This is a genomic window from Kribbella sp. C-35 (genome assembly GCF_046549195.1).
GTDB lineage: Bacteria > Actinomycetota > Actinomycetes > Propionibacteriales > Kribbellaceae > Kribbella.
On the sequence record NZ_JAJPWG010000002.1, the window covers coordinates 1483546 to 1538642 of the forward strand.

The 55097-nt window shown below is 66.7% G+C and carries 46 protein-coding genes and 1 tRNA gene (1 of these 47 running past the window's edge); 21 read left to right on the top strand and 26 right to left on the bottom strand.

The window, feature by feature from the left end; all coding sequences use genetic code 11:
• Nucleotides 1-167, top strand: partial view of an ankyrin repeat domain-containing protein gene (locus ACLJOO_RS19650; protein ID WP_410788618.1) — the 3' portion only. 943 nt of this gene lie to the left of the window's left edge; 167 of the gene's 1110 nt are visible here — the last part of the coding sequence; its start codon lies beyond the left edge, outside the window; its stop codon occupies nucleotides 165-167.
• A gap of 40 nt (nucleotides 168-207) precedes the next feature.
• Here the strand turns inward: ACLJOO_RS19650 and ACLJOO_RS19655 are convergent, their stop codons facing one another.
• Nucleotides 208-1929 carry an aminotransferase class V-fold PLP-dependent enzyme gene (locus tag ACLJOO_RS19655; RefSeq protein ID WP_410788619.1) on the bottom strand — a complete coding sequence of 574 codons (1722 nt, stop codon included), beginning with the start codon at nucleotides 1927-1929 and terminating at the stop codon, nucleotides 208-210.
• A gap of 92 nt (nucleotides 1930-2021) precedes the next feature.
• On the opposite strand from ACLJOO_RS19655, the gene tenA reads away from it, so the two are divergent.
• The 4 genes from tenA (at nucleotide 2022) to ACLJOO_RS19675 (ending at nucleotide 5070) form a co-directional block, all read left to right on the top strand.
• Nucleotides 2022-2684, top strand: coding sequence for a thiaminase II (tenA, locus tag ACLJOO_RS19660; RefSeq protein WP_410788620.1), 663 nt, complete (start codon nucleotides 2022-2024; stop codon nucleotides 2682-2684).
• On the top strand, nucleotides 2681-4228 hold the full coding sequence (locus ACLJOO_RS19665; RefSeq protein WP_410788621.1) for a phytoene desaturase family protein: 1548 nt from the start codon (nucleotides 2681-2683) through the stop codon (nucleotides 4226-4228). Before tenA ends, ACLJOO_RS19665 begins: the two co-directional genes overlap by 4 nt.
• Nucleotides 4229-4288: 60 nt before the next feature.
• A tRNA-Lys gene (locus ACLJOO_RS19670) sits at nucleotides 4289-4361 on the top strand.
• A gap of 244 nt (nucleotides 4362-4605) precedes the next feature.
• Nucleotides 4606-5070, top strand: coding sequence for a hypothetical protein (locus ACLJOO_RS19675; RefSeq protein WP_410788622.1), 465 nt, complete (start codon nucleotides 4606-4608; stop codon nucleotides 5068-5070).
• A gap of 2 nt (nucleotides 5071-5072) precedes the next feature.
• On the opposite strand, the gene ACLJOO_RS19680 is transcribed toward ACLJOO_RS19675, so the two are convergent.
• Nucleotides 5073-5951, bottom strand: a complete 879-nt coding sequence (locus ACLJOO_RS19680) for an alpha/beta fold hydrolase (protein WP_410788623.1) — start codon at nucleotides 5949-5951, stop codon at nucleotides 5073-5075.
• 85 nt (nucleotides 5952-6036) lie between these two features.
• Here ACLJOO_RS19680 and ACLJOO_RS19685 point away from each other — a divergent pair, with 85 nt between their 5' ends.
• Complete coding sequence (locus tag ACLJOO_RS19685) at nucleotides 6037-6918, top strand: sigma-70 family RNA polymerase sigma factor (RefSeq protein ID WP_410788624.1); 882 nt, start codon at nucleotides 6037-6039, stop codon at nucleotides 6916-6918.
• A 235-nt stretch (nucleotides 6919-7153) separates the two neighbouring features.
• Here ACLJOO_RS19685 and ACLJOO_RS19690 read toward each other — a convergent pair whose 3' ends face one another.
• Complete coding sequence (locus ACLJOO_RS19690) at nucleotides 7154-8398, bottom strand: YhgE/Pip domain-containing protein (protein ID WP_410788625.1); 1245 nt, start codon at nucleotides 8396-8398, stop codon at nucleotides 7154-7156.
• 48 nt (nucleotides 8399-8446) lie between these two features.
• On the opposite strand from ACLJOO_RS19690, the gene ACLJOO_RS19695 reads away from it, so the two are divergent.
• Nucleotides 8447-8578 carry a hypothetical protein gene (locus tag ACLJOO_RS19695; RefSeq protein WP_410788626.1) on the top strand — a complete coding sequence of 44 codons (132 nt, stop codon included), beginning with the start codon at nucleotides 8447-8449 and terminating at the stop codon, nucleotides 8576-8578.
• Here the strand turns inward: ACLJOO_RS19695 and ACLJOO_RS19700 are convergent, their stop codons facing one another.
• From ACLJOO_RS19700 to ACLJOO_RS19710, 3 genes are read right to left on the bottom strand one after another with little or no spacing between them, the layout of a single operon-like run.
• The gene (locus ACLJOO_RS19700) at nucleotides 8579-9847 is read right to left on the bottom strand and encodes an MFS transporter (protein ID WP_410788627.1); all 1269 of its coding nucleotides are present in this window, start codon (nucleotides 9845-9847) and stop codon (nucleotides 8579-8581) included.
• Between the two features lie 14 nt (nucleotides 9848-9861).
• Complete coding sequence (locus ACLJOO_RS19705) at nucleotides 9862-10713, bottom strand: alpha/beta fold hydrolase (RefSeq protein ID WP_410788628.1); 852 nt, start codon at nucleotides 10711-10713, stop codon at nucleotides 9862-9864.
• A 50-nt stretch (nucleotides 10714-10763) separates the two neighbouring features.
• Nucleotides 10764-11462 carry an alpha/beta fold hydrolase gene (locus tag ACLJOO_RS19710; protein WP_410788629.1) on the bottom strand — a complete coding sequence of 233 codons (699 nt, stop codon included), beginning with the start codon at nucleotides 11460-11462 and terminating at the stop codon, nucleotides 10764-10766.
• Between the two features lie 149 nt (nucleotides 11463-11611).
• On the opposite strand from ACLJOO_RS19710, the gene ACLJOO_RS19715 reads away from it, so the two are divergent.
• Nucleotides 11612-14848, top strand: coding sequence for a BTAD domain-containing putative transcriptional regulator (locus ACLJOO_RS19715; protein WP_410788630.1), 3237 nt, complete (start codon nucleotides 11612-11614; stop codon nucleotides 14846-14848).
• Nucleotides 14849-15073: 225 nt separating this feature from the next.
• Here ACLJOO_RS19715 and ACLJOO_RS19720 read toward each other — a convergent pair whose 3' ends face one another.
• Nucleotides 15074-17203 (bottom strand): GDSL-type esterase/lipase family protein, encoded by a 2130-nt coding sequence (locus ACLJOO_RS19720; protein ID WP_410788631.1) that lies wholly within the window; start codon nucleotides 17201-17203, stop codon nucleotides 15074-15076.
• 666 nt (nucleotides 17204-17869) lie between these two features.
• Between ACLJOO_RS19720 and ACLJOO_RS19725 the strand changes: the two genes are divergently transcribed.
• Both ACLJOO_RS19725 and ACLJOO_RS19730 read left to right on the top strand, forming a co-directional pair.
• Complete coding sequence (locus tag ACLJOO_RS19725; RefSeq protein WP_410788632.1) at nucleotides 17870-18004, top strand: hypothetical protein; 135 nt, start codon at nucleotides 17870-17872, stop codon at nucleotides 18002-18004.
• A 497-nt stretch (nucleotides 18005-18501) separates the two neighbouring features.
• The gene (locus tag ACLJOO_RS19730; RefSeq protein WP_410788633.1) at nucleotides 18502-22260 is read left to right on the top strand and encodes a S8 family serine peptidase; all 3759 of its coding nucleotides are present in this window, start codon (nucleotides 18502-18504) and stop codon (nucleotides 22258-22260) included.
• 617 nt (nucleotides 22261-22877) lie between these two features.
• Here ACLJOO_RS19730 and ACLJOO_RS19735 read toward each other — a convergent pair.
• The 14 genes from ACLJOO_RS19735 to ACLJOO_RS19800 all read right to left on the bottom strand — a co-directional run bounded on the left by ACLJOO_RS19735 (nucleotide 22878) and on the right by ACLJOO_RS19800 (nucleotide 38243).
• Nucleotides 22878-23831 (bottom strand): hypothetical protein, encoded by a 954-nt coding sequence (locus ACLJOO_RS19735; protein ID WP_410788634.1) that lies wholly within the window; start codon nucleotides 23829-23831, stop codon nucleotides 22878-22880.
• 186 nt (nucleotides 23832-24017) lie between these two features.
• Nucleotides 24018-24233 carry a hypothetical protein gene (locus ACLJOO_RS19740; protein ID WP_410788635.1) on the bottom strand — a complete coding sequence of 72 codons (216 nt, stop codon included), beginning with the start codon at nucleotides 24231-24233 and terminating at the stop codon, nucleotides 24018-24020.
• A gap of 494 nt (nucleotides 24234-24727) precedes the next feature.
• Nucleotides 24728-25618: an acetamidase/formamidase family protein gene (locus tag ACLJOO_RS19745; RefSeq protein ID WP_410788636.1), complete on the bottom strand. Its 891-nt coding sequence runs from the start codon at nucleotides 25616-25618 to the stop codon at nucleotides 24728-24730.
• Nucleotides 25619-25826: 208 nt separating this feature from the next.
• Nucleotides 25827-26579 (bottom strand): class I SAM-dependent DNA methyltransferase, encoded by a 753-nt coding sequence (locus tag ACLJOO_RS19750; RefSeq protein ID WP_410788637.1) that lies wholly within the window; start codon nucleotides 26577-26579, stop codon nucleotides 25827-25829.
• Nucleotides 26576-26950, bottom strand: a complete 375-nt coding sequence (locus tag ACLJOO_RS19755) for a hypothetical protein (RefSeq protein WP_410788638.1) — start codon at nucleotides 26948-26950, stop codon at nucleotides 26576-26578. Before ACLJOO_RS19755 ends, ACLJOO_RS19750 begins: the two co-directional genes overlap by 4 nt.
• A gap of 250 nt (nucleotides 26951-27200) precedes the next feature.
• Nucleotides 27201-27407: a hypothetical protein gene (locus tag ACLJOO_RS19760; protein WP_410788639.1), complete on the bottom strand. Its 207-nt coding sequence runs from the start codon at nucleotides 27405-27407 to the stop codon at nucleotides 27201-27203.
• Between the two features lie 408 nt (nucleotides 27408-27815).
• The gene (locus tag ACLJOO_RS19765) at nucleotides 27816-28313 is read right to left on the bottom strand and encodes a hypothetical protein (protein ID WP_410788640.1); all 498 of its coding nucleotides are present in this window, start codon (nucleotides 28311-28313) and stop codon (nucleotides 27816-27818) included.
• Nucleotides 28310-30535 carry an RHS repeat-associated core domain-containing protein gene (locus ACLJOO_RS19770; protein WP_410788641.1) on the bottom strand — a complete coding sequence of 742 codons (2226 nt, stop codon included), beginning with the start codon at nucleotides 30533-30535 and terminating at the stop codon, nucleotides 28310-28312. Before ACLJOO_RS19770 ends, ACLJOO_RS19765 begins: the two co-directional genes overlap by 4 nt.
• 109 nt (nucleotides 30536-30644) lie before the next feature.
• Nucleotides 30645-30908 carry a hypothetical protein gene (locus ACLJOO_RS19775; RefSeq protein ID WP_410788642.1) on the bottom strand — a complete coding sequence of 88 codons (264 nt, stop codon included), beginning with the start codon at nucleotides 30906-30908 and terminating at the stop codon, nucleotides 30645-30647.
• 65 nt (nucleotides 30909-30973) lie between these two features.
• On the bottom strand, nucleotides 30974-31132 hold the full coding sequence (locus ACLJOO_RS19780) for a hypothetical protein (RefSeq protein ID WP_410788643.1): 159 nt from the start codon (nucleotides 31130-31132) through the stop codon (nucleotides 30974-30976).
• Nucleotides 31133-31406: 274 nt separating this feature from the next.
• Nucleotides 31407-31994, bottom strand: a complete 588-nt coding sequence (locus ACLJOO_RS19785; RefSeq protein ID WP_410788644.1) for a hypothetical protein — start codon at nucleotides 31992-31994, stop codon at nucleotides 31407-31409.
• A 391-nt stretch (nucleotides 31995-32385) separates the two neighbouring features.
• Nucleotides 32386-33114: a hypothetical protein gene (locus tag ACLJOO_RS19790; protein ID WP_410788645.1), complete on the bottom strand. Its 729-nt coding sequence runs from the start codon at nucleotides 33112-33114 to the stop codon at nucleotides 32386-32388.
• A 259-nt stretch (nucleotides 33115-33373) separates the two neighbouring features.
• Complete coding sequence (locus ACLJOO_RS19795; protein ID WP_410788646.1) at nucleotides 33374-34603, bottom strand: alginate lyase family protein; 1230 nt, start codon at nucleotides 34601-34603, stop codon at nucleotides 33374-33376.
• 184 nt (nucleotides 34604-34787) lie between these two features.
• A complete protein-coding gene (locus ACLJOO_RS19800) occupies nucleotides 34788-38243 on the bottom strand; it encodes a putative Ig domain-containing protein (protein ID WP_410788647.1) in 3456 nt (1151 codons plus the stop codon).
• 252 nt (nucleotides 38244-38495) lie between these two features.
• Here ACLJOO_RS19800 and ACLJOO_RS19805 point away from each other — a divergent pair, with 252 nt between their 5' ends.
• The 9 genes from ACLJOO_RS19805 to ACLJOO_RS19845 all read left to right on the top strand — a co-directional run bounded on the left by ACLJOO_RS19805 (nucleotide 38496) and on the right by ACLJOO_RS19845 (nucleotide 46809).
• Nucleotides 38496-39806 carry an ABC transporter substrate-binding protein gene (locus tag ACLJOO_RS19805; RefSeq protein ID WP_410788648.1) on the top strand — a complete coding sequence of 437 codons (1311 nt, stop codon included), beginning with the start codon at nucleotides 38496-38498 and terminating at the stop codon, nucleotides 39804-39806.
• Between the two features lie 28 nt (nucleotides 39807-39834).
• Nucleotides 39835-40800: a carbohydrate ABC transporter permease gene (locus ACLJOO_RS19810; protein WP_410788649.1), complete on the top strand. Its 966-nt coding sequence runs from the start codon at nucleotides 39835-39837 to the stop codon at nucleotides 40798-40800.
• Nucleotides 40797-41693, top strand: coding sequence for a carbohydrate ABC transporter permease (locus ACLJOO_RS19815; RefSeq protein WP_410788650.1), 897 nt, complete (start codon nucleotides 40797-40799; stop codon nucleotides 41691-41693). Before ACLJOO_RS19810 ends, ACLJOO_RS19815 begins: the two co-directional genes overlap by 4 nt.
• Before the next feature lie 50 nt (nucleotides 41694-41743).
• Complete coding sequence (locus ACLJOO_RS19820; protein ID WP_410788651.1) at nucleotides 41744-42751, top strand: hydroxyacid dehydrogenase; 1008 nt, start codon at nucleotides 41744-41746, stop codon at nucleotides 42749-42751.
• 41 nt (nucleotides 42752-42792) lie between these two features.
• The gene (locus ACLJOO_RS19825; RefSeq protein ID WP_410788652.1) at nucleotides 42793-43875 is read left to right on the top strand and encodes a LacI family DNA-binding transcriptional regulator; all 1083 of its coding nucleotides are present in this window, start codon (nucleotides 42793-42795) and stop codon (nucleotides 43873-43875) included.
• A gap of 280 nt (nucleotides 43876-44155) precedes the next feature.
• On the top strand, nucleotides 44156-44710 hold the full coding sequence (locus tag ACLJOO_RS19830; RefSeq protein WP_410788653.1) for a hypothetical protein: 555 nt from the start codon (nucleotides 44156-44158) through the stop codon (nucleotides 44708-44710).
• 57 nt (nucleotides 44711-44767) lie between these two features.
• A complete protein-coding gene (locus ACLJOO_RS19835) occupies nucleotides 44768-45154 on the top strand; it encodes a GNAT family N-acetyltransferase (RefSeq protein WP_410788654.1) in 387 nt (128 codons plus the stop codon).
• Nucleotides 45155-45811 carry an NAD(P)H-binding protein gene (locus ACLJOO_RS19840; RefSeq protein ID WP_410788655.1) on the top strand — a complete coding sequence of 219 codons (657 nt, stop codon included), beginning with the start codon at nucleotides 45155-45157 and terminating at the stop codon, nucleotides 45809-45811.
• Nucleotides 45812-45969: 158 nt separating this feature from the next.
• Nucleotides 45970-46809: an alpha/beta fold hydrolase gene (locus ACLJOO_RS19845; protein WP_410788656.1), complete on the top strand. Its 840-nt coding sequence runs from the start codon at nucleotides 45970-45972 to the stop codon at nucleotides 46807-46809.
• Nucleotides 46810-46897: 88 nt separating this feature from the next.
• Here ACLJOO_RS19845 and ACLJOO_RS19850 read toward each other — a convergent pair whose 3' ends face one another.
• The 4 genes from ACLJOO_RS19850 to ACLJOO_RS19865 all read right to left on the bottom strand — a co-directional run bounded on the left by ACLJOO_RS19850 (nucleotide 46898) and on the right by ACLJOO_RS19865 (nucleotide 51456).
• A complete protein-coding gene (locus ACLJOO_RS19850) occupies nucleotides 46898-47554 on the bottom strand; it encodes a response regulator (protein ID WP_410788657.1) in 657 nt (218 codons plus the stop codon).
• Nucleotides 47551-48753, bottom strand: a complete 1203-nt coding sequence (locus tag ACLJOO_RS19855; protein WP_410788658.1) for a sensor histidine kinase — start codon at nucleotides 48751-48753, stop codon at nucleotides 47551-47553. The genes ACLJOO_RS19850 and ACLJOO_RS19855 overlap by 4 nt, the downstream gene beginning before the upstream one ends.
• A gap of 65 nt (nucleotides 48754-48818) precedes the next feature.
• On the bottom strand, nucleotides 48819-50264 hold the full coding sequence (locus ACLJOO_RS19860) for an alpha/beta hydrolase (RefSeq protein WP_410788659.1): 1446 nt from the start codon (nucleotides 50262-50264) through the stop codon (nucleotides 48819-48821).
• Between the two features lie 187 nt (nucleotides 50265-50451).
• Nucleotides 50452-51456, bottom strand: coding sequence for an AraC family transcriptional regulator (locus ACLJOO_RS19865; RefSeq protein WP_410788660.1), 1005 nt, complete (start codon nucleotides 51454-51456; stop codon nucleotides 50452-50454).
• 121 nt (nucleotides 51457-51577) lie between these two features.
• Here ACLJOO_RS19865 and ACLJOO_RS19870 point away from each other — a divergent pair, with 121 nt between their 5' ends.
• On the top strand, nucleotides 51578-52330 hold the full coding sequence (locus ACLJOO_RS19870; RefSeq protein WP_410788661.1) for an SDR family NAD(P)-dependent oxidoreductase: 753 nt from the start codon (nucleotides 51578-51580) through the stop codon (nucleotides 52328-52330).
• A 53-nt stretch (nucleotides 52331-52383) separates the two neighbouring features.
• Here the strand turns inward: ACLJOO_RS19870 and ACLJOO_RS19875 are convergent, their stop codons facing one another.
• Complete coding sequence (locus ACLJOO_RS19875) at nucleotides 52384-53313, bottom strand: LysR substrate-binding domain-containing protein (RefSeq protein WP_410788695.1); 930 nt, start codon at nucleotides 53311-53313, stop codon at nucleotides 52384-52386.
• 196 nt (nucleotides 53314-53509) lie between these two features.
• Between ACLJOO_RS19875 and ACLJOO_RS19880 the strand changes: the two genes are divergently transcribed.
• Nucleotides 53510-54172 (top strand): hydrolase, encoded by a 663-nt coding sequence (locus ACLJOO_RS19880; protein WP_410788662.1) that lies wholly within the window; start codon nucleotides 53510-53512, stop codon nucleotides 54170-54172.
• The last annotated feature ends 925 nt before the right edge of the window (nucleotides 54173-55097 follow it).

Here is a 55097-nt window from a genome sequence, read left to right on the forward strand (position 1 = left end):
TCCTCGGCAAGGGCACGCAGCAGTGGCAGGACATCGTCAAGATCCTCGTCGACGCCGGTGCCAACCCCAACCTGGCCGACGCCGAGGGCGTCAGCCCGCTCCGGCACGCCGAGTCCCGCGCCTACGACGAGATCGCCAAGACTCTCCGCGCGGCCGGGGCGCCTTAGGAATCGCGCGGAGCAGGCGCCGTCTCGCCGGGTGGCCTCTTCAGTCGCGGGTGAGGCAGCGGGATGGGAGTTCGAACCAGCGGAGGTGGTCGAAGTCGGTGTTGACGTGCCCCTCGGGATCGCTGCTGTCCTGCGGACAGGTGGACAGCAGGTCGCGGGCCTCGGCGAGGTAGTCATCGAGGGCGGACTCGGGAGCCGTGTGGTCGTGGCGCGGATACCTGAGCTTGCCGTCGGCGTCGTACCCGACCTGGGAGAGCCGCATCGGCGGCTCCACCGGGCCGCGGTGGTGCCGCCACAGACCGTTCGCCGGGTCGAACCGGTAGTCGCCGAGCAGCCGCCACCCCTCACGGGCGACGAGCTTGACGGCCTCGACGACGTACGTGAACACGGCGTCCGAGATGAAGTAGTTGAAGTTGACCCGCACCCACCCGGGCTTGATCCCCTCACAGCCGTGCAGGATCTCCTCCTCGAACTCGTGCGACCGGTCGAGGTCGATCCCGAGCAGGATGTGACCGTACGGCCCCGCACACGAGCAGCCGCCGCGGGACTGGATGCCGAACAGATCGTTCAGCAGCGCGACCACGAAGTTGTGGTGCAGGTACCGCCCCGACGGCGCCTTGACCACGAACGACACGATCGACAGCCGCTCGGCGTCCAGGTTGCCGAGGATCTGCAGGTTCGGCTCCGCCCTCCACGCCTCGACCGCGCGCCGCAGGTACGCGTCCTCGTGCGCTCGGATCACGTCGATCCCGACCGCCTGCTTCAGCTGGAACGCCAACCCGGCGCGGATCGACCCGATGATCGCCGGCGTCCCGCCCTCCTCGCGATGCACCGGGTCGTCCAGGTACCGGTGCTCGAGCGGATTCACATACGCGACGGTGCCCCCACCCGGTACGTCGGGCACCCGGTTGCGGAGCAGCTCACGGCGCGCAACGAGTACGCCAGGCGTCCCCGGGCCGCCGATCAACTTGTGCGGGCTGAGGAAGATCGCGTCCTTGTACGACAACGGGTCCTGGTCGCGTCCGCCGTACATCTCGATCTCGACGTACGGCGCGGCCGCGGCGCAGTCCCAGAACGACAGCGCGCCGTACCGATGCAGCAGAGCGGAGACGCGCTGCGTGTTGCTGACGATGCCGGTGACGTTGCTCGCCGCCGAGAACGAGCCGATCTTCAGCGGCCGGTCGACGTACTCGCGCAGTCTCGCCTCGAGCTGGTCGATGTCGATATGACCGTCCGTGTCCTGGGAGATCACCACGACATCGGCGATCGACTCGCGCCAGGGCAGCTCGTTCGAGTGGTGCTCGTACGGGCCGATGAAGACGACCGGTCGCTGCTCCAGCGGGATCTGGTCGGTCAGGTGATACGTGTCGTCGAGCTCGGCCGGGATCCGCAGGCCCATGATCCCGATCAGCTTGTCGATCGCCCCGGTCGCGCCGGAGCCGCAGAAGATCACCGCGGTCTCGTCGTCGCCGCCCACGCTGTTGTGGATGATGCGCCGGGCGTCCTCCCGCAGCCGGGTCGTCTGCAGGCCGGTCCCGCTCGACTCGGTGTGAGTGTTCGCGTACCGCGGGAGAACCTCCTCGCGGATGAAGTCCTCCAGGAAGGTCAGGGCCCGCCCAGAGGCGGTGTAGTCGGCGTACGTGACGCGGCGCGGACCGTACGGCCCGGGCATCACCTGGTCGTCACCGATCACCGACGCCCGGATCCGCCGCAGCAACGGCGACTCCGGCGGCATCCCGGCTGGTTCCCCCTCGGTGTTCATGTCTCAGAGTATGGCCAGGAAGTGATCTGCGTCTCGTCCTGACTGCATGCCCTCTGGATAGGGTCGGTGCCAGTCGACGGCGAGGAGTGGGGATGACGTTTTCCAGCGAGCTGTGGGACCGCGGGGCCGCCTCCGTGTACGACGAGATCGTCCGGCACCCGTTCATCATCGGGCTCACCGACGGCACCCTCGACCACGACGCGTTCCGGTACTTCATCGTCCAGGACAGCCACTACCTGCGCGCGTACTCGCGGGCGCTCAGCCTGATCGCCGGCCGCGCACTCGACGAGGACGCCGTCAGCATGTTCGCGCTGCACGCCGCGAACGCGATAGCAGTCGAGCGGGAGCTGCACACCTCGTTGCTGGCGTCACTGGGGCTGACAGCGGAGGACGTGGACGCGGCCGGCTCCGGTCCGACCACCACGGCGTACATGTCCTATCTGACGGCTGTGTGCGCTACGGGTACGTACGCCGAGGCAGTGGCCGCCGTACTGCCTTGCTACTGGATCTACCGGGACGTGGGGCGTGAGCTGCTCAAACGGTCGTCACCGGACCCGGCGTACCGGAAGTGGATCGAGACGTACGGCTCCGAGGAGTTCGACGCAGTTGTCGAGTCCGTGCTCGCCGTCACGGACGGGCTGGACGTAGGAGCCGCGGAGCGGGAACGATGTCACCAGCACTTTGCCATGACGTGCCGCTACGAATGGATGTTCTGGGACGCCGCGTACCGCAAGCTCGATTGGCCGGTGGGATGAAGGACTTCTACGACGTCGTCATAGTCGGTGGTGGGCACAACGGGCTCGTCGCTGCCGCGTACCTGGCCCAGTCCGGGCTCTCCACACTGATCCTGGAGCAGCAGTCGCACACCGGCGGCGCAGCAGTCAGCGAGCGCGTGTTCCCAGGTGTTGACGCGCGGCTGTCGCGCTACTCGTACCTGGTCAGTCTGCTGCCCGACAAGGTCGCCGCCGACCTGGGCCTTAACCTGGAGCTCCGGTCCCGCGCAGTCGCGTCGTACACACCGGTACGCCGCTCTGGACGCGACGTCGGCCTGATGGTCGAGCGGCCGGAAGGCGCTGGCACCAGGGACTCGTTCCGTGCACTCACCGGGAGTGACGCGGAGTACGAAGCCTGGACGGACTTCTACGGCTCTGTCGCCTCGCTAGCCGCTGCTGTCGCTCCCACTCTGCTGGAGCCGCTCCAGCCGGCGGCTGACCTCCGCTCCCGTGTGGACAGCGCACTGTGGGACGAGGTGATCGAGCGGCCGCTCGGCGAGACCATCGAGCGACGCTTCAGCGACGACACCGTCCGTGGGGTCGTCGCGACGGACGGCGTCATCGGAACGTTCGCCGGGCTGCACGACGAGTCACTGATCCAGAACAGGTGTTTCCTGTACCACCTGATCGGCAACGGCACCGGCGAGTGGCGGGTACCGGTCGGCGGCATGGGCGCGGTCACTGACGCACTGGCCGCTGCTGCGCGGCGTGCTGGTGCGGCACTGGTCACCGACGCCGCAGTCACCGCGGTCGAAGTAGACGGGACCCGTGGATCGGTCACCTGGCTCGGTGGTGACGGTGAGCGATCCGTCGACTGCTCCTGGGTGCTGTCGAACGTCGCGCCGTCGACACTGGCAGCGCTGCGTGGTCAGACGGGTGTCGAGAAGCCGGAGGGGTCGCAGCTCAAGATCAACCTGCTGCTGCGTCACCTGCCGGCGTTGAAGTCCGGTGACGACCCGGCGCGGGCGTTCGCGGGTACCTTCCACATCGACGAGGACTACAGCCAGCTCGAGACGGCGTACCGATCCGCCGCGAGCGGCGAACTGCCCGCCGTACCGCCGTCCGAGGTGTACTGCCACTCGCTGACCGACCCATCGATCCTCTCCCCCGATCTGGTTGCCTCCGGCCACCACACCCTGACCGTCTTCGGCGTGCACTTCCCCGCCCGTTTATTTGCCTCCGACAACGATTCGGCGCGTGCTCTCGCCACCGCGCGCGTCCTGGCCGGCCTCGAGTCGTATCTCGCCGAGCCGCTCGAGGACTGCATCGCCCGGGACGCCGACGGCAACCTGTGTATCGAGGCCAAGACGCCGTACGACATCGAGGAATCCGTCGGCATGCCCGGCGGCCACATCTTCCACGGCGACCTCCAGTGGCCCTGGGCCACCGACCCCTCCGACGCCGGCCGCTGGGGCACCGAAACCGACGTCCCCAACCTCCTGATCTGCGGCTCCGGCGCCCGCCGCGGCGGCGCCGTCTCCGGCCTCGGCGGCCACAACGCCGCCATGACCATCCTCACCCGCTAACCGATTTCGCATCTCCCCGATCCCCCTGCTACGATCCTCTTCGTTCGAAAGCAACACCAAGCGCCGCTAGCTCAATTGGCAGAGCAGCTGACTCTTAATCAGCGGGTTCGGGGTTCGAGTCCCTGGCGGCGCACAAAAGCCCAGGTCACCAAGGTGCCCTGGGTTTCTTCATGCCGGTAGGTCATCTCTTACCCATCTCATTGCTGTGACCGACCGCGCGCCAGACTCTGTCCACGACTCTTCAGGTCGCTGTCCGAGCCTCTGTCCGCTCGTTACTGTGCGTCACATCACACTGGTTCGCAGCGTTGCCGACTTCTCCGATTCGGCGCCGCGGTCAGCGTTGAGCTTCCAACTGCCACCCAGGTTGGAGGCTTGACATGTCGAGACCACCGCTACCCATCGGAACGTGGGGAAGCATCTCCACCAAGGTCATCAAGACAGACAAGAACGGCAAGCCCGTCAAACATCAGTCGCAGACCAAGTTTCGCGACCACGACGGTCACGTCCGCCAAGTCAGCGCGGTCGGCACAAGCAAGACTGGTGCCGAGAACGCCCTGAAGAAGAAGCTCCAGGACCGGGCGAGGACCAACCAGTCCGGCGAACTGACCGCGATGCACAAGGTCAACCACCTCCTCGAGGTCTGGGAGAAGCGGTTCGGGAGCCTCGTCGCCGACGGCACACGCTCCCCGACCTCACTCGATACCTACCGGCGAGCCCTCAAGAATCACGTCCGCCCCGCCTTCGGCGCGGCGTTGAGTCGATATCCCCGGCGTCGGGCGGATTCCAGCCAACGTTGCCAGCGATCTCCGGCGATCGAACCCGACTGCTCATGCCAAGCGTGATATCACTGCGGGCGAGTCGACCCGAGGGAAGTGATCGCCCGAGCGGTGAGATCGGGGTTGTCGCACATCGGGAAGTGGTATCCCCTGGGGACGATGACTCTCGTCAGCCCAGGACGGCGACCTTGCCATTGGTGCTGGAAGAAGAAGTAGTCGCCGAGTTGACCGAAGACCGTGGTGAGCGGTTTGCTGCGCAGCCCTGCGACGGCCTTCTCGGCCGCGGCCGGCACGTGGTGGTTGTGCGCCGCGTCGCGAAAGAGGCGATGGAAGAAGCGACGCGCGGACCGGTCACGGAGGCCCGCGCGCCAGGCGCGTTTCGTGGCACGGTCCCAGTGGCGTCCCACGCCGAAACGGGTCGCGCTTGCGTTGGGCAACAGTCCTGTCCAGGCGTCGAGTTCGCGCATCAGCGACGTACCGAAGAAGCGTAGTGCCGGTGGGAGCATCAGGCCACGTGGCCGCCAACCGAAGGTGTTGACAGCGACCAGTCCGCGCACCCGGTCAAGCCGAGTGCTCGCCGCTGCCAGTGTGGCAAGTCCGCCGAGATCGTGGACGACGAGAGTCACATCGGTATCGATCTCGTCCAGTACTGCACCGATCGCGGTCGCCGCGGTGTCGAGATTCTGCTCCCGCGCGGCGACGCGGTCGGACAGACCCGTGCCAGGGACATCGAGGGTGATGCACCTGTAGTCATCCGACAGCCGGCTGATCAGGTCGCGCCAGATCAGCGACCACAGGCCCACGTGCACCAGCAGGAGGACCGGCTTGTCGCCGCCAGTGTCGGTGTAGACGACGCGGTGGCCGCTGCACATGAGCGTCTTGAGGGGATAGGGCCAGACCTGCTCAGGCAACCAGCCGGGCCGGACACGTGATGTAGTTGTCTCCATGCCCCGTAAGGACGTTCAGATGCTCCAGAGTGTGACCGGCCGTTCGCGACGTCACATTCCGCCGCGCTGACCCGTCCTTGATGTCATGACTGCTGTAGAAGAGGCATGGGCGCAACACCGAGGCCGCGTGCTCGACGTCTCCTACCGCATGCTCGGCACTCTCACCGACGCCGAAGATGCGGTCCAAGAGACCTATGTCCGCCTGGTCCGCAACGGAGTCGACGGGCTCGACGACATCGCGGGGTGGCTGATCACCGTCGCCGGCCGGGTATGCCTCGACAAGTTGCGCGCCGACACTGTGCGCAAGAGGTACCTCGGACCGTGGCTCCCCTCCCCCGTCCTCGAGCCGCGCAGCACCGCTCTGGACCCGGCTGAACGGGTGACGCTGGACGACTCAGTGCGGTTCGCGCTACTCGCCGTGATGGAGCAACTCACCCCCGCTGAGCGTGTCGCGTTCGTGCTGCACGACGTCTTCGGGCTCGCTTTCGAAGACGTCGCCGCCGTCACCGGAAGGAGTCCTGCCGCCGCGCGCAAGCTCGCCTCGCGAGCCCGAGCCACGATCCGCAACGACCCCGAGCCGCGGTTCACCGTCGACGCCGCGCTGGCCCGTAGGGTCGCTGCCCACTTCGCCGCCGCGTGCGCGACAGGCGACCTCGAAGGGCTTGTCGCCGTACTCGACCCCGACGTCCTCGGCGAGTTCGACTCCGGCGGACGCGTCCCCGGCGCCCCCCTAGGCCCACTCGTCGGAAGTCAACTTGTCGCGATGACACTGGTCCATTCGCTGTCAGACGCGGGAGCAGCCTTCGACGTCACGGACGTGAACGGCGACCCCGGCGTCGCGGTCTCCCTCCATAGCCGAGTCATGACCGTCATCACGCTCGAGACCGACGGCTCGGTCGTCAAGGTGATCCGAGCCATCGGAAACCCCGACAAGCTCGCCCACCTCAATCGACACACTCTCGACTGAGCCCGCCCGGCCCGGCAACGGGTCGACCCCAAATCAGGTGAGTAAAACGATGAGTCATCCCGGTCGATCGCCATGGATCGGGCGGTGCCGCGTACTGGAGGCGAGCGGACTTCTCTATCCGAAGTCCCGCCTGGCGAGCACGTCTGTATCCCTCGGTGTGACTCGAAGGCATTCGAGCGACCTGGTCTTCGTGGGATGAACCACCTCGATCCACTCCTTGTCTCCGACTGCGCGGTCATCGACTTGCTTTCTCGTGCGGATGGCGGCTGAAGGCGTGGACCCGGCCGTACAGGGTCGTCACCACGAGTCCCAGGGCGAGGCCGAGCGTGCCGCCGACGGCGAGGCTGATCCAGGCGCTGCCGAGTCCTGCGCTGAGGTTCCCGTCGAAGTAGAAGAGGGAACGTGTGCCGTCGACAACGTGCCGGTAGGGAGAGACGACGGAGAACAGGTGGAAGAACTCCGGTGTTGCTGCGATGGGCACCGTTCCTCCGGAGGAGACCATGGCGAGAGCGACGAAGAACACGGTGTTGACGAGCGAGCCGATCCCCGATCCGAAGACCGCAAATACGGCGAGGGCACTGGTGCCGATCGCAGCAACGACGGCAGTGGAGTAGAGCCATAGGGTGATCGGCTCATCGACGGTGACGCCGAACACGGCCGCGACGAGTTGGATCGCGAGCGCGGACAAGGGCGCGGCGGTCACGAGGATCGCGACCTTGGCGAGGAAGGTGCATCGGCGGGACACGTCTGTGTACGGCTGGCGGGCCACGAGGGGGCCGAGCTCGCTGGGGATGAAGCCCAGGGCGGAGTCGACGAGCGGGTTGGTGAGGGATGCGCCGATGAAGCCGATCAAGACGAGTACCAGCGAGAAGTAGAACGCGCTCATCCCCATGCCGGCGTGGTCGGGGAGGGGTTTGTAGGCGCGGGAAGCTGTCTCGAACGGTTGCGACAGCAGGGCGACGTTGGCGGCAGGTAGCACGGAACGCGCCGTGCCCTGGAGCAGTTGCTTGCCGAGTCCGTCGGCAACCCCTCGCAGCGCGGGCGTGAGGTTGCCGACCAGCAGACCGGTGCTGAGGCCTCCGTCTCCGGCGTTGGTCACGATGGTCACGGTAGGAACGGTGGAGCTGGATGCGCCCGGGAAGAGGCTGGCGATCGAGGCGTCGAAGTCTGCGGGGATCACAACCGCACCAGCGATCCGGTCTTCGGCCATCGCGGTGGCCAGTTCGTCGTGGGTCATCCGGGTGATCGCGAGTGTCTTTCCCGTTCCTGCCTCGATCGCCTCGGCGACGCCTTCGGCGAAATCGGGAGTTGCGGTTCTGGCCTGTGGTTCGACGACGAGTCCGACCGGCATGTCCGTCAGGTGACGTTGGGGATCGACGGTGCTGGCGAGGTAGATGGCCGGCAGGGTCGCCGCCAGTCCGACGATGAGAAGGATGGGCAGCAGCCAGGCGCGTCGGGAGAGCGTACGGCGTACGTTCATGAGTTGGTCCTCGGTCGTCAGGAGGCGCGGGTACTTGGCCTGTTGAGGATGGAGAAGTTCGCGTGGTCGCTGAGGATCGAGCCGACCGAGGCGAAGGAGCCGATGCTGCCGATCGACGGGACCGATCCGGTGGAACAGATGGACAGGAACGAGTTCTGGGAGCGCCAGGAGAGCATGTGATCACCGGTTCTGTGGGGTTCCTGCTGCGACGGACAGCTGCTGCGGGGCGGGCGGGGGCGCGACCCGAGGGACGGTCAGGGCGAACAGAAGGAGGCCCGCTCCGGTGAGGACGAGCCCGGCCCACGCCGTCGAGAGCGTCCCCCAACCTGCCTCGAGAACGGCTGCTCCGCCGATCGCGCCGAGTGCGTTGGCCAGGTTGAGCGAGGCCAGGTTCAACGCTCCCATCAGCGTGGGCGCTTCCGGGGCGTACCGGGTCAGAAGGACCTGGATGGTCGGTATCGCCATCATCATCGTGGCGCCGACTCCGAACAGGGCGGGGAACAGGACGACCAGGTGCCGACCGCCAAGAGCCACGAGAACGAGGAAGACCAGCACCGTTCCGTATCCCAGGACCACTCCCCGGTAGGCGTACTCGTCGGCCAAACGCCCCCCGAGCCAGTTGCCTGTAGCCATTCCGACGCCGAAGACCGCCAGCGCGACAGGGATGATCGCCTGGTCGGCTCCGGCTGCCTCGGTGATGTAGGGGCCGATGAACGTGTAGACGGCGAAGATGCTCGAGATGCCGAGTGCAGCGATGGCCATGGTGACCCAGACCATGGGACGTCGTAGGGCTCCGAGCTCCTGTCGCACCGGTCCGCCGTCCAGTGCGGGCGTGCGCGGTACGCAGTACCAGATCGCTGTACCGGCACAGACCCCGATGCCTGCCACGCAGGCGTAGAGGGCCTGCCAACCGGCCTGCTGCCCGATGAAGGTGCCGATCGGTGAACCGATGATGGTCGCGATGGTCAGTCCGGCCATCACGGAGGCGAATGCCTTTCCGCCCTTGCCGGGGCCGTAGGCGTAGGCCGCGACCACGGCGCCGGCGCCGAAGTACGCGCCTTGGACGGTCCCCGTGATGAAGCGGGCGATCGCGAGCATCCCCAGCTCGGAGGCGAAGGCTGACAGCACGTTACCCACCAGGAAAAGTCCCACCAGTGCAAGGAGGAGCGTCCGGCGGTTCAGGCGGGCAGCGGCGATGCTGAGCACGGGAGAGCCGACGACCACGCCGAGTGCGTAGGCGGTGACGGCGTACGTCGCCGCGGGCACGGAGACATCCAGGTCGGCCGCGAACAGCTGGACGATCCCGTTGCTCCCGAACTCGCCGGTCCCAATGGCGAACGTCCCGAGTGCGAGGGCGAGCAGGATCAAGGTGGCGCGGCGGTCCGCGTCTCCGGGGCGGTGCCGCTGCTCGGCGGAGCGACACTGCGCTTGGTAGGCCTGGTCGTGCATGTCGGCTCCGTTCGTCAGCTGACTGCGCGAGCGGCGGCCAGGATGAGGTTCGTGGTGGCCGCTGGTCGCGACACCATGGCGACGTGCGAGGCGCGCACGCGGATGGTTGTGGCGTGTGCGCGTCCGGCCATGTACTCCTGCGTCTTCGGCGGGATGGTCTTGTCCTCGGTGGCGACGAGGTACCACGACGGGATAGTCCGCCACGCGGCCGGGCCGGCCGGCTCGGAGAACGCTGAAGCCGCGAGCGGACGCTGGGTGGCCCACATCAGCCTCGTCGTGTCCGTGGGGAGGTCTGCGGCGAAGGCGCTGCGGAAGATCTCGGCCCGCAGGTAGAGGTCGACGTCGGTCCCACCGCCGGGCGTCGGGTACGGGCGTGCGAGAAGGGCGTCGTCGGTCACAAGGCTTCCCGGGTTGAGCCGCGCCAGCAATCCGACGGGCTCCCCCTCATCGGGAACAAAGGCGGCTACGTAGACCAGCGCTTTGACGTTGCCCGCGCCCGCGGCGGCACTGCTGATGACAGCACCGCCGTAGGAGTGGCCGACCAGGACGACGGGGCCGTCGATGGTGTCCAGGACGCTCCGGATGTAAGCGGCGTCCGATGCGAGGCCTCTGAGCGGATTGGCCGGGGCGATCGCTTCATAGCCGTTGGCACGCAGCGCTTGGAGCTGGGCGGTCCATCCGGAGGCGTCAGCCCATGCTCCGTGCACCAGCACGATGGTCGGCTTGGCCGACGACGACGAGAACTGCGTCTGGCCCTGCGGTGTCGCAGCAGACGGGTTGGCGCTGGTCAGCAACAGACCGACGAGCGCGAAGAGAGCGACGAGTGCGACGAGGTGGGCGAGGGGTCGCCGGCGCGAGTGTGTCATGTGTGTCTCCTCGGGGCGGATCGAGTGATGTCGAGGCGGTGCTGGATGGTTCAGTCGCTCACGGCCAGGACGGCCTTCTTGATCAGCTCCACAACCGCGGTCGGCTGCGAGAGCATCACCAGGTGGGAGGACTCCACCTCGAGTGCCGCCACGTTGGCGCGCTGGTAGGCGAAGCGCTGGACCTCGGGGTTGATCGTTCGGTCCGCGGTCGCGACGACGCCCCAGGCGGGCTTGGTGTGCCAGGCGGCCGCCGCGGCCTTCTCCTCGAAGGCTGCTGCCGACAGCGGCCGCTGCGTGACGGCCAAGGTCCGCACGACGCGACGGTCGACATCGGAGGCGAAGACGGCCGGGAACCGGTCCACCGCCACCGTGAGATCGACGCCCGCTGGGACCGGCGTCGGTACCATGGCCGTCGCGAGGTCCGAATCCGCGAAGCGACCAGCCAGCTCACCGAGACTCTCACCTCGGTCCGGGACGAATCCGGCCAGGTAGACCAGGCTGCTCACGTTGTCCCCGGTGCCGGCCACCGTTGCGACCGCGCAGCCGTAGGAGTGGCCCACGAGTACGACGGGTCCTGGGATCGAGGCCAGGACGGCTCCAAGGTACGTGGCATCGCCGTTCAGCGAGCGGTTCGGAACAGCTGGCGCCACGACGCGGATCTGGTCGTCCAGCAGTCGAGGTACGACCTCGCCGAAGCTGGACGCATCGGCAAACGCCCCGTGGACCAGGACGACGGTGGGTTGTGACATGGGCCGGCCTCTCGCTGCGGTGTCTGGACGGCACCAGCCCATCAGCGTCGACTGAACAACTTGTGCATCGCAGAATTCAGTACGACGCCACCGCGGCCGATTTCCGGAATCGCTGTTCTGCGGCACTCGGCAACGCGTAGCGTTCCGACATGAGCACGGCGGAAGGCATGTCTGCTCCCGGCGACGGGAACACTCGGCTCGCCTTGCAGATCCTCGGCGCGACCCGGGTGTGGCGTGACGGCGTCGAGGTCGATCCGGGGCCTCGTCAGCAGGTTTACCTTTTGACGCTGCTGCTGGCACGAGCGGGTGGACCCGTCAGCACCTCCCAGCTGATCGACCTGATCTGGGGCGATGACATGCCGCGCTCGGCGATGAACATCGTGCAGAAGTACGTCGGAGCGTTGCGGAGGGTCCTCGAGCCCACTCTCTCGGCGCGCGCTGCCGGCTCCTACATCCATCGACACAGCAGCGGCTACCGGTTCGATCCGGGCAACGTCTCCCTCGACCTCGCAGAGTTCCGCGACCTGGTGAGCCGAGCCCGCCACGCGGTAGCCGGACAGCGGGCGGAGGACGCGGTAGCGGCGTACGAGCAAGCACTCGGTAAATGGCATGGCCCAGCGGGCGACGGCCTCACCGCGGAGGCCGACGCGGTCCCGTTGTTCGCATCCGTCAACCGCGAGCTGTTCGACGCCTGTTTGGAGGCCGCCCGGGTCGCTGTGCCCCTCGGACAGGCCAAGCGCATCCTACAGCCACTCCGCCTGGCCTCCTGGATCGCGCCGTACGACGAGACGATCCAGGCGACGCTGATGATTGCCCTGGCGGGAGCGGGACAGCAATCCGAGGCCTTGTCGGTGTTCGACACCGTCCGAACGCGGCTCGCCGACGAGCTCGGCGTCGACCCCGGTCAGACGCTGCGGGAGGCGCATCAGCAGGTGCTTGTCCGCGCCGAGACGACAAGCTCGTCAAGGTCACTCGAACGACTCCCAGACCTCCCGATGAGCGTCGAGGCCAACCTGGACGGAACCGGGGACACAGATCGGTCGAGCCGCGCACGGCAGCCGGGCAGGCTCGTCGGCCGAAGAGCAGAGCTCGCCCTGCTCCGCCATGCCGTCGACTCGGCCACGTTCTCCCGTCCACAGGTCGTCGTGGTGGAAGGGCCGCCGGGAGTGGGCAAGAGCCGGCTGCTGCACGAGGTGGTCGAGGACGCGCGGGATCAGGGTGCTTTCACGGCATGGGGGCGTTGCCAGGATGGTGAGGGTGCCCCCGCACTGTCGCCGTGGATACAGATCGTCCGCATGATGATGAGTGCGGTGCCTGAAGACCAGGCTGGGCGATGGATGACCACCGAGCTTGGCGCCCTTCTGAAACAGTCCTTCGACGCACCGCCGGGCAGACCGGATCCTCGAGCGCACTTCCGGCTCTGCGAGCAGGTGATCTCGCTGGCCGCCACCGTGGCAGCGAAGCAATCCGTGGTGGTGGTCGTGGACGACCTGCACTGGGCAGATCAGGCCTCTCTCCAGCTGTTCCTGCAACTGGCACAGTCGCTCCCTGCCCGCTGCGTGTTGGCGGGAGCGCTGCGTGACTACGCCCCCGCGCCCCACGAGGAACTGCAGCGCCTGCTCGCAGCTCTTGCGCGCCAGGACGGGCACCGGCGAGTTGTGCTCGGCCCGCTCGAGCCGACGGACGTGGCCGAGCTGGTACGCCGCGAGATCGGGCAGACCCCCACGCCCGGCGTGGCGCGGAGCATTCAGGCCCGGACCGAAGGAAACCCGTTCTTCGTCGTCGAACTGGCCCGCTTCATGGCAGACGGCGGAGATCTGACCGACGATCATGCAGCCCAGGCCGCCGTACCTGCCACTGTGCGCGACATTGTCCGCGACCGGATGAGCCGACTGGACGACGAGGAGCGTCGTTTGATCGCGATCGCGGCCGTGATGGGTCGCGACATCGACGTCCGGCTGTTGTCGCGCGCCGCCGGCGTCGACCCATCGCTGTGCCTGAAATACCTCGAGACCCTGCAGACGCACGATCTGCTCCGCGTTTCGTCCGATGCCGTCGGAGACTGGCGCTTCGCGCACGACCTCGTCCGCGAGTCGGTCGTCCGCTCCACCCCCATCTCGGATACCAGCCGGCTTCACCTGCAGGCTGCCGACGCGCTGGAGTCCGTTGCCACCCACAACGAGACGCGCGCCGAGGCGCTCGCCCACCACCTGCTGGCGGCCGGCCCACTGGCCGATGCTGCTCGGACCGCCGAAGCCCTGATCGTCGCCGGCCGGATCGCGGCGAGACGTTCGGCGTACGACGTCGCTGAGAAGGATCTGGACATCGCGGCGGGAGTCGCGCGCAATGCCGGGCTCGCCGAGCTCGAACTCACCGCACTCACCGAGCTGACCGCCATCACAGGTATCCACGCCGGCTTCGTAGGCAGCACGATGGACCACCTCGACCGGGCGGAGACCATCGCGCGGTCGCTCGGCCGGGAACGCGAGGCCACCGGGTTCCTGTTCTCACGGTTCCTCGCCCATGCCCAAGGGCTCAGGGTCCAGACTGCCGGCGGTCTCGCGCGACGCCTCCTCGACAACGGGCGACGCTCGACAGACCCAGTGGTTCAAGCATCGGGACACCACGCATGGGGGGTGTACCAATGGAGCTCGGGAAACGTCGGTGCGGCATACCGCAGCCTGAACCGGTCAGCGGCACTCATCCAGGCCGAGCGAGAGGCCGAACCACTGCGTTTCCGCCTGCAGATGCTGACTCCGGTCATGCTCGCTCTGAACACCGCACTCCACGGCGACCTCGCCACCGCTCGCGAGGAATTCGGCAACATCGAGGCAAGTGCGGGGAACGATCCCTACGCGATCAGCATCTGGGGCTCGTTCAGCGTCACCGCCGCGGCCGCGGCCGGCGACCACGACTGGGCCCTGCGCGCCGCGGAGACCGCGATCGCGCTCGACCCGGACTTCACCTTCTCCTTTTCCGGCAGCTACATCCGCCTGGCAAGACTCTGGGCGCTGGCGATGTCCGGTGCGGACCCGGCCGCCGTCGGAGCAAAGGTGGAGCGGATCATCGAGACATCCCTCGTCGACCCACCGCGATCGAACCTCGCCACGTGGTACGCCCTCCTCGCCGAGATCCAGCTCGCCGACGGCAACGCCCCTGCGGCCGCAGAGGCACTGGACAAAGCCGAGACCTTCATCTCCACATACGGCGAACGGTACGCAGAAGGACTGGTACTCCTCATGCGAGCACGAACCCTTCACAGTCAGGGTCATCCGATGGAAACGGTTCGCGCCACAGCCCAGGAAGCACTCGACCTCTCCACAACCCGCGAGGCCCACCTCTTCGCCACACGAGCCAAAACGTTCCTGGCGGAACTCAGCAGGTGAAAGTCCGACGACGCGTCCGCCGGCGCGGCTGGAACGTCAGGGCCGATGGCGTTGGTTGCATCGACGGATATGTCGCCACTACGGTGACTATCGCGGCCATTCTAGAATGGAAGATTCTGCACAGCAGAACGGAGCCGGGCGAGCTCTCACCAAGTCCGCGGTCGGCACGAGTGGCCGCCGCACGGCAGTACCAGCCGGACTGCAGGCTGGGAGGACGGCTCGGCCTCACGGCGAGCGCGCCGAGCCGTCGCCACGTTCGGCTTGGTGTGTCAGCGGCGACCCGCTAGCTGGCGAATCTTCAGCCTCCTGCCACCAGGGTCTCCGCCAGCCGTAGAACCAAACTGCGAGCAGCCATGCGCCCGCTGCGGCCGCGAGGATGTAGAACACCCACCCCCCGTCTTCGAGCAAGCTCTTGCTCAGCTGGTCTTTCGCCCAGTTTGCACCGTTCTCCCGGCAGGTGTTGATGTCGTCCAGCTCGGTCGCCAGCTCGGAGTCCTTGTACAGCTGGCATTGTGGTCTCAGGTCCTTGCCTGCCTTGCCTGCCGCCTTGTCCGACTTGTTCGCCTTGGTCAGGATCTCAGTGATGGCCGGCAGCTTCGCCAGGTCGTCGGCCGCCTCGGGGTTGTTCTGCTCAGGGTCAGGGTGATCAGCCCTCCAGTGCTCGAACACCTGAAGCATGGCCAGATGGCCGCTGGCGTTGGGGTGAAGGCTGTTGTGGTACCAGTTCTCGGGGTTGAAGCGTTGCTCGGCGATCCCGGCGACGGATCGAAGGCCGATGAAATTGATACCGGGTCGGTTGCCGTTGTCCGGGTCACACAACTGCAGGTGCGCGTCCGCAAGCGCGTTCTGCATCCCGTCCAAGAAGTAGAACTTCTCGTTGAGCGCCGCGGCTTGGATGGTCAGGTTCAGCGCCTGGACGAAGTTGTTGATGAATTCGAGGTCGCCTTGGGAGAGGGCCGCTTGGGCGCATTTGCGTGGCTTCCCCGCGGTGTCGACGTACACCGGTGCGGCGTACGGGATGACCAGAACCGGTGCCGTCTTCGACACTTCGCGTACCTGCTTGTACGTCTCGGCCAGGTTCTTGCGTACTTGCCCGAGACTCTCCGTCCAGAGATGGGCCTGCTCGTTGCAGTTTCCCGGAGCGATGCACATCGCTCCGATCGTGGAGAACCCGGCATCGTTGCCGCCAAGACTGATCACGACAAGAGACGGCTTGAGCCCGTCCTGCATGAGCTGCTGGAGCTGCTGGAGCTGAGTGCCGGGTTCGCTGAACTGAGACTGGCCCGTCAGCCGGACGTTGCGGGTACTGGCCCCCTGACACGCGACGGACTTCGTCGTGTTGAAGTCATTGCGTCCTGCGATGGCCGCCCACGCCGTCGGCGCCCGATGGCAGAGGTTCCGGTCTTTCCCTCGGCTTTCATCGGTCTTCTCGTAGTAGACCTGTGCCCCTTCGCCAGACATGTAGGAGTCGCCGAGAGCGACGAGCGCCCTAGGCCCGTTGGTCGCGGGGAACTCTCTGGCGGGTGCGGCCGCCGCAGGCGTGACGCCCATGAGTGCGACCGCCGCGATAACTGCAGCAATGTCGGCCTGCGTACTCGAGACGATGGCGAAGACCAGGAGAGCCACCGCGACGAACGCGGTCACGATCCACATCGTTGGCGTCGCGCCTTGTCGTCGAACGACGACGATCGCAAAGGATCCCCCGAACAGCACCGCGCCACCTATGGCGAACACGACAAGACGCGTCGCCTTGCCCTCCAGGCAGGTGACTGTTGGCTCTGTGAGGACCGTCAGCCCGCCCGGCATCACGAGTGCACCGACGGCGGACAGCACCACTCCGACATTCGTCGAATCGATGCGAATGAGGAAGCTACCTACGAGCACGAGGATCAGCCCGAGAACCAGCAGGACACCGCCGATCGGGAGCCTGCCCGCGCCATGCCAGCGCTCGGCGCCGACGCGCTCCTTCTTCCCGCCGTTGAAGCCCCACTGGCGGAAGCGCATGAGCACGTAGCCGGCCCCGAGGTAGAAGAGCAGAACGCCGGCGATCAGGAGGCTCCCCACGTGCTTCCCCAGACCCACGCCAAAGAGGACAGCTCCAACCCCAACGGCTGGAAGTGAGATCCAGTACGGAAAGGTCCACGGTCGCTCGTCGGCGTTTTTCGACCGGGCCGCCTTGACCGACGCCTGATGCTGCCCGCTGACCCAGACCGCGGCCACCGCGACGTAGAGGGTGAAGACGAGGACGACGTGGAACAACGTCGCGCCTTGGCGACAGACCACGACCAGGAGGACCGCGGTAGCCACAAAGAGCGACAGTCGACTGACGATCAGGGCGACACGCTCGCCATCCATCGCCTTCGCATAATGCCCAGCCAGGCTGGCTCTCAACCAGTTGCAGCGCCCCCGCTGCTCGTCTGGTTGAGTGTCGTCATTTCCCCTACTGTCAGTATCCATTGTCGTACCTGCGCACTTCAAAGCCGGCCGCCAGGCCGTCAGCGTCCTACAGCACATCTCGCCTTCCCAGCCGGGCGCCTGACGGCGCCCGGTCCGGCGGTTCAGAGCAGAGCGACCACTCACCGGGGCAGTGCATGTTCTGCCGCGATGGTCGGCCTTCGCCCCTGTGTCACTCGTGGCGTGGCTCGAGGTGGCCGTCCAGGATCAAGTCGCCGTCATCAGGGTCGGTCACGGTGCCCCCCTCTCGGACAATGACCAGCGAAGTCGCGCTGCCAGATCAAAGCCGTGGTCCCCAGCCTCACGCCTCTGGCTGCTCTCACATAGTCGGATGCAAGAAACCACGCGAAAGATACGGACATATCCGCTCCATAACATTCTGTGCCGCTGAACACGCCGAGAGCTTGCGCTCGGTAGCCAAAGCAGCCCCGAGGGGTCGCCTGGCCTTGCCGTCATCACACTGGCCAGCCCACTAGTGATACTGGTCGAGGTGGTTGAGTCGCTGGTTCTCGGTGCCACGACGCCTCTTGATGGCGGCGCGTTGCGGGCGGCCTGGTTGAAGGCAGATTGAAGGCGCGACGTCTGTTTGCGGGCCTGGCGCAGTGTCTCGCGGGTCTGCTCGAGCTGGTCGTTGTGTCGAACGAGGTCGGCTTCGAGGTCGGCGATGCGATGCTGGTGGGCGTCCAGTACCGTTCGGCCTGATCGCGCACAGCTTCGGCCGTCGCGTACTCCACCTCGGCCTGATCAACCCGTTTGCGCTGCGCGCTCCGGCGATCCTGAAGAGTTCTGTCGACGGTCGGGCGGCGCTTCGCAGTGCGCTCGGGACGCGGCTCGGTTCTCGCCGGTTCTGCGTTTCGAGGCGGCGAGCGTCGGACGACCCGGGGCCGAACGGCGACGAGTTGGGCTGGATCACCGCTCTCGTCGACGACGCCGAAACCGACGTGCCGCAGTCCGCTGGCCGGCTGTCCGGTCCGCAGCAACTGCGCTTGCGGAGGTACATGCCCGGTCTAGGGCTGTGTACTGCGGCTCGGCTTCGCGTCGCCCCGCCAGCTTCTGCAGAAGGAACGCCCGCTACAGGAGACCTGACTGCGTGCCCATTCTTGCCAAATCCCGGCGTTGCTGGCGAAAACGGGCAATCCGTTTACACCTGTCCCCGGTGCTGATCAGATTCGGTCACCCCAGACCACCGAGAGGACACCATGCGTTCTTCTGCCCGCCGGCTGCTCGTGCCGGCCGCTGCGCTTCTCCTGGTCGCCGGTCTCGCCACTCCGGCGACGGCCGGCGCCGAACCTCCCCCACCACTCCCCACCGCCGGCGGCGCGGCCGCGGCAGGAGGGACACCCCTCGACCTCACGCTCATCACCGGCGACAAGGTCACGGTCGCGCCCGGTCCCGGCCGCGCCGTGTCGGTGCAGGCCGTCGAACGCGCTCCGCGGTCGACCGGACCGGTACGGGTCAGCGTCGAGAACGGCGACACGTTCGTCTACCCCGGCGCCGCGATGCCGTACCTGGCGACCGGGCAGCTCGACAAGCAGCTGTTCAACGTCAGCGAGCTGGTGGCCGAGGGGTACGACAACGCCCGGAGCAAGGACCTCCCGCTGGTCGTCACGGGCTCGCCGGGCGTGGCCGCCAAGTCCGCGCGCCGCTCGGCGCTGCCGGGCACAACCACCACGGTCGACCTCCCGTCGGTCGACGGCGCGGCCGTCAAGGCCGAGAAGGCGCAAGCGGTCGCGCTCTGGTCGGCGCTGACCGGGCAGAGCGGCCAGCGGGCGAAGGCGAGCACCGCCGCGGCGCCCTCGTTCGCGACGGGGATCGCCAAGGTCTGGCTCGACAGCAAGGCGCGGACGATGCTCGCGGACACCACCGCACAGATCGGCGCGCCCGCGGCGTGGGCGGCGGGCGTGACCGGCACGGGCGTGCGGGTCGCGGTGCTGGACTCCGGTGTGGACCTGGGACACCCGGACCTGGCACCGCGGATCGTGGCGACCAAGAGCTTCGTGGCCGGTGAGGACGTCGTCGACCGCAACGGTCACGGCACGCACACCGCGTCGACCGTCGCCGGTACCGGCGCGGCCTCGGACGGCAAGGAGCGTGGCGTCGCACCGGACGCCGATCTCATCGTGGGCAAGGTGCTCGGCGACAGCGGCTCCGGCCCGATCTCCGGAATCATCGCCGGGATGGAGTGGGCCGCTCGGACCGAGCACGCCAAGGTGATCAACATGAGCCTGGGGACGCCGGCCTGGCACACCCAGGACGATCCGCTGAGTCAGGCCGTGAACGAGCTGAGCGCCGAGACCGGTGCCCTGTTCGTGATCGCCGCGGGCAACTCGGGGAGCAGCCCGTACAGCGTCAGCTCACCGGGGACCGCGGACGCCGCCCTGACCGTCGGCGCGGTGGACGGTTCGGACCAGCTGGCCGACTTCTCCAGCGTCGGCCCGCGGCTGATGGACGACGGCCTCAAGCCCGACCTGACCGCACCCGGCGTCGACGTGCTGGCCGCGCGGTCGCAGTCCATGAACGACGGCGGCGAGGGCTACTACCGGTCGGACAGCGGTACGTCGATGGCGGCTCCGCACGTCGCCGGCGCGGCCGTCCTGCTCGCTGCACAGCACCCGGACTGGACCGGGCAGCAGCTCAAGGACGCGCTGATGAGCACCAGCAAGCTGACGCCCGCGTACACGCCGTACCAGGCGGGCACCGGGCGCGTCGACGTCGCGGCGGCCTCGCTGCACGGTCAGCTCACCGCCACCGGATCGGTCGACGCCGGGCTCGTCCAGTGGTCGCCGAAGCCGGCCCGGACGCCGGTCAAGCGGCAGATCAGCTACCGCAACACAACGGACCAGCCGCTCACGCTGCGGCTGTCCACCGACCAGGCGGGGATCTTCCGCCTCGCCGCGACCGAGGTGACCGTGCCGGCGAAGGGCACCGCCGCGGTCGGTTTCACGGCGGACCCGAACGGCCTGGCTCCTGGCCAGTACGCCGCCCAGGTCATCGCGACCTCCTCGACCGGCACCGTGCACACGGCCGTCGGGCTGGCCGTCGAGCCGAAGAAGTACAACCTGAACGTCCAACTGAAGGACCAGGCCGGCAAGCCGGTCAGCGGTGAGGTCGAGGTCACCGGCGCGGACGGGAAGTCCACCGTGCTGTGGGCCACGGACGGCAAGCTCACCAGCCGCTGGGCGCCCGGCTCGTACACGATCGTTTCGACCCTGGACGTGCCGGGGAGGAAAGGCCCGCACTCGCTCGGCCTGGCCTTCCTGACCGCGCCCGAGGTCGACCTGACCGCGGACCGGACCGTCGTTCTGGACGCGTCGCGGAGCCGTCCGATCAAGGTCGACACGCCCAAGCCGACGGCCGTCACCACGAGCAGGTTCGACCTCTTCCGGTCCTTCACCGCGGCGCAGCCGACCCCGGACGACAGGGCGGCGCTGCACGAGATCTTCATGCCGCCGCCGGACTACGACAGCTTCTGGGCGCTGCCGACGAAGAACAAGGTCCGCACCGGTAGCTTCGTGCTGACCACCCGGTTCCGGGCCGAGCAGACGCCGCTGACGATCAGCTACGACGGCCGCACCCTCGACGACTCGCTGCTCGTCCAGCCCGGCTCCCCGGCGTTCCGCGCCGGCACGACGCGCGTCACGGCCGTCTTCGCCGGCACCGGCACGCCCGCCGAGTACGCCGGTCTGGCCGCGCGCGGCACGGCGGTCGTCGTCCGCAACAGCATCGACGTACCGCCCGCGGACCGCGCCGCTGCGGCGCACGCCGCCGGCGCGGCCATGCTGCTCGTGGTCAACGACGGCATCGGCCGCTACAACGACTGGTACGGCGGGGACGACGGCCAGACCCTCGGCCCGATCCCGACGGCGTCGCTCACCCTCGACGACGGCGAGGCGCTGATCAAGAAGCTCACCACGCGCCGGACCGAGCTGACCGTCGCGGCCAACCCGGTGCCGTCGTACCTGTACGACCTGGTCGACTACCACCAGGGCAAGGTCCCGGACGACCCGTCCGCGGCCACGGACCCGGGCAGTCTCGCCCGGATCGAGAACGACTTCGCTCCCCCGAACGGGCAGCAGGTCCTGGAGAGGCGCGAGGACAGCCCGGCGTACGAGTACTTTCCGGCCGCCTTCCCGTACGCCGTCTTCGGGTCGATCCGGGTGCCGCGGTTCCCGGCGAAGCCCGCGGTGGGGCACCGGACGGACTGGGTGTCGGCGGGCGCGAAGTGGCAGCAGTACGCCTCGATCAACGGCTGGGCGACGTTCACCGACATCACGAGCTACCAGCCGCGCAGCGTGCAGAGCCAGCGCTGGTTCGGTCCGATCGTGCGGCCACGGATGCTCGAGTTCGAGCTCCCGCACCGGGTCGGCAACGCGATGGGCGGCATGATCGCCGGGTTCGGTGACGGCGGGTCCGCGCACAGCGGCGACTCGCTGATGACACGCAGCTTCGCGCTGTACCAAGGCGAGGAGAAGCTGGTCGGGAACGGCCCGCGGCCGGACTTCGGCGTGGGCGACCTGGCGCCAGAGAAGCGACCGTACCGCCTGGTGGCCGACACCGTCGGGAACGCCGAGCTGACGCCGTACTCGACGAGCACGCACACCGAGTGGAGTTTCACGTCCGGGGAGGCGGAGAACCAGCCGCTGCCGCTGGCCCAGCTCGACTACGGCGTGGACGTCGACGCGGCCGGGCGGGCCAAGCGGAACTCGGTCTTCGCCGTCAAGCCGGTGGTGCTGGGCAGCAATGCCCGGCAGGACGCCGTGGTCTCGGTCGGGCTGGAGGTCTCGTACGACGACGGGGCGACCTGGCAACGGCTGCAACTGAAGGAAAGCAAGGGCAGCTGGGAGACGCGGCTGCAGGCACCGCCGCGGGCCGGGCAGGTGTCGGTGCGGGTCACCGCCAAGCAGCGCAACGGCGGCGGCATCAGCCAGACGATCGTCCGGGCCTTCGGGCTCAGATAATGCGGGCGGGCGGCCGGCGGACGCCGGTCGCCCGCACTTCCTCAGACGGTCTGCGAGAGCACCCCAGACAGGTCCAGTGCGACCGCCATGATCAGCGTCCACGAGCCAACAAGATCCTCAGTTGACCACTCATCGCGCATGACCCGCCACCGTAGGACCAACGGGCTCACCCGCAAGAGCGAGCAGCAGGTTCTACTTGCGGCCGGGGACAGCTTCGGGAGTTCTGGGCCTTGTACTCACCTTCTTGGCTGGGGTCGCGGTGGACCTTGTGCGCGGCGCCGTCCAGGGACAGCATCGATCACCTGGGCCGGGTCGTCTCGCTCGAGCACAGCCGTGATTCTGTCCAAGTGCTCATGGATGACCTGGGGTCCGTGAGGCCGCTCAGCAACGGCGGGGAAATGACCGCCACCGGGCCGCCGACTATCTGCCCACCTTCAGTCACCGTGTAGTTGTCGCGGGCTAGAACTGGAACGCCGAGTCCAACAACCACATGATCGGCATCAACGAACAACTCGGCTACCACATCGTCACCCGAGCCATCGACTACCAGAAGAACCTCTGAAACAAGCCGGGGACGCCGCATCAAGCGGCGCCCCCGGCTCTGCACTACTGCAGGATCACTCCCCCACCAGCTGGTTCCAGTGGCCGGTGACCGAGAAGATGCCGGTGCCCGGGATGGTGCCGCCGGTGACCCGGCCGTAGGACGTGACCGCGGTCTTCGAGCCGTTGAACTTGCTCATCGCGTACTGGTACGCCGAGTCGGTGTCGTTGTCGAAACCGGTCACCAGCGAGCCGCCCCTGTCACCGCAGCCCTTGGCGGCCAGCGACTCGTACGCCGCGAAGCCCGTGCTACGGACCAGCTTCAGGATCGGCTTGGTCGAGGCCGCGGCCGGGATCCGGACCGTCCAGAGCGCGCCCGCCTTGGTGGTCATCAGGAGCGTGTCGTAGGTCGGGGTTTCGGAGACCACGGTCATCGCCTTGAAGCCCTTGAAGCCCGGGAAGTGGCCGAGCGCCCGGAAGGTGGCACCCGACGCCGCGTAGCGGTACAGGCTGCCGTTGGTGCTGAGCCCGTACAGGTACGAGCGGTTCGGCGCGGTGATCGCGTAGTTCGACGTCACGAGCTGGGTGAAGCTGGTCCAGCCGGAGCCGATCCGCGCGTACGTTGGCCGCGCGTTGTCGGTGTCGAAGTAGGTCACACCGCGGTACAGCGTGCCGTTCTGCACGAACAGGCTGTGGTAGTAGAAGTGCGCGTCGGTCTGCACGCCGTACCACGTCGTGTTGAGACGGGTGCCGACGAACGGGAACTCGGCGAAGAACTCACCGCGCGGCGGCTTGCCCGGCGTGACCAGGACATCGTTGATCCCCGGCTTCGGCGTGTTGAAGCCCACGTCCTGCACGCATCCCCCGGAGGCGAGCTTGGTGTTCGGCGTGGTCTTCAGGTTGCCCTTGGCCGGGTTGGCGATCGCGGGCGTCGGGTTGGACCGGACGGCGGCGGTGGCCGGGCCGGCGGCGGCCGTGGCGGCGAGCATGCCGACCCCAGCCAGGGCGAGCGCGAAGCGCTGCAGTTTCATACTAGGAGTCCCCCTCAAGACATGAGCGACCTCGATGGGCCTCGAGATCGTGCGCGAGCATAACGTGCGCGGGGGACAGAACGCGCCGCGGTTGCACCTTGTTGCAACGCCGGCCATCGGTCCACAGGACGTGCGAAGTGGCCGTCGGGATCGCCCTTCCCTCGGGAAGGGCCGTTGGAGCCGACATCAGCCGCCGGTGTCTATCGAGAGAATCGTGAGCGGGCCAGCGGCAAGAATGCCCTGCGCCCGCACGCTCAACAACACCGCCTCGGGGCAACGTTCGACCTCGGACTTCGTCGCGGCGAGGATCTCGAGGTAAGCGGTGACCGATCCCTGCGGTTCGTCGATTGACCGGCTGATGGACGGTGAGCCCAACGCGTCGCGGCCCTGGGTCGCTTCCAACGCAGTCTGCGGAAGGCTGGCGTAGGACCAGGCGCCTTGACGGCACGCTGTGCGGCGGGACCATGGTGTTCGGTCCGCGCCTATAGAAGCCGATGAGTCCAGCAGTCCGGCGCGCATCTGCTGACTGGCAGGGGTATTGAGAATCGATCGATTCTCAACACCCCCGGCCCTCCAAGTCGGCCGGACCCCCGACACGCCGCACGCGAGTGTCGAAAGACGTGTTGCCAACCCGGAGTGTCCAAAACTTGCTCCGAGGTGTACGGCCCAGCACGGCCGAGCGATGTTGCTTGGTAGTCGTACGTCACGACGGGCAGCACGAGAGGGTCGCCGCGCCTGGGCACTCATGGGATCTGCTCCCGGGCATGCCACACCACGTAAAGCTGGCCGACCTCGTGACGTACTACCGCTGATCGCCTCGGATGGACGGGGTGGGAACTGGCAGGAACGGGAGTTGATGAGCCGGGAGTGAGCGGGCGCGAGGGATCGCGGGACCATCATCTGGGGGTGTAGGGCAGCAACGGCTTCTCAACGGTCAGGAGGTTTTCGATCGGGTCTAGCCAGCTCGACGGGACGAGGAGCTTGTAGGTAGGCGAGTGGGAGACGACGCTCGACACGCGGAGGTCGGCGATCAAGCTGAGGAGGGCGTTGGCCTGCTCGAAGCCGAGTTGCTGGGTGAACCTGAGGTGGTGGACGGCGTCGGAGATTGCTTGGGTGTAGGCGTCTTTCTCGGTGAAGCGGCTGCAGAGGTGGATGATCGCATCGGGGGTGCGGACGATGGGACGGTGCGGGGAGGTGGCGGGGATCACCTCGACGGTGAGGTCGCACCAGGAGGCGATCTCAATGCCCTGGCCGCTGATTTCGCCATCGCCCATTGCGGCGTGCGCGTCGCCGATGACGAACCGGCCGGACCCGATTTCGTCGTAGAGATAGAGGGTCGAGCCGGGGGCGAACTCCTTGGTGTCGAGATTGCCGCCGTGGTCCCAGGGGTCGGCGATCAGTTCGGGCCGGACCAGACCGAGCCAGCCGAGCATCGGGACAACTGGTATGACGTGTTGGCCGTCGAGGATCACCTGGTCGCCGCGGAGTTCGGCGCGGCCGGCGTATTCCTGGTCCGCGGACTCGCGGAGGACGCCGCCCCACGGCTCCCAGGGTTTGGTGGTGGTGGCGAAGCCGTAATGACCGACGGGGTCCAGTTCAAGGGCGTGGAGGTGGAAGGCGAGGGTGTCGCCAGGGCTTACGCCCTCGACGCGGAGTGGGCCGGTCAGGAAGGGGTAGTCCGAACCGGGCCAGGTGCGGATCCGGGTTCTTCGACCGGGCTGAAGAATCGCGGCGTCCGGAAGGTCGTGGCAGTCCAGATCGACGGGCGGCGCAGCGATGGGGTCCATCACGGCACTGTAGGACCATCGAAGTGATGACACAGGCGATTATCAGATCGAGCGAGTTGGTCAGTCGCGGCGTTCGGCTCCGGGCCGCTCAGCTGAGCGTTCTTGCAACTGGCAGGAACGGGAGTTGATGAGCCGGGAGTAGCGCCCGGTTCGCGGCAGATGAGGGTGCCTGGAGGATGACCTGAACCGACAGTCCTGTCGGCTCGGTTCAGTCCGGAGCGCAGACGTAGAGTTGGAGCGCCGCATCTGCGGTGAGTGGCGCACGGGACCAGTCGCCGAAGCGTTCAACAACCCGAAGACCGCCAAGCGAGAGCAGCAGCGGCAACTCCTGGGGGAAGATGCTCCTGATCTCGAGCGGCGCGACACCGAAGTCGGCCTCGGAATCGGTCGAGAAGTACCACCTGCCGCGAGTCACCTGCGCGGCTGCGTCGTAGGTCTCCGCGACATCGACATGGACTACGCCACGATCGGGATCCACGAACGACAATGCGTCGCGCCTGCGTCGAACGCCGTCGGCCTGGGCAAGCATGCGCACGCTCGGGTTGAACACGTCGAAGATGAGCCGCGCTCCGGGCGCCAGGTGCTTTCGCACCGACCGGAAGCAGTCCACCAAGTCCTCAGCTTCATGCAGATGGAGCAGTGAATTGGCGGCGATGAACACGAGATCGAACGTTCTTCCCAGGTCGAACTCGCGCATGTCGCCCTGCACCCACTGCACCTCCACGCCGCGCTCGTCGGCCTTGCGCTGAGCCTCGGCAAGCATGTTCGGCGAGAGCTCCAGGCCCATGCACGGATGCCCGTCGGATGCGATCGGGATTAGCTTGCGTCCGGTGCCACACCCGAGTTCCAAGACACCCCCGCCTTGCCGATCGGCCTCGGCCCTATAGAAGTCGACGGCCTGTTCGCCTCCGGGGAACAACCGGTCGTACAACCTCGCGTCCGAGTAAAACTGCTCGCTCATGAGTCGCACGCTCCTTGCCGGATCTTGGGCAGCCTGCCTTTTCGGCCAACAAACACCTGGGCCATTGTCGCGATCAGGCCGAGATCCTTCCACGGCTTATCGACGCGACCGCACATCGGCATGATCGAGCGTTCTATGTGGAGACAGCGTCTGCGGGCGATCAGGCCATCTGGGCGCCTGGCTGCGATGTATTGGCAGTACACGCTGGCGGAGCCGATGGCGTGGCGCTCGATGGTGGACGGATGGTAGCCAAGCGCGTCGGCGATGATCGGCACGAGCTTGGTCAGCTCGTGCAAGGTGCCGAGCCGCGCCGCGCGCGTGCGGAAGACAAGGCCAGCAAGGCCGCGATGACGAGCGTACGGCGACACCATGAAGGGCGGCCGTGCTCACCTGATCGGGTTCGGGCGACAGATCTGGCCTGGCCGCCACTCCCAGACGAGCCTCGACATCGGCCGCTCGTACGACAGCGGCCAGGCCGACGGGTGATCGATCGGACGGTCGTGCAACCGGCCCATCACCTGACACAGTCGAGGAAGTCCTGCTCGTAGTAGTGCACCCGGTCTCGAGGGCCGCCCTGCAGGCGGATCACCGGTCCCCTGTTGGTTGCTGTTGGGCCGGCCGTCAGAACTGCTCAGCCTGGCGAAGTTCGATGCCCGGGATCCAGGAGTACTTGTTCTCCGTGCCCTTCACCCGGCCGTACCAGGTCCCCTTCTCGAAGATCCACGCGTCCACGAATCCGGCAGCGACCCATGCCTTCTCCACCGGGACCGGCGGATCCACCTTCCGCACATGGTCTGGTGACCGCGACCCGTACACGTCGTACTGCAACTCCAGGTCCGCGGCCAGACTGTACGCAGCTTCCTCCGACAGCTACCGGCGCAGATGCCTTATTCCGGCCGTGTCGTATGCCTGGCGTCATGGCTCGCTACTGCGAAGCAGGATTGTTTGGCCTGCTCGGCGCCGGATGGCCCGTCACTAGATGACAGTGAGGGCGGAGGCGACACCAGTTGGCGTCGGGCTGACCGATCGGTGCTGAGCACGGCGCCCCGACCTGCGACCGTGGCTACGCTGAGCTAGCCAACGTCGCGGATGAGAACGCCCGACCTTGTGTGGCTCGCGCGAGCCTCTACACCGGGTGGAGGACTGTAGATGTCGGGCCACCCGACGCGGCTACACCGCCTCAGTTGAGGCTACGGTGCCGGTTCCAGCCCTTGGAGGACCCAGGCAGGACAACGATCAGCCTGATGAGCATGTCCATTCTTGATCGACCACCGCAATGATCTCATCAGGGTAGTTGAAGGGGTCCCATGCATCGAGTCGAAAGAGTTCGGTGACGATGTCGACGGCAGATGCAGACATGTCTTCCGATAGGCTCTGCCCGCGAAGTCTGGTCCGAGACTCGACCAACCTGAGTGCGGCGCCTTCGTCCTTTACTCGGAGCCGGTAGACAGCTTCCACCGTCACTGACCCCTCAGCTTTCTTCGGAGTCTTCTTAGAACGCTTCTTCCGACTTTGATGCGAATTCCTGTCTACTTCATTGAACGGGTTCCCCCATCCTGATATGTCGAAGACCGTTTCTGCATATCCGTCCATTGCCTTCCGCAGATCATTTACGGCTCGCATGGCATCGGTGGGCTCATGCTGCGGGTTGCCGACGACGTCGGAGTGCAACTTGATCGCGTTAATCAAGACAGCAGTTGCAGGAGCCAGTGGTCCTGTCGAATCCTCTGTCATAGGTAGTCACCCCTCTTTCGCCATTCATAATGGCGGGTGTGAAGCAGTTCGCCGTGCTTGTTGTAGTAGTCTACATGGACATGGTTCCCTCTTTTGCATATACCCCGGTAGCGGCACCTGCCGCCTGACTTTGCATCTGCCCTCGCTGCACGCTCAGCCTCTTTCTGGGATTTGTAGACCTTTCCGGAGTTCGAGTTACTTTTCGCCTTCTTCCAAAACCTCGAGAACTTGAATCCCCACCCTTTTCTGGAGGCGTTTGATGACCGTACGGGATCCTGTCCTCGCCACCCGCCAAAATCTGCACTTCGGCCGCGGCCTCCCCAGTTGCGGTCGTTAATTCGACCGTCTAGGTCGACGTAGTTGAAGGTATCGGTGGGATAGGTGTAGGCGTTCGTGTTCCCGCCAGGAACGGGGTCCGTCGATGTGAAGATGCCGGTTTGCGGATTGTAGAGGCGTACCCCCATCAGCAGGAGTCCGCTATCTGCGTTGGCGCGTTGTTCTCGGCCCAGCCAGCCATAATGAATGGTGCCAGTGCCCGCGCTGATATTGGCGGTGTTGCCGTATTCGTCGTAGTTGTTCCAGCCAACTATGCCGCCTGCCGCATTTCCTCCTGCGGGTAGGTCCACGGTGGTTACGACATCGCCGTGGGCATTGGCGAGCGTGAGGTCGGCGGCGCCGGTCTGGTCGACGGTGAGGGCGAGGTCGCTGCCGATGAGTTCTGCGTAGCGCTGGGTGGTGGTTCCTTGGATGACCCAGGTGGGGTTGTCGCTGGTGTCGGTGTAATGCCGGACAGCGTTGGTTGAGCCGGTCGCGTTGGTGACGGTTTCGGTGGCTCGGCGGTCGAGTGCGTCGATGGTGAAGCTGGTGGTGGTGCCGCCTTGGGCGATCGAGCGCGCGAGGTCGTTGTCGTAGTAGGTGAGGGCGACGTCGCCGCCGCTTGGGTGCGGGGCGTCCGCGGCTGGGAGGCTGGTCGTGCGACCGAGCGCGTCGTAGGTGTAGCTACCGCTACCGTTGGCGCCGGTGACCGGGCGGTCGGCGGCGTCGAAGGCACGGGTGACACTCGTGGCGCCTGAGGTGCTGCACGAGCCGTCGGCCGCCGCCGGAGCGGTGGACTTGGTGAGCCGGTTGTCGTTGGGCTCGAAGCCGTAGGTGCGGGTCACGCAGGCTGGGGCTTGGGCTGGGTCTTCGACGTCGACGCCGGGAGCGGCGGCGGTGCGGTCGTTGACCTGGGTGAGGCGGCCGGCGTTGTCGTAGGAGAAGTGCCGGTCGTAGGGGATGGCGCCACCGATCGCAGTGGTGAAGGCATTGCCGTCGGGGGTCCATTCATGCGTCACGCGGCCGGAGATGTCGTTCTCGAGCGACCAGGACAGCCAGGGCCCGTTCGGGTCCACGGTGGTCGAGCCGTCGCAGTTTACGGTCGTGACTTGGCCGGTGTAGCGCAGGCCGATGGGTTCGCCGGTGTTGTCGATGTCGTTGTACTGCGTGACGCCGCCGGGCAGCTTCTGGGTGACGAGGGTCCCGTCAGAGTCGTAGGCGCCGACCGACGTCCAGGTGGAGCCTGCGGTGGTGACGTCGACCTTGGTGACCTGGCCGCGGTGTTCGGTTTTGCCGTTGGCATCGGTGCCGTCGTAGGTGTAGGTCGTGGTGCCGTTCGGGTCGGTCACGGCGGCCACGTCACCGGCGGCGTTGTAGATCGTCGTGATGGCCGCGTCACCGGAAGGCTGGTATGAGACCTGTCGAGCCCAGGCGTCGTACCCGGTGATGACGGTACCGGCGATGGTGTCGTCGGCGTTCTTCGCGGTCACCACGGTCGGTTGGCCGGTGGCGGCGTCGTAGCTAATGGCCTTCTTGGTGTTCGGCGTCGACCCGGTCAGCCCGGTGGCGGAGGTCGCCGTGGAGTCGGTGCGGCCGTCAGGTTTGTATGTCGTGGTAGTGGTGCGGGTGACGGTGCCCGAGGTCTCGGTGAAGGTCTTCGGCGCAAGCAGGTAGGTGAACGCCGAGGTTGTCGTCCACGGCAAGCTCGGACCCGAGCTGGGTGCCGCGGCGGGGTAGGTCTTGCAGACCATCCCGGCCCACTGCGGCTTGCCGCCACAGTCAGTGAACTGGGCATTGACGGCGGCGGTGTAGTACACGGTCTTGGTGGTGCCGGCGTCGGCGCCGTTCGATGTGGGCTGCCGGGTTTCGATGACGCGCCCCTCGGCGTCGTAGCGGGTGAGTTTCACGATGTCGCCGGTGCTGTTCGCGCCGTTGAGGTCGACGTCGGTGATGGTCTTGCCGGGCAGCTCCGGCCCCAGCCGTCGGCGTCGCCGGTGACCGGTGCCGTGTAGTCGGTCAGCGTCCGGTCATCTCCAGATCGGTCTCGGTGCCGGGATCGTGAGCGTACGACGTCTCCGTGGTGGCCAGCCGGTACGGCAGCGACGTGTCCTGGTTGATGCCGCCGTTGGGCGCGCCCTCGTCGAATTTCGTGTGGCTGTGGGGGCGGACCCAAGCGATGGTGCCGTTCTTGAGTGCGGCCCACCTTGCCGGTCCGTAAATGTCGGTGATCAGCGTGCCCGCTCGCCGATGCAAGGCCGAGCTCATGTTGGCCGCAGGCATTCGTAGTCAGACTCGGTGCCAGTACCCCGAACGGCTGGGCATGAGCTGCTGGATCGGCTCCAGGCTCAGGGCCTTTCCGTGAGTTCAGCCAAGCGCTCCAGCTCGACCAGGCCGTCGCCGCAGCACTGCCCACACACCAGGCGTCTCGTCTTGGGCTCGTCCGGCAGCCGGATGTCGTACGGCAGCCGAGTCTCGTCCTTTTCGCGCAGGTCGTAGTCGCACACTGCACACGCCAGACCGGCCGCCCTCGGCCACCGAATACGCCGACACGAGCACAGTCACTGCCGCCTACCGCGCCAACCAGGACCACTTCGATGTCCGCATCGTCTGCAGGGCAACTTCCCGGGCGGCATCGCGGACCTGCACTCCGCTTCACGCTACGCGACGGCCTCGTCGCCCGCCTGATCATCGAACCCTGATGGACACAACTAGCAGCGAACGCGAGGAGGTCGCCCATCATCGCGGCGGTGATCACGGCTCAGCTACTCGACCGCATTGTCAGGCCGGGCTCACCGTCGGCTCCAGGCGGACCAGTCCCTCGGGCAGTGCGTCGGCCCATTCAGCCATCTCAGCGGTGACCCGGAACATCATCGCCGCGATGAACGGTTGAGCCTGCTCATCCGAGCCGGTGCCGAAGGATTCCAGGCGCCAGTCTCGCCAATTGGCGTCCAGGACGTCGTACACCTCGTCGATCTGAGCGCGGGTGAACCGGCTGGGCACCACGCATAACTGGCGTGGCAGTTTCGGCGACAACTGCCGAATCACCGCGTCCACATCGGTGGCAGCGACGACCAACACTTCCTGCTCCGGAGAGGGACGGAAGATCGCCAGGTGGACGATCGGTCCGGACGACTCGCGGTCGCGGAGGTCAACGTCCAGCTCGACCACGCCGTGCCGCCAGCCACCGGGCGGCGGCGGGCACGGCGGGTCCCTCCGAGCTGCACGCGCCTCCCGAGCGGGGATCTCCGCCGACAGCACCTCGACCTCGATGCTCTCGTCGCCCCAGATCCCAACCACCGAGACGTAGCCCAGACCTCGGTTCGCTGCGATGCCGGCAGCGACTGCCTCGCCATCCGCCCCGATCAACCGAACCGACCGATCTGACTTCCAACCCGGCGCTTTCCACGTCAAATCATGCACACGGGCCAAGTCCAACCAATCACCGTCCGCCCCGGCCACGAACCGCCCCCAAGTCCGAACCCTGTCCCCCACCCCGAACACCAAATCCATCGCCGCCATAACTACATGCTGCTCCGCCCGAACGCTTTCGGCATGCCCCCACACCCCGTCGTACCGCGAGACCAAGCCTCCAGACGCTACCAGCTCGGCGTAAGTCCGCGCCGACCCAGACAGTTCCTCGGCGGGCCTGAGCGAGGGCCACACCCACACGACCTCGACAACGGCACCCGCACGACGTACGAACGCGAAGGCCTGATGCCTCGCTATCGACGCTACCTTCGCCGACGGCTGAGTGCCATCAATCGCCGTTCGAGTCCCCGGGCGTTGGCACTGCACTGTCCGTTGGCCTGTCCCACGATTCGGGGGGTGGACCGAATGCGCGACGGCCGGCTCTCACCGCCAGAGCGGCGAGAGCAGCGTTGGCGCCGCCACCAATCACAACGCCGATGCCGAACGGCGCCACTCGGCCGAGAACGATGATCCCCTGTTTGGTCCCGTACTTCGTGACGAAGTGCTTCCCCAACACCTTGTTGATCTGACGCAACGTCTCGACAGGCACCTTGGCGACCACCTGACGTCCCCAGTGCTGCCCGGTACGCTCGGCGACCTTGCCAATAGTCGCAGAGCCGGACCCGCCGAGCATGATTCCCATGACGATCGTCCGGCGGCGCTCGAGCTCGTCGATGGGGACTCCGTGTACTTCGGCGATCGACAGCGCGAAGAGCGCGCTCAACTCGAGACTCGAGAGCCCCTCGCCTGCCGAAAGCGCCAGTGCGACTCCCGTGCCGACACCAGGCGCGGCGGCAACTCCTCCGACTGCAGCTCCAGTCCAGGTCAAGGCGCTGACGTACATCCGTTCCAGACTGCGGATCACCTGTTCTGGTGTAGCGTCCGGATTCCGCTGGCGAGCTCGGGCAACGCTCTTCTGCACCAGCGAGCTCTGAACGGCGATCGCCTTGTCCAGTACGTCGAGAATTCGCTGCCCGGCCGCCCCTACCCCCGGCGCGTCGTTCGCATCTGTTGCCATGCCTTGAACCCCCTATGTCGTCACGTCCCGACCGAGTCTCCCACCGGACCCGGACTTCAGGCTTGCTGGCGATCATGCTGAACGAGATCCGTCAGCACTTGTACAAGCGGGTAACGCAGTCGGTCGTGTTCTTTCGTACGCACGATCTTGGAGAACATGGGCACGCCGGCCTGGTACCAGGCATCGGACGGGCGTGCCCATCTTCGTCAACGGGTCACGTCCGCAATCTCCGGTTTCGTCACGACGTACGAGGAGCGGGCTACTTCGCGTACATCAAGGTGCCGAAGCCGAGTTGGTCGAAACCGCCGCTCGTCGACCCGTAGTCCCCACCGCCACCCTCGGGGTCGATCGAAAAGTACATCTGGGAGATGTACTTGTCGTCGACGTACAGCCGCCGGTTGTAGTGGAAGTGCAGCATCGCCCACACGGGACGGATGTGTCCGCGCGAGGCCGACGAGATCACCGTTTGCTGCTGCGGATCGCAGTTCGCGCCGACTCCCCACCTGTACGTGGTGAACGGCACGTTCTGGCCGAGGTTGTACTTCGCGACGTATTGCGCGGCCTTCATGAAGCGCCGGCCGTCGTACGAGTAGAGGTCGTCGCCTTGGTTCCAGGCCATCTCGCACAGTGCCCCCAGCTGCCCCATTCCCATGACGGAATGACCTTGGTCGCGGCCGGACTCCTGCCACTGCCCGAGGTCATATCCCTCCACCTGCGGATACAGGAACGGCACGGCGTGCCGGATGGCGCCGTTGCCCCTGCCGCTCTTGAAGTACGTGACGGCCTCGTCGTACATGCCTGGGTTGTCTGTCAGGATCCCGATCGCCATCAGCGACGCCATGTTGCACAGGTCCCAGTTGGCCCAGTAGTGGGAGTCGCAGACATCGTTGTGCCGGACCAGGAAGTCGTGGTTCCAGCCAGAGAAGACGTTGATCATCATCTGCTGGAACCGGCTGAGGTCGAATCCGGGATAGCCGCGCATCAACTCCGCCACATTCGCGAACTGCCAGCCGTAGAGTCCCAGCGCCAGGTATCTGTTCGAGTCACCGTCGATACTGACGAGCGTGTTGGACCAGGCGTTCAGGACGTTGCGAGCGGTGTCGCCGTGCGCGGACGTGCCCTTGATGTGCCAGCGCAGTGCATTCTGGTAGGCGGCGGCGATGTCGTTGTAGAGGAAGCCATAGTTCTCCCCGGCGCCGCCCCGGATGATGCGCTGCTGTGGTCTCGGTGCCCAGCCGGCTTGTGCGTGCGGATTGGCGATCAATCGGTTCCAGCCCGCGAGCCACGGGTCGTCTCCAGCGGCTACACGGGCTCTCGCCCGGTTGATGTCGCCGGCGTTGTGCAGCATCCCTGGGTGGGTGAAGGTGGCAGGGGCGGCGGTGCTTCTGGTCGAGCCGACGCCGAGCGCGCTGACGGTTCCGGCAGCGGCTAGCCCACCTGCCGACAGCACCAGGCTGCGCCGACTCAGACGGTTCGAATCGCTGTTCATGGTGAAATGCTCCCTTCCTGTCGGGACTCCTTCTGGAAGCGCGGGAGGCGCGGCGCTGATCCGCCGGCCCCCCCGCCGTCCGCGCTCTCCTCATCCAGGTCCCGCTCAATTCGAGCGAGCGCCTTTCGTAGCGCTAGGCCCTCGGCCTGGTCTTCTCGTCGGCCGTGCGGGCCTTCGAGTCGAATTACGCGTCGTACTTGATGTCGCCGTACAGCTCGACCTCGGAGAGGTCGCCGTACCAGCTGGTGGCGTTGTAGATCCGCAGGTACCGGTAGTGGTCTCCGCCCGAGGTGGGCTGGTCGCCCCAGGTGTTTGCTACAGCTCCGGTGAGCGGTTTGGTGAGGTCGGTCCAGGTCTGGCCGTCGTTCGACCCCTGCAGGACAGTGCCATTGGCCCGCTGCGGGTGGCTGGCTCGCGGAAGGAACAGCACCTCCTCGGGCTGCACGGTCGTGTGTGCGCCGAAGTCGAGGACGTAGTACGCGCCTGGTCCACTGTTCAGGTCGCCGTACGTGTCGGCGTCGCGGTCGAAGAGCAGGTAGCCGACCTCGTCGGCGCCCAGTCCGGTGCCCGGCCACTGTTTGTCGGAGGCGGTGACGGTGGCGAACTTGGCCACGTCGATGAAATGCGCGGGGTCGCCCGCGATGTAGAGCTTCGATCCGTCGGTGGTTCCGTACGCGATCGGACCGGCCTTGCCCGCGGCGTCGAGGTAGTCGACCGCGACCTGGATGTCGCCGGGTGGCGCGTTGTCGAGTTTGACCGCTGCGGTCCAGCTGACGCCGTCCACCGAGTTCGCCTTCGCCGTCACGCCTTGGACGGTGACGGTGACCTGCTGGATCGGTTGCTTGGCGGTGACTGAGACGTCGACGGTGTCGCCGGTCATGATCTTGCCGGCGATGGCCTGTGCGGACGTGATCGAGGTCGCCTTCACCAGGTTGCCGATCTCGTGCCGTTCGCCGTAGATGTGGAACTCGGTCATCTCGAACAGGTTGCGAACGATGCCGTACAGCACGTCCGGCAGAGGCTTGAGCAACTGCACCTTGAGGTAACGGAACTGTTCGTCGCGCAGAGCTGGGTCGACGTCGAGCGTGTTGAAATCCTGGGTGAACTGCGTGACACCCGGGGTCAGCCTGGTCCAGTTCTTGCCGTCGTTCGATCCGAAGACGGCGGAGTTCGCGAGCCGGTCGGCGAAGATGTTGCTCTGGAATCCGAAGCGGGTCGCCGAGACCCGGAAGTCCGGCCCGAAGTCGAAGGTGTGGGAGAGGTTGACAGCCTGGCCGTACGAGGTCCCCGATTGGTTGTCGCCGTCGACGAGGTTGCCGATGTTGGCCCCCGCCGTGGAACTCACTACGAGCGAGGGATAGTCGAGGCTGCCGTCCACGGCCGTGCGCGGGGAGACGAGCGCGAGGCCGTCGACCGCCCTCACGAGGCGGGCCAACGCGGCAAGGTACTCGTCGTTCGTGCCTTTGTTGCCCAAGGCCTGGGCAGTAGCGCGCGCCTGGTCGAATGCGGCCTTGGTGTCGGAGACGTAAACGGCGCCCGCGTCGTGGCCCTGCTCGGCGAGCGTGAGCGCGTCGGTGCGGTTGTGGGCAGCGGCGAGCACGACGTGGTGGCTCGCCACCGTGGTGCCGTCGGAGACCGCCACGGCGATGGTGGTGGAGCCGCCTGCGGCGGCCGTCCAGGTCAGCTTCCCGGTGGAGGTGTCGAGGGTTGCCCCCGGGGGTAGCCCCTCCGCCGTGTAGGCAAGAGTGCCGGTGCCGGTGTAGTGCGCGGAGAGGTCGGCCGTCGCGGTCGCGCCCTTCCAGTTCACGATGCGCGCGGTCGACGTGTCGTCGAAGGTCGGTGGAGTCAGTCCGGCCGCCGCGTTCGTGTCGATGTGATCGATGTCGATCGTCGCCCCGTCGCCGGTCGCCTGGACGAACAGCATGTCCCCGATCGAGCGGGGATACATCACGTAACGCCACTGGCCGCCGGTGTCCGGCACAAGGACCGTGCGATCGTCGTGCCGGTCGATCCGCAGCCGCACCTCGCCGTCGGTGCGGACCTGGAAGGCGAGCAGCTGCTTGCTGGTCGAGCCGCTGAGGTAGGCGATCTCAGAGCCGTGGCCCGCAGTCGACATCCGCATGTATCCGGTGCTGCCGTCGGTTCTGCGCTCGACGTCGCCGGAGAGACGGGTGTACTTGTTCTCGACCTCGAGGATCGTAGGGCTGTCCGGCAGCGGCAGGGCGGTTTGCCCGGCCGCGGCAGCCGGCGCGAAGAGCCAGGAGTCGCCGCCGCCGTCCACGTTGTCCCATGCGTTGTTGCGGCTGCCGCCGTAGTAGAACAGCGGGCCGTTGCGCTTGGCGTAGGCCTCGGCGAAGTACGGCGCGAGCTTCGTGACGTCCTCGCCGCGGGAGAATGCGTAGTAGTAATAGATGTCCCAGAAGCTCGCGGTGTTGTAGCGCCCGCGGTAGCCGTTCGAGATGTGGTTGTAGGTGTCGCGGATCGTGCCGTCAGGCGAGATCGCATAGGCCATCGGAGTCCACGGGGTGTCGTAGCCGAGCATGAATCGCCAGAAGTAGTCGGCGGCGGCGATGATCCGGTCGTTCAGGAACTCGTAGGGGCCGACTGCGTTCGGGGCGTCGGAGATGGTGCCTGCGACGGGGTCGACCTTCGTCCCTTCCGCCAGCAGCATGCGGGAAATGATCGCGGCGTTGGTGAGGTCGCCGCCGCCGTGGGCCTGGTCGCGTCCCATCTCGGCGTGCTGGACGTGCGGGTCCTTGATCGGCTTGCCGGTCTTGTCGTCGTGGTCGACCCATCGGAACAGCCGCGCGATCGAGCCGTTGAAGCCCTGATCCTTGGCGGTGGCGTTGACGGTGAACCACTCGACCGACCGCTTGTAGAGCGCGGTGTCGTCCATGAAGATCGCGCCGGCCATCGCGCCCATGAGCGGGTAGCTGTGCTGGTTCATGAAGTGGTTGTTGTCGTTCTGGAAGGTCTCGACAACCGGTACGACGAGGTTGCGAGTGAAAGCCTCCGTGTCCGCGTCGGTCCAGGGGTACGCCCCGTCTGCGCACGAGCTGTAGCGCAGCAACTCGGCGGCGGACACCATCCGGTTGAGTGGGATGCCGGTGTGGATGTGCGAGTCGGTGAAGTACTCGTACTTCGCGGGATCCATCTGCTCCCAGATGCGGATGATGTCGAGCGCGTTCTTGCGGTACACCTCCTCACCGGTCAGTACGTAGAGCACCGCCTGCGTATAGGACTTCAGTCCGTCGGCGATGAAGCGGCCGTTGAAGCCCTGACTGTTGAACGCATCCGAGGCGGGCTTGGTCGGGTCGGCGCTGCTCCGGTTCGACGAGGTCACGGCAATCCCGGCCGCTGACGACTGCTGCATAGCGCGGAACGACGAGGTCCAGGGCTCGGCGCCCGCGGCGATCTGCCGGCGGGCGTTCTCCAGGATCGGCTGGGTCAGGCCGACGCCGGGGTGGACGAACCCCTGCGCACTGACGGTGGACCGGAACGTCACGGCACACGTGCCGAGATCCTGCGCGGCGGCCGGCCGGGCTACCGCGAAGAGCAGTCCGGTGACGAGCACGAGCGCGGCGGCGAACGCGAACAGGCGTCGGACCTGGCCGCCTGTGGCGGCTGGAGTCGGGTTCACAGAGAGCACCTCTTCCATGGGCGGAGGGATTCGAAGGAGGAGTTCGGTGACGGGCAGGAGCGCTGCCGCGAACGCGACAGTCAAGCCGCTGAACTCGTAGTTACCGATTTCTACGCTATTCAGCATCTAGCTGTACGGCAAGACCGCGAGGCCTTGACGCTATGGGCTCCTTCTTCTACCTTCCATAGAAATCGTTAACTATGGCGGCCGCCATCACCCGCAGATCCCCTAGCTCACCGTGGAGATACGCGCATGCCCAGAACCAGCCGTCGCGCTGTGCTGACCGGCCTCGCCCTGTGCCTGGCCGCCACCACGGCCGCCTGCAGCAACGACGCCGGCAAGAACACCTCGTCCGGCCCGGTCGAGATCGAGTACTGGGCCTGGACGGACGCCAAACCGGTGGTTGACAAGTTCAACGCCACCCACACCGACATCAAGATCAATTTCGTCAAGCAGGCGGACCTGCCCACCACCGCGACGGGTCTGCGCAACGCCGTCGCGGCCGGCAGCGCGATCCCCTGCCTGGCGCAGAACTTCGGTGACGTGCCCGCCCTGCTGTCGGAGGGCCTCCTCACCGACGTGACCGACTACGTGAAGCCCGCGGAGACGAAGTTCAAGGCCACTTCACTCAAGGGCGCCCAGATCCAGGACAAGTACTACGGCATCCCGACCGGCACCGGGCCGACGTTCATGATGATCAACCGCGCGGCCTACGACAAGTACGGCGTACCGGTGCCGAAGACGTGGGACGACGTGATCGCCGCCGGCAAGGCGCTCAAACCGCACGGCGTCCAGGTGATGAACCTGGCCGGTGAGGACCCGAGCACGCTGGTCAACTTGATCACCCAAGCCGGCGGGACCTGGTACTCGGTGCAGAACGATTCCTGGAAGGTCGACTTCCTGTCGCCCGAGTCCGTTGCCGCCGCCAACATTCTCCAGCAACTGGTGGACAACGGCCTGGTCGCCAACCAGACGTACCAGGACCGGCCCGCCCTGATCGCGTACTTCGACGAGGGCAAGATGGTCTCGTTGCCGACGTCCACCTGGCAGCTGACCAACTACGAGCTCCATTTCAAGAAGACCATCGGCGACTGGGAGCCGGTCGACCTGCCGCAGTTCCCCGGCGCCACGAAGTTCGCGACTCCCGCCCACGGCAACGCGCTGCTCGTTCCGAAGGGATGCCAGCACCCCAAGGAGGCAACTGAGGTGGGCATCTGGATGAACACGACCAAGGAAGGCGTCGACGCCACCTTCGACAAGGCCACCGGATCGTACGCCTGGCCGGGCGCGATGCCCGACCCGTCGCCGTGGATCGACGCCGCCGTCCCGCGGAAGCTGTTCGGCAGCCACCGCTCGGAGGCCAAGACGGTCATCATCAAGGCTTCGCAGTCAGGCGTGGACAACTGGCTGGTCGGCCCGAACTACACCGGTGTCTTCAAGGAACTGCAGGACCAGTGGGCGCAGGCGGTCACCAAGAAGATCACCTTCCGCCAACTCCTCGAGAACATGCAGAAGTTCACCGTCGACGATCTGAAGGCCAAGGGCATCAGCGTCACGAACTGAGACCGACGACCGAGTTGGAGGAGTGCGGATGTCGCTGGATCTGAAGCCGAAACCGCTGACAACACCACGCGCCGGGCAGGCCGGGGACGTCCGCGCCTCCAGTGGGCGTTGGCGACGTACCGTCGCTCTCAAGGGAGCGTCGTTCACGGTGCCGTTCTTCGCCGGATTCGTGGTCTTCACGGTGGTCCCGGTGCTGATGGCGCTGAGCAAGAGCCTCTACACCGCGAAGAGTTCCGGCCTCGGTTTCGGCCAGAAGACGGTGATGTTCAGCGGTTTCGGGAACTTCGACCGAGCCCTGCACGACGCGAAGTTCTGGGGCAGCCTCTGGCGGGTGGCGGTGTTCGCGATCGTGGTCATCCCACTGATCCAGCTCACCAGCCTCGGGTTGGCGCTGCTGCTCGACTCGGTCCGCCGACGGGTAGCCGGAAAGCTCCGGATCGCGATGCTCGTGCCCTACATGTGCCCCGGGATCGTCGCCACCCTCATCTGGATCTACCTCTACAGCCCCGCCGTCGGCCCGCTCACGCCGTTCTTCGAACTGTTCGGGATCGACGCGAACTTCTACAGCAGCGGGATGATCTGGGTCTCGGTCGGCAACCTCGTCGCGTGGGGCAGCATCGGTTTCAACATGCTGATCGTGTACGGCGCTCTGCAAGCGGTGCCGCGCGACATCTTCGACAGCGCACGGGTCGACGGCGCGTCCGAATGGCGCATCGCCTGGTCGATCAAAGTGCCGTACGTGCGGCGCTCCCTGGTCCTGGTCAGCGTTCTCGGCATCATCGGCACCCTGCAGATCTTCAGTGAACCGTTGCTGTTCCGCTCGATGACGCCGGAGACCGTCACGAAGGACTTCACTCCGATCATGACCATCTACAACCAGGCCTTCGCGGTCGGCGACTTCAACTACGCCGCGGCCCTGTCCATCGTCCTCGCGCTGGTGGTCGGCCTGGTCTCGGCGACCTTCTACAAACTGACGAACAAGGCCCCCACATGACAACAACTGCTGCCCTCAGGCGCCGGTACGACGACGACCTGCCGGCCGGTCACCATCCGTCCACGACGTCGAGGATCCTGATCTGGACCGGCCTCGTCCTCTTCCTCGTCTACTCGGTCGCGCCGGTGTGGTTCCTCGTCGTCTCCGCGACGAAGAACCAGCGTGACCTCTACACCACCAACGGCCTGTGGTTCGCAGACTTCCACCTCTTCGACAACTTCCGGGACCTCTTCACCTACCACGACAGCATCTTCCTGCGCTGGATGGCGAACACGCTCCTGTACGGCGTCGCCGGCACGGTCGGCATGACCGTCCTCTGCGTCGCCTGCGGATACGCACTGGCCATGTACCAGTTCCGCGGCCGCGGCGTTCTCATGGGTTGCATCATCGCCTCGTTCCTGATCCCGGGCGCGCTGCTGACCATCCCGTCCTTCCTGCTCTACACCCGGCTGCACATCGTCGACACACCCTGGGCGATCATCGTGCCGCACTTCTTCAGCGCATTCTCCGTCTACCTGGCCAAGGTGTACGCCGAAGGCGCTGTCCCACCGGAACTGCTGGAGGCGGCCCGCGTGGACGGCGCCGGGGAGTATCGCGCCTTCTTCGCCATCGGGGCGCGGCTGATGACGACCGGCTCGGCGACCATCTTCCTGCTCGGGTTCGTCGGCTCCTGGAACTCGTTCTTCGGCCCACTGGTCTTCCTGCGCGGCGAACAGAAATGGACCATCATGCTCGGCCTGTACTCCTGGCTGAACATCAAGGTCGACCAGTCCGTCGACCTGACCGGACTCGTTATCGCCGGAGCGATCGTCTCACTCGTCCCGATCGTCGCCCTGATGCTGGCCATGCAACGGTACTGGCGCTCCGGCATCACGCTGGGCAGCCTCAAATAGCACCGCCAACCAGACGAAGTTGGCGCTACCAACCATGAACGGAGGAGCCCGTGGCAGACCGCCCCGCGGCACTTTTCGCCCTCGGTGCTCACCATCTGCAGGCTCTGTATCCACCACGGTCGATGCACCGCCTGCAGCAACTCGTGCGAATCGATCAGACCGTCGTAGCCGAGCGGTTCGACACCGATGACATCCGGGCCGCCCTGGCCTCGACCGAGTTCCTGATCACCGGATGGGGTTGCCCACCGATCACCGCGGCGGTCCTCGACGTGGCGCCCCGGCTGCGGGCGATCCTGCACACCGCCGGCTCGGTCAAGGCACTCCTGTCTCCGGCGTGCTGGGAACGCGGTCTGGCGATCACCTCGGCCGCCGCGGCGAACGCCGTACCTGTCGCCGAGTACACCCTTGCTGCGATCCTGTTCGCCGGCAAGGACGTCTTCCGTCTCCGCGACCAGTACCACGCGAGCAGAAACTTCACCCTGGCCGAAGTGCAGACAGGAGTCGGAAACTACGGCCGAACGATCGGAGTGATCGGCGCCTCGCGGATCGGCCGGCGCGTCATCGAACTGCTCCGCCCCTTCGACCTCGAGGTGTGCTTGTTCGACCCCTACGTCGACGCCGCCAGCGCTGCCGAACTCGGCGTACGCCTGGTCGATCTGGACACGTTGCTGCGGAACTGCGACATCGTCAGCGTGCACGCCCCGGCGAACGCACAGACCCACCGGCTCGTCGGGGCTGAACAACTCGCGCTGATGCGGGACGGAACGACCCTGATCAATACCGCGCGCGGCAGCCTCGTCGACACCGAAGCGCTGATCCACCACCTCGAGACCGGACGGCTGTACGCCGTACTCGACGTGACGGATCCTGAGCCGCTGTCCCCCGCCTCCGCACTCTGGGAGCTGCCCAACGTCTTCCTGACGCCGCACATCGCCGGCTCACACGGCAACGAACTGGCACGGATGGGCGATTGCATCATCGACGAACTCGAACGCATCCTCGACGGCCGCCCGTTCACACACGCCATCGTGGCCACCGACCTCGACCGGGTCGCCTGACCTATCGTTGACCCATTCCAGCATCTCAGAAGGGGGCCACGGTGGCACGCCAACCGACATCGGGCGACCGTCCGACCGTCAAGGACGTCGCCGCTTCGTCGGGGGTGTCCGCCACCACGGTGTCCCGGGTGCTCGCCGGCAACTACCCCGTCTCGACCGCAACCCGCGCGCGGGTGATGAAGGCCGTCCGCGAACTGGACTACGTCATCAACGCCCAGGCGCGGGCCCTGGGCGGCGGCGGCACCAAGACCGTGGCCTTCATCGTCCACGACCTGGTCGGCCCTGCCTTCGCGTACGTCGGTCAAGGCGTCGAGCAGCAGGCCACCGCCGAGGGCCGGCTGTGCCTGGTCTGCACCACCCACGGCGATCCCGAACGTGAGCTGGAACTCATCGAGCTCATGCGCGAGCAGCAGGCCGAGGCAGTGGTTCTCGTCGGCGGCGGCAGCAACAACCGAAGCTACGTCGAGCGGATGACTCAGGTCGCCCGGGCGCTGGACAAGTCCGGCTCCCGCCTGGTGCTCTGCGGCCGCCCACCGCTGGACCCCGACGTGCCCGCGACAGTCGTCGAGTACGACAACGAAGGCGGCGCCTACGCCATTACGAGCTACCTCATCTCCCTCGGTCACCGCGACATCGCCTTCCTGGGTGCCGGTGAACCGGGTCATATGACCATCGACGGACGTCTCCGCGGGTTCGAGCGCGCCCACGACGCACACCACCTCCCAGTGACGCCGCAACCGGCCCGCGCGATCACCTTCGACCGCGAGTCCGGCTACCAGGCCACCCGCGACCTGCTGGCCCGCGGCCAGAAATTCACCGCAATCTTCGCCGCGACCGACGTCGTGGCCAGCGGTGTGCTGGTCGCACTGCGAGAATCCGGCCTCCGAGTGCCCGAGGACGTCTCAGTCGTCGGATACGACGACATCCCACTGGCCCGAGACCTCACACCGGAGCTCACCACGGTCCACGTGGACCACGAGGACCTCGGCCGGACCGCCGTACGCTACGCCCTCAACCGCGACCGGCATGCCATGAACCAGCACACCGTGGTCGGCACCCACGTGGTCATCCGCAACTCCGCCGGCCCACCTCCCAAGCCAACCAGGACGCGTTCCGGGAAGTAACCGACTGAAGCGGATCGTTGCCTTGGACGACATCGTCATTCTGCGCCCGGCAACGAGAAGTCGTCAGCGCGCGAAGGGGCGGGGGCCGATATCGATAGACACATTCTATCGTCCGGCGCCGGGACAAGTCTTGGACGCCCGCAGCACGACCGCCTTAGCGTCGTGTCACGCCACGGGCACAGCCCCGACCTGCCCCGCCGAGTCTGGCCGAGCCTGGTCAGATCCGGTCTGGTCGGCGAGCCCGGCCGGCATCGCAAACAGCCTTGGCAAGGAGAGCACCATGAACATCACCGTGATCGGACGAGGCAACATCGGCGGCGGGCTGGCCGACCTGTGGGAAGGTGCCGGCCACCAGGTGACACGGCTGGGACGTGGAGGCGGCGCCGCCGACGCCGCGGACGCAGTGCTGCTTGCCGTCCCGGGAACCGCCGTGGAGGCGGCACTGTCATCCGTCAAGGGACTCGAGGGCAAGACGGTGCTCGACGCCACGAACCTCTACGGCGGCGCCCGACCTCCGGCCGGCTTCACGTCCAACGCCGAGTACGTCAAGTCCGTGACCGGCGGACCGACGGCGAAAGCGTTCAGCACCAACTTTGCTTCTCTCTTCGGCCAGATCGCCGAAGCCCGCGTACGGCCGAGCAACCTGTGGTCCGGTGACGACGAAGCCAAAGGCATCGTCAGCCAATTGAGTTTCGATGCCGGATACGAGGCGGTGTGTGTGGGCGACCTGAGTATGGCCGCCGCTCAGGAAGGTCTGGCCGGAATGCTCTTCGCCATCGCCCAGTCCGGGCTTGGCCAATTCGTCTACCGGATGGCACCACCAGAACAGCTCTGACTCTCGCAAATGACCGTTGGCCCAAGCCGCGACAGCGGCTCACGAAAGGACAGCCAGGTGGCTGATGGCTTGATCGACAACAACGGTGAATCCGTGACGGTCAGACTCGATGTCACTCACCCGATCAGCTCCTACACGGTGAACCTCGCCAATGAGTCACCCGTCGGCAGGGCAGACTTCGTCGATTCTCCCGACGGCGACCGGATCTTCTTCCACACCGAGATAGACCAGGAGTTCGGTGGACGGGGTCTGGCTGGGCTGCTCGTGCGCGAGGCGCTTGCAGATAGCATTCGCAAGAACCTCACCGTCGTGCCTGTGTGCCCGCTGTTCGCTCGCCACCTGAGGGAACACGGCGATGAATTCGTCGCCAATGGTGGGATGTTCCGCCGGCCGACGCCCGCCGACATCGCACTGGTCAAAAGATCAGTAGCAGAGGTGATGTGAATGCGAGTGTTCATCGTCGGGATCAGCGGCGCCATCGGTGGCCTCCTCGCCGGCAAACTGCGCGACCGCGGCGTCGTGGTCGGTGGGCTCGTGCGTCGAGCGAACCAGCAGGCCGATCTTCGCTCGAAGGGTGTCGAGGCCTCAGTCGGCGACCTGGGCCAGATGTCGGTCGACGAACTGGCCCAGGCCTTCGAAGGCTCTGATGTCATCGTGTACACCGCAGGCTCCAACGGCGGAGCGCGTGACATCACCGACACGATCGACGGCAGCGGGGTCGCGACCGCCTTGAAGGCGGCCGAACAGGCAGATGTCAGACGATTCGCGCTGGTGTCGGTATTTCCTGAATCGTGGCGTGAGCGCGACCTCGGCGACGAGGTCGAGCACTACTTCAGCGTCAAGAAGGCTGCGGACATGGCGGTCACGCGCAGCGGGCTCGACTGGCTGATCCTGAGACCCTCACTCCTGTCGGACGACCCAGGAGTTGGGACGATCTCGCTGAGTCCTGCGGAAATGCACGACGACATCACCCGAGAGGATGTCGCCGACACGTTGGCCCAGCTGCTCTGCGAGCCCCGGATCTCGCACCAGATCCTCGAGCTGAATCGCGGTACGACTCCGATCGACGAGGCCGTCGCAGCCAACGTCCGGAGCGTGTGAAACGCACACGGTGCAACGTTTCTAGCAAGGGCAGGGCGAGGGTTGTTTCCTAGCCACCGAGCAGCAGACGCAACCCTCGATCCGTCCTGTTCCAACCACAGAACGTCGACTTGCAGCAAGCAACCGGCAATGGGCTGGTCGCACGAAAGGAAGAGATCATGGGCTACATCGCCGTCGGTGAAGAGAACAGCACTCCGATCGAGTTGTACTACGAGGACCAAGGGTCGGGTCAGCCGGTCATCCTGATCCACGGGTATCCGCTGAACGGGCACAGCTGGGAGCGTCAGACGCGCGAGCTGCTTGCTGCGGGATATCGGGTCATCACCTATGACCGTCGTGGATTCGGCCAGTCGTCGAAGGTCGCCTCCGGTTATGACTACGACACGTTCGCCGCAGATTTGAACACGATCCTGGAGACCCTGGACCTCCGTGATGTCGCGTTGGTCGGCTTCTCGATGGGCACTGGGGAACTCGCCCGTTACGTGGCACGGTACGGCCACGAGCGGGTGGCGAAACTTGCGTTCCTCGCGTCGCTGGAACCGTTCCTCGTCGCCCGGGACGACAATCCCGAAGGCGTGCCGCAGAAGGTCTTCGACGGTATCGCGGCAGCAGCGAAAGGCGACCGGTACGCATGGTTCACGCAGTTCTTCGCCGACTTCTACAACCTGGACGAGAACCTTGGCTCCCGCATCAGTCAGGCAGCCGTCACCGGCAGCTGGAATGTCGCGATCAGCAGCGCCCCGGTGGCTGCGTACGCCGTCGTCCCGTCGTGGATCGAAGACTTCCGCGGTGACATCGAGGCAGTGCGCGCCAGCGGCAAGCCGACGCTGATCCTGCACGGCACCAACGACAACGTCCTTCCCATCGAGGCCACCGGACGCCGCTTCCACGCCGCGTTCCCCGAGGCACAGTACGTCGAGATCGAGGGCGCCCCACACGGCCTCCTCTGGACCCACGCGGACGAGGTCAACACCGCGCTGAGCGCATTCCTCTCGTAGATGCATTCGACAAGGAGAGGTCACACCGTGAAGCCGGCGAGCTTCCACAACGAAGACCTCGCATCGGGGATCGCGGTACGGTCGCCGCTCAGCGCACGATGCCCGATTCCCACGCCCAGACAGCGATCTCGGTCCGGTTCCGGGCCTGGATCTTGCGCTGGATCGAGGCCAGGTGTGACTTCACCGTCGAGAGCGAGATCACCAGTTCGTCGGTGATCTCGGCGTTCGTCCGGCCGCGCGCGACCGCCCTCGTCACGTCGAGCTCGCGTTCGGTCAACGGCGGAGCGGCGTGGCGCGTCTTACGGCTCGACGTACTGAAGTGCTGCAGGAGCCGGGTGGTGATCGACGGCGACACCAGGGAATCGCCGTTAGCGGCGGCGTGCACGGCTTCGACGAGCAGCCGCGGGCCGGCGTCCTTCAGCAGGAAACCGCGCGCGCCGGCGTGCAGCGCCTCGTGCACGAGTTCGTCGAGGTCGAAGGTCGTGACCACCAGCACGCGTAATGGCTCGGCCACCTCCGGTCCCGCGAGCAATCGGGTCGCCCTGAGGCCGTCCAGTTGCGGCATCCGGATGTCCATCAGCGTGACGTCCGGCCGTAGCTCACGAGCGAGCGTGACCGCCTGATTGCCGTCCTCCGCCTCGCCGACGACCTCGATGTCGGCCTCGCGCTCGAGGATGAGCCGGAAGCCGGTCCGCACCAGCGCCTGGTCGTCCGCGAGCAGGACCCGCACAGTCCGCACTGTCATGGCGCCGTTCCCTTCTCCGGTCCCGCCCCTACCCCTCCAGGCAGCGGGAGCTCAGCGAGGACGCGCCACCCGCGCTCGCCGTGGTGGTCGTCTTCACCGGCCGTGAGCGTGCCGTCGAGCGCACCGATCCGCTCCCCCATGCCGATCAGTCCGTAACCGCCGCTCGAGCGCCGCGCACGTCCCGGCCGGATCCCGTCGTTCCTGACCTCGACGCGGAGCAGGGCCTTCCCCTGCCCGACTGTGGGCTCCACCGTCACCGTGACTGTCCGCGCGTCCGGCGCGTGCTTGCGGACGTTCGTCAACGACTCGAGAACGACGCGATGCACGGTCGACACCGTCTCCGGTGCGACGGTCAGGTCCTCCAGGCCCGGCGCCAGCCGGAGGTCCACGTTCGCGTGGCCTGCAACGGTCGACTCCACGGCTTCCACCAACCCGTCGGAGGTGAGCGCCATCGTCTGCTCAGGGCTCCGAAGCATCGTCACCAGACGTCGTACGGCGGCCAGCGCCTCGGCGCCGGCGCCCTCGATCTCGCGCAATAGTTCCTGTTCGGGGCTCTCGGCAAGTACCACCTGGGCGGCCTGGGTCCGGACCACCACCCCCGTGATGTGGTGAGCGACCAGGTCGTGCAGTTCCCGGGCGAGCGCGAGCCGCTCCCTGTTCCGCGCCGCCGCGAGCGCGGCCTCGCGCCGCGCGTCGGCGTCCCGCAGCATCAAACCGATGGCGACGCTGCAGCCCCACAGGATGGTCCAGAACACCGCCAGGGTGAGCGTGGTCGAATCCCTGCCGTAACGGAGCATCGGCGCCGTGACGAGCGCCAGTCCGCCGACGATCGCGACCGCGACCGCCGGCAGGGACCGCAGCCGATGGCAACCGGCTCCGATCAGCAGTACCAGCGCGAGTGCCTCGCCGTCACCTCCGAACGGTGCGGCCGGCTTCGCGAAGAAGCCGGCCGCGCTGCAGATCAGCGAGAGCGCGAACGCGGACGCGGCGAGCTGCGCGATCGCTCCCGGGTACCGGCGCCGCAGCAGCGCAAGCGTGCTGATCACCGCCCCGAATCCGAAGAACGCGATAGCGCCCGGAGTGGCCTGGTCGTGCAGGAACAACCGGCGTACCGCTTCGTCACCGTTGAAGCCCACAAGAGCCACAATCTCGAGGACGACCAGGATGCGGCCCAAGGTCCGGTTGGTGCTTCGGATCACCGGGTACGCCGTCCTTCCTCGTCGTGCGGAGCAACCATCATCGCGGCCCATGCCTCACGAACCGATCAGCGGGGTGTTGCGTCCGCGGAACAGTGGTAGTCGCGCTCCGGCAGCTTGCCGGTCAGCAGGAACGATGTCGCAGCCGTGTTCGCGCACTGGTTCTTGTTCAGCAGGTAGACGCCGTGTCCGCCCTGGTCGGCCGTCACCATCCGGGCCCGGTCGCCGAGTGCCTTCCGCAGCTGCTCGGCGCCGGCAAGCGGTGTCGCGGGGTCGCGGAGGTTCTGCACCATCAGCACGTTGGAAGGGCCGTTGTTGCCGACCTTCACCGGCTCCTCGATCGGCTTCGGCCAGTAGGCGCACGGGTTGATGTTCGCTCCGGCCGCACCGAACAATGGGTGCCGGATCCGGTCGATCGCCACGTTCCGCTGGTACGACTGCAGCGACGCCGGCCAGTGCGAGTCGTTGCAGATCATGTAGTACCGGGCGGAGATGAGGTTGTCCACACTGGCCGCCGTCGCCTTGGCGGTCTCGCCCGCAGGCAGCGGCGGAGGCGGCTGGTTCGCCTCGAGTGCCTTGAAGACCTCGGCGAGGGTGGCCAGCTGCGTCGCGCCGTACGAGTAGCCGAACGTGATCAGCCGGAGCAGCGCCCCATCCCACACGACGTCCGGACCCTTGACCGGTGTCCTGTCCAGGCGCGCGGCCAGCTGTAAGTACTTTGCCTTCACCTGTGCCGCCGTCCGGCCGAGCCCGTACTCACGGTGGTTGGCGGCGACGTACTTCGCGAAGTCCGGGAAGCGGTCGTCCATACCCTGCGACCACAGCCGCTGGCTGTGGTAGTCCCAGCCGGCCGGACCCAGGTTGCTGTCCAGGACGACACGGTCGGTGCGCTTCGGGAACATCGTGGCGTAGACGGAACCGAGGTAGGTGCCCCAGGACGCACCGAGGAACGATGTCTTCTCCTCGCCCAGCGCGGTCCGGATGCTGTCCATATCCCGCGCCGTGTTCTTGGCGCTGACGTACGGCAGCATCCAAGCGGTGTCCGAGGCCGCGCACTGTTCGGCGATCTGCTGGGACTGCTCGGCCCGCTTCGCGACGTCGGCCGCGTTCCGCGCGTACGGCGGGATGTTGCCGAACAGCTGCTGTTCCTCGGTCAGGTCACACTTCACCGGCGTACTCCGGCCCATCCCCCGCGGGTCGAAGCCGACGAGGTCGTAGCTGTCCAGCACGGCCTGCGGCATCTTCACCGTCACCAGAAACGCCAGGTAACCGAGCCCCGGGCTCGGACCTCCCGGGTTGGTCAGCAAGATGCCCCGGCGCTTCTCAGGATTCTTGCTGGGCAGCCGCGAGACCGCGATCTCGATCATGCGGCCCTCGGGCTTCTGGTAGTCCAACGGGACCTTCAACGTCCCGCACTGCATTCCCTCCGGCAACGGCAGGCCGTCGCCGACGTCCTTGTCGCACTTGTCCCATTTGACGTCCTGCTTGGGCGTCGCGGTGTCCGCAGCGGTCACCGTCCTCGCTTGCGAAACCCCCGAGACCGTTGCAGTTGCCACTGCGGCAACAGCGACGGCGATGTCATGACCTTTCGCATCCTGACTTCCCTCCAGCCGGCACACGTTTCTGACGGCCTTCACTCTGCCGATCAGGGCCGTCCTCCCACATCAAGCGCGCGACTGGTCCGCACCCTGGCCGAAAGTACTAGGCCACTGCGTCGTCACGAGGGCCGTCACCAGGCTGGGCCGATGAGCGAACAACCGTCGTACCAGCTGGCGATCGACGCGACTGCCGTGCCCGGTTCCGGAACTGTGTGGGCGACGAGCCGACCACACGGTGGAACGCGGTGCTGAACGCGCTCTCGGACTGGTAGCCGGTGGCCCGTGCGAGCTCGGAGATCGACAGCGTGTCGCGGGTGAGGGCGTCACGGGCGAGGCTCATGCGCCATTGGATCAGGTACTCCAGGGGTGGGACCCCGACATGGCTCCTGAAAGCCTGAGCGAAGGTGGATCGCGACATGTGGCTGATCTCGGCGAGCTCTTTGAGCTTCCAGGGGTGCGCCACGTCTGCGTGCACGGCGCGCAGGGCGGCACCGATGCCGTCCTCGTTCAGGGCGCCCAGCCAGCCGGCGGGCCGGTCCGTCTGGGCGGCGTGAGCGCGCAGCATGTGCACGAGCAGGATCTGCGCGAGGTGGTTCTGCACCAGCGGACCGCCGGCCGCGGCGACCCCGACCTCGGTGGCCAGCAGATCGATCAGCTGCGCGAGCCGCCTGCCATGAGGATCAGCCTCGCGGACGATCACGAGCGGCGGCAGGAGATCGGTCAGGAGGGCCGCGTTGCTGTCGTCGAACGCGATGTGCCCGACGCAGAGGTAGAGGTCCTCCTCGGAGGCCGGGCCGATCCGCACGAACCCGTCTTCGGCGCCCGCCAACACCGGCGCCGCGGGGCGCGGGCTTGCCTCGAGCGTGCTGGCGAGCACGTACGGCGGCGGGTTGCCCAGCATGAAGGTGTCACCTTGCTGCAGGAGCACCGGCTCGTGCCCGTCGAGGATCAACCAGCACGTGCCACGCACGAGGCCGCCGATCCGCACATGCAAGAAGGTGTCGAAGCGCAACGCCCACTCACCCACAGCCCGGAGGCTGGGCCCGATCACCGTGCGGGGCCGGAGCAGGCCGATCGCGTCAGCCACCGGATCCCGAAAGCCGAGCATCGAGCACTCCCTTGGACGATGTGTAAAGGATTCCGGACTCTGCATTATGGATAGTATCCCCCATCTCCCGCAGTATCGAAGTCGAACGGATCGGCAGCGAGAAAGTGATGGAGACACCCAGATGGGACAGCTGGAAGGCAAGACGTCGGTGGTCACCGGAGGAAGCACCGGAATCGGCCTGGCCACCGCCGTACGGCTGGCAGACGAGGGCGCGTACGTGTTCGTCACCGGCCGGCGCGAGGCCGAGTTGGAGGCCGCCGTCAAGACCATCGGAACGGACCGGGCCACGGGAGTGGCAGGTGACATCGCCAACGGGGCCGACCTGGACCGGCTCTACGACGCGGTCCGGGCCCGAGGCAAGGGGCTTGACGTGCTCGTGGCGAACGCGGCGATCGGCACGTTCCTGACGTTGGAGCAGACCACCGAGGAGCACTTCGATCAGACCTTCGCGGTCAACGTCCGAGGCACGCTGTTCACCGTGCAGAAGGCGTTGCCGCTGCTCAACGACGGATCCTCGATCGTCTTGGTCGGCTCGACAGCCGGCGACCGTGGAGTAGAGGCGTTCGGCGCGTACGCGGCGTCGAAGGCAGCAGTCCGGTCCTTCGCGCGGACGTGGTCCAACGAGCTCAAGGACCGTGGCATCCGGGTCAATGTGGTCTCGCCGGCATGGATCGAGACTCCCGGAGGCACCGCCGCTTTCGGCGACGAGGAGACGGCCCGGGCCGTCAAGGAGAATGTCGCCGCGACCGTGGCCAAGGGCCGCATGGGTCGGCCTGAGGAGGCCGCCGCGGTCGTGACCTTCCTGGCCTCGGAACAAAGCAGCTACGTCGTCGGCGCGAACATCTACGTCGACGGCGGTACGAACCAGATCTGAGCGCCAGGGTGGCTGTGGCTCAGCGGCCTACCGGCCGACTGGGCCAGGCGCTGCTACGCGATGGGGCTGCGTAGCCATCCATGGCGTTCAGCGCATCGTTGGGCGGTGGCCAGAACACTTGCGATGGCGGGGGAAGGATCGTTTGTCGGCCACAGCACCGAGAGCTCCGCGGCGATCGGCGGATCGACGACGTCGCGAACGGTGACGCTGGTGCTGGCCTTCGCGGCATGCTCGGCGAACGACGCGGGGGCCAGGCCGACCTCGCGTCCGCTGGAGAGCCGGGCGAGCATGGCGTTCACCGGAGGGTCCTCGAACGCGCGGATATCGGGCGCGAAGCCGGCTTCGTGGCACGCGGCGACGATGCCGTCGTAGTACGCCGGGGCGAGGCGGCGAGGAAACAGCAGCAGCGTCTCGCCGCTCAGGGTCGCCAAGGGGATCGTCGGCGCGGTAGCGAGGCGGTGGCGAACGCTCAGGAGCGCGGACACGGTCTCCTGGCGCAGGATCTCGCCAGCTACCCCGTCGAGGGGTTGCGGTGCGAGGGCGAGACCGATGTCGAGGTCGCCGGCGCAGAGTCGTTCGGGGATCTCGGCGCTGAAGAGTTCTCGGGCGTCGACGGTCAGGTCGGGGTGGTCTTCCTGGAGGGCATCCAGGAGCTTCGTGAGCGTGTCGAGGCTGGAGATCGGGGTGTAGCCCAACCGGATCGTCGTCGCGGTCCCTGACCCGGCCAGTCGAGTGCGCTGCAGGGCTTGCTCCAGTGCGGCCAACGCGATCGGCGCTTCCTTGAGCAGCGTCCGACCTGCGGCGGTGAGCTGCACCCAACGGCTCGAACGCACGAAGAGCGGGGTCCCGAGCGCCTCCTCGAGCTTGCGGATCTGATGACTCAGGGACGGCTGCGAGATGTAGAGACGCATGGCTGCGCGACCGAAGTGGAGTTCCTCGGCCACGGCGATGAAGTAGCGCAGGAGGCGGGGGCTGATGTCGATAGACGGATCCTATCGTCCGGCGTCGGGACAAGTCTTGGACGCCCGCAGCACGACCGCCTTAGCGTCGTGTCACGCCACGGGCACAGGCCCCGACCTGCCCCGCCGAGTACCGGATGGCCGCACCCGAACAGCTCCGAGCCTCACCATCCCAGGGCTCAACCCATCACATAGAACCCATTACGCAGAAGGAATCATAGTGACGCGTACCGCAAAGGTCGGACTCGACGCACTACTCACCCCCGAGGAGAGCGTCCTGGTGCTCATCGATCACCAGCCCTTCCAGGTTGCCAATCTCAACAGCCACGAACCCACCATGATCGTCAACAACGTCGTCGGCCTGGCCAAGCTCGCGAAGGTGTTCGACGTGCCCACGGTGCTGACCACGGTCATCGAAGAACGTGGCGGCCATCTCATCAAGGCCCTCCAGGACGTGTTCCCGGACCAGAAGCCGATCAACCGCACCTCCATCAACACCTGGGAAGACCGTCGTGTGGTCGACGTCGTAGAGAAGACAGGGCGCAAGAAGCTGATCCTTGCCGGGCTGTGGACGGAGATCTGCGTTGCCATGCCCGCCATTCAGGCGCTGGGTGAGGGGTACGACGTTTTCGTCGTCACCGACGCCAGCGGCGGGGTCACCGCCGAGGCGCACGACATGGCGGTACGTCGCATGGAGCAGGCCGGCGTGGTACCAGTCACCTGGATGGTCATTTCGGGCGAATGGCAGCGCGACTGGGCTCGCGAGTCGACGGCCAACGCGCAGGGGCCGATTCTCCAGGAGCACGGCGGCGCCAGCGGGATCGCGCTCGCCTGGGAGCTGCAACTGCTGGCCACGCCCACCACTGATGATGCCGCCGCATAGCGCTGGCGGCCGCTGAGCCGGAGGCGGGCCTGGCACGGGTGGCGTGCGCCGGGCCCGCCTCCTTGTTCGGGCGCGTTCCGCCACCCCTACCGCGAAGAACCGGTCGCGCGCTCCGCGTGCTTGCCCCTGTCCCAAGAACACGGTCTCGACTGCGAGCAGGCCGAGAGCTCAACCACCTAGACGACGTCCTGTTCCATCTCAGAAGTGACGGAGCCAGCGAGACGCTCCGCCCTGAACTGCAGGAAGCAGCGGACCTGGCTTTGAGTGCCGACGGCGCTGGCTCGTCACACAACAGCTGGCGGGCTGACCCCGGTCAGGCCCCGGCCCACACGACCGTGCACTCGCTTGTCCAGTACCGAGCGGACACAGACCACTCGGTAGCCCACCGGGCACCCCAAACAGGAAGAGACACCCCATGTCGACTACGCCCTGACGCCGGTCGGCGAGACCCTGTCGGTTCAGGTCGGCGACCTGATCATCTGGGCCGAGAAGCACCGCGAGTACGTCGCCCGATCACGGACCCGGTACGACGGCAACTAGTAGACGATCTCGCCCGTCGCACCAGTGGGAGTGCGCCGTGGAAGTTCGCCAACTCGAGTCCTTCGTCGCCAAAGACCTGCTTTTCGGTCGGGCCGCGGAGCGGTTGCACATCGGGCGGCCCGATGTCAGCCAACAGGTCGCCCGGCTGGAGCCCCAGAAACGCGTTCCGGAACCGTACCTTCCACGGCAAGGCAGTGCTCACCATCCAATAGCAGCAAGGGCACCACCTGGCCGGCGGTGCCCTTGCTGGGTCAGCGGACGACCTCGTAGTCGAGGAAGGTCAGTTCGTTGCCGATGGCCCGCATCTGGAGGAGGTGCAGGGGCACCTTGTCGGTGGTCGGGCCGAACAGCCGGTTGCCGTCTCCGAGTACGACCGGGAAGACGA

What these genes read in the sequence shown, in the direction of transcription:
- ACLJOO_RS19815 (WP_410788650.1), top strand. Translation starts at nt 40,797, where the DNA reads ATGACAACAACTGCTGCCCTCAGGCGCCGGTACGACGACGACCTGCCG.
- ACLJOO_RS19865 (WP_410788660.1), bottom strand. Translation starts at nt 51,456, where the DNA reads ATGCTCGGCTTTCGGGATCCGGTGGCTGACGCGATCGGCCTGCTCCGG.
- ACLJOO_RS19710 (WP_410788629.1), bottom strand. Translation starts at nt 11,462, where the DNA reads ATGTCACAACCCACCGTCGTCCTGGTCCACGGGGCGTTTGCCGATGCG.
- ACLJOO_RS19750 (WP_410788637.1), bottom strand. Translation starts at nt 26,579, where the DNA reads ATGAGCGAGCAGTTTTACTCGGACGCGAGGTTGTACGACCGGTTGTTC.
- ACLJOO_RS19745 (WP_410788636.1), bottom strand. Translation starts at nt 25,618, where the DNA reads ATGGACCCCATCGCTGCGCCGCCCGTCGATCTGGACTGCCACGACCTT.
- ACLJOO_RS19700 (WP_410788627.1), bottom strand. Translation starts at nt 9,847, where the DNA reads ATGCACGACCAGGCCTACCAAGCGCAGTGTCGCTCCGCCGAGCAGCGG.
- ACLJOO_RS19665 (WP_410788621.1), top strand. Translation starts at nt 2,681, where the DNA reads ATGAAGGACTTCTACGACGTCGTCATAGTCGGTGGTGGGCACAACGGG.
- ACLJOO_RS19695 (WP_410788626.1), top strand. Translation starts at nt 8,447, where the DNA reads ATGGAGAAGTTCGCGTGGTCGCTGAGGATCGAGCCGACCGAGGCGAAG.
- ACLJOO_RS19810 (WP_410788649.1), top strand. Translation starts at nt 39,835, where the DNA reads ATGTCGCTGGATCTGAAGCCGAAACCGCTGACAACACCACGCGCCGGG.
- ACLJOO_RS19685 (WP_410788624.1), top strand. Translation starts at nt 6,037, where the DNA reads ATGACTGCTGTAGAAGAGGCATGGGCGCAACACCGAGGCCGCGTGCTC.
- ACLJOO_RS19720 (WP_410788631.1), bottom strand. Translation starts at nt 17,203, where the DNA reads ATGGATGGCGAGCGTGTCGCCCTGATCGTCAGTCGACTGTCGCTCTTT.
- ACLJOO_RS19805 (WP_410788648.1), top strand. Translation starts at nt 38,496, where the DNA reads ATGCCCAGAACCAGCCGTCGCGCTGTGCTGACCGGCCTCGCCCTGTGC.
- ACLJOO_RS19680 (WP_410788623.1), bottom strand. Translation starts at nt 5,951, where the DNA reads ATGGAGACAACTACATCACGTGTCCGGCCCGGCTGGTTGCCTGAGCAG.
- ACLJOO_RS19690 (WP_410788625.1), bottom strand. Translation starts at nt 8,398, where the DNA reads ATGAACGTACGCCGTACGCTCTCCCGACGCGCCTGGCTGCTGCCCATC.
- ACLJOO_RS19715 (WP_410788630.1), top strand. Translation starts at nt 11,612, where the DNA reads ATGAGCACGGCGGAAGGCATGTCTGCTCCCGGCGACGGGAACACTCGG.
- ACLJOO_RS19765 (WP_410788640.1), bottom strand. Translation starts at nt 28,313, where the DNA reads ATGACAGAGGATTCGACAGGACCACTGGCTCCTGCAACTGCTGTCTTG.
- ACLJOO_RS19705 (WP_410788628.1), bottom strand. Translation starts at nt 10,713, where the DNA reads ATGACACACTCGCGCCGGCGACCCCTCGCCCACCTCGTCGCACTCGTC.
- ACLJOO_RS19775 (WP_410788642.1), bottom strand. Translation starts at nt 30,908, where the DNA reads ATGCCTGCGGCCAACATGAGCTCGGCCTTGCATCGGCGAGCGGGCACG.
- ACLJOO_RS19840 (WP_410788655.1), top strand. Translation starts at nt 45,155, where the DNA reads ATGCGAGTGTTCATCGTCGGGATCAGCGGCGCCATCGGTGGCCTCCTC.
- tenA (WP_410788620.1), top strand. Translation starts at nt 2,022, where the DNA reads ATGACGTTTTCCAGCGAGCTGTGGGACCGCGGGGCCGCCTCCGTGTAC.
- ACLJOO_RS19755 (WP_410788638.1), bottom strand. Translation starts at nt 26,950, where the DNA reads ATGGTGTCGCCGTACGCTCGTCATCGCGGCCTTGCTGGCCTTGTCTTC.
- ACLJOO_RS19830 (WP_410788653.1), top strand. Translation starts at nt 44,156, where the DNA reads ATGAACATCACCGTGATCGGACGAGGCAACATCGGCGGCGGGCTGGCC.
- ACLJOO_RS19790 (WP_410788645.1), bottom strand. Translation starts at nt 33,114, where the DNA reads ATGGCAACAGATGCGAACGACGCGCCGGGGGTAGGGGCGGCCGGGCAG.
- ACLJOO_RS19735 (WP_410788634.1), bottom strand. Translation starts at nt 23,831, where the DNA reads ATGAAACTGCAGCGCTTCGCGCTCGCCCTGGCTGGGGTCGGCATGCTC.
- ACLJOO_RS19870 (WP_410788661.1), top strand. Translation starts at nt 51,578, where the DNA reads ATGGGACAGCTGGAAGGCAAGACGTCGGTGGTCACCGGAGGAAGCACC.
- ACLJOO_RS19795 (WP_410788646.1), bottom strand. Translation starts at nt 34,603, where the DNA reads ATGAACAGCGATTCGAACCGTCTGAGTCGGCGCAGCCTGGTGCTGTCG.
- ACLJOO_RS19730 (WP_410788633.1), top strand. Translation starts at nt 18,502, where the DNA reads ATGCGTTCTTCTGCCCGCCGGCTGCTCGTGCCGGCCGCTGCGCTTCTC.
- ACLJOO_RS19675 (WP_410788622.1), top strand. Translation starts at nt 4,606, where the DNA reads ATGTCGAGACCACCGCTACCCATCGGAACGTGGGGAAGCATCTCCACC.
- ACLJOO_RS19850 (WP_410788657.1), bottom strand. Translation starts at nt 47,554, where the DNA reads ATGACAGTGCGGACTGTGCGGGTCCTGCTCGCGGACGACCAGGCGCTG.
- ACLJOO_RS19845 (WP_410788656.1), top strand. Translation starts at nt 45,970, where the DNA reads ATGGGCTACATCGCCGTCGGTGAAGAGAACAGCACTCCGATCGAGTTG.
- ACLJOO_RS19655 (WP_410788619.1), bottom strand. Translation starts at nt 1,929, where the DNA reads ATGAACACCGAGGGGGAACCAGCCGGGATGCCGCCGGAGTCGCCGTTG.